We start from the raw sequence: 56163 nt of genomic DNA, 5'->3' as shown, positions 1-56163 counted from the left end.
CTGCCGGACGATTTCTATTCCTCCGATGCCTTTGGCGACAAGCTGCTGCAGTACCTGAAAGAACGCGACCAGGCCCGGCCGTTCTTCGCCTACCTGCCCTTCTCCGCGCCGCACTGGCCGCTGCAGGCACCGGCCGAGGTGGTGGCCAACTACAAGGGCCGCTACGACGCCGGGCCGGAAGTGCTACGCCAGGAACGCCTGGCCAAGCTCAAGGAACTCGGCCTGGTGCCACAGGACGTGGAAGCCCACCCGGTATTGGCGCAGAACAAAGAATGGCAGCAGCTTAGCGACGAGCAACGGGCGATTTCCGCACGCACCATGGAAACCTATGCGGCGATGGTCGAGCGCATGGACTGGAACATCGGTCGCGTGGTCGACTACCTGCGCCAACAGGGCGAGCTGGATAACACCTTTGTGCTGTTTATGTCCGACAACGGTGCCGAAGGCCTGCTGCTGGAGGCCTTCCCGCTGTTTGGCGAAAGCCTGCTGACCTACCTCGACACTTACTACGACAACAGCCTGGAGAATATCGGCCGCGCCAACTCCTACGTCTGGTACGGCCCGCGCTGGGCCCAGGCGGCGACCGCGCCGTCGCGTCTGTACAAAGCCTTTACCACCGAAGGCGGCATTCGCGTGCCGGCGCTGGTGCGCTATCCGGGCTTTGAGCGGCAAGGGCAGATCGTTCGGCAGTTCAGCACGGTGATGGATATCACCCCGACCATTCTCGACCTGGCCGGCGTGCGCCATCCCGGCAAGAAATGGCGCGGCCGCGAGGTGGCCGAACCGCGCGGTAAATCCTGGCTGGGCTATCTGAGCGGCGAGACCGAGCAGATCCATGATCAGAACACGGTGACCGGGTGGGAGCTGTTTGGTATGCGCGCCATTCGCAAAGGCGACCTGAAAGCGGTATTTCTTCCCGCCCCGGTCGGCCCGGCTACCTGGCAGCTGTATGACCTGAGCAAAGACCCGGGCGAGATTCATGACCTGGCCAACAGCGAGCCGAAAAAACTCGAAGAGCTGCTGGAGCATTGGCACCAGTACGTGGCGGAGACGGGGGTGGTGCTAAGCAAGTCGCCGTTTCAGCCGTAGGTTTTAACCGCATCGCGGCTGAAGCCGCTCCTACGGAGCCTGCATTCCTGTTGGAGCGGCTTCACCGCGATGCTTTTGTTTTATCCCAACAACGCGTGTCGCAACCTCTCACTCTCCACCTTCGGGCAATTCACCCACACCTCTTGCAACCCCAACCACCGCGCCATCTCCAGCAGATTACGCGCCAGGGCGTGCATACCTTCTTCATCCAGGCCCTGCGCTTCCTCATGCAGCCCATGAACCAACAGGCGTCCGCTGCTGCGCTCGGCGCGCAAATCCACACGCCCGGCCAACCGCTCGTTGTGCAGAAACGGCAGCACGTAATAGCCGTACACCCGCTTGTGCTGCGGGGTGTAGATCTCCAGGCGGTAGCGGAAATCGAACAGGCGCTCGGTACGCGCGCGTTCCCAGATCAGCGAGTCGAAGGGTGACAGCAAGGCCGAGGTGTTCACTGCCCGCGGAAGGCTTGGCTCGGGCAGGCAGTAGGCCGGTTTGTCCCAGCTCTGAACCGTCACCGCCTGCAGCAGGCCGGCGTCCAGTAGCTCGGCCAGGCGTATCTGGTTGTCTTTGGGCTCGAGACGAAAGTAGTCGCGCAGATCCTTTTCCGTCGCCACCCCAAGTGCCCTGGCCGAATGCAGCAGCAATTGGCGCTGCGCCTGGTCTTCGGCGACTTCCGGATGTTGCAGCCAGGCGCTCGGCAGTACCCGCTCCGGCAGGTCGTACAGGCGCTCGAAGCCGCGCCGCCCGGCCACCGTCACTTCGCCGGCGGCAAACAACCATTCCAGGGCCATTTTTTCTGCGCTCCAGTCCCACCAGGGGCCGGCGCGCTCGACGCGAGTAGTGAGGGCACCGGCACCAGTGGCACCTTGCTCGCGCACGGTGGCCAACACCCGCTGTACCACGGCCTGCTGCTCACGACCAAAACTCGCCAATTGGCTGTAGATGCCCTGGCCCTGAGCGGCACGCTGCATACGCCAACGCATCAACGGATAGAGGGCATGGGGCAATAGCGAAGCTTCATGGCCCCAGTATTCAAACAGCGTGCGGCGTTTGCCGGAGCCCCAGGCGGCTTGCTCCAGCAAACTGGGGGCGTAGGCACCAAGGCGGGAAAACAGCGGCAGGTAATGGGAGCGCACCACGGCGTTGACCGAGTCGATCTGCACCACCCCCAGGCGCTCGATCAACTGGTTGAGGCGCGCGGGCTTGACCGCGGTGGCACGGCTGCGCCCGGCAAAACCCTGCGCGCTCAGGACCAGGCGGCGGGCCTGGTTAAGGGATAGCGATAGCGGTTTGGTCATCGGCTGCACCTTGTTCGGCTTGCGGTGCAGGATACGGCCTGGCGAAGGTGAATACCGCTGCCGAGGGGCCATTTTTTTCCAGCTGCTGCAGACGCCGCTGCGCCTCTTCAGGCGTCGGCAACTGGCCGGCCGGCAGCCACCAAAGGGCCAGCGAGGGCGTGTCGAGCTTTTCCATCCAGCTTTTCTTGGCTTTCAGCACGGTCAGGTGATCGCCACTGTAGACGTAGTCTTTCAACGCCTCGTAGGAGACCCAAAGCGATAGATTGACGATGATGCGCGGATCATCGAACAACTGGATCGAGGTGGCATCGCCCTCTTCCGTCTGCAACCGCCAGACAAACCCGGGGCTGCGTTCGGCCAGTTGATTGATGGGGTCCAGCTGTTCGACAAAGCCCCGCATCAACGGGTCATCGAGCGGGGCTTTGGTGCGGGCGATATTCACTTGCGCCAGGTGGTACGTAGAGCTCATGCAATCTTCCTTGGTGGCGTTGAGGGTCAGCTTAGCGGCGCAGCGGATCGTCCCAGAACGGGCGCTCCACTTCATGCTCCAGATCGGCGCGGGACAAGCCGAGATCCTTCAGCGTAGCGTCCGGCATGCTGGCCAGCAGACGGCGCTGGGCCGCCAGTTCATTCCAGCGTTTCACCTGCTTGCAGATCCGCGTCAACAGGCCTTCAGCAGCACCCGGACGAGCCCGTGGCAGGGTGGCGGCGATGGCGTAACCTTTTTGTGCTTTCATGATTCAGCTCTCCATGTGCAGTGCCCCCGTAAGGTGTGCGACGAACTGCAACGCTTAGGGGATGGCGCAAGTTTCTGCCCGCCGCTAAGATCAATCCAACGAATGTTTCTTATGCGATCCATTCTCTGGCTTGATGAATTGAGCGCATCACTGAATTGAGAGCTACGCCATGAGCAGCTACGTCGGCATCGACAGCGAACTGTTACGCACCTTTGTGGCCATCGCCGATCTTGGCGGTTTCACCCGCGCGGCCGAAGCAGTGAACCGCACGCAGTCGGCGGTGAGCATGCAGATGAAGCGCCTGGAAGAAGACGTGGTGCAGCGCGCGTTGTTCGAGCGCGATGGCCGCCAGGTGCGGCTGACGGCCGAGGGCCAGGTGCTGCTGGGCTATGCGCGGCGGATCCTGAAGCTGCATGGCGAGGTGATCAACACCCTGCGTGAGCCCCATATGGTGGGCTCGGTGCGCATCGGCACGCCGGACGACTATGTGATGCGTTTTCTCCCCGGCATCCTCTCGCGCTTCGCCCAGGCCTACCCGATGGTGCAGGTGGAAGTGCATTGCGAAACCTCGGCGCAGTTGCTGCAGCGCCAGGATCTCGACCTGTCCATCGTCACCCGTATGCCGGGTGATGAAATTGGCCAGTTGCTGCGCCAGGAACGCTTTGTCTGGGCCGAAGCATTGGGCTTCAACCCCCACGAGCAGTCCACTATTCCCTTGGCGATGTTCAACAACGACTGCTTCTGCCGCAACTGGGCCTGCAACGCCCTGGAAACCCAGGGCCGCGATTACCGGGTGGCGTACACCAGCCCGAGCCTGTCAGCGCTGATGGCGGTGGTCAGCGCCGGGCTGGCGGTAACAGCGCAGCTGCAAAGCCTGATCACCCCGGATCTGCGCATCCTCGGCAAAGCCGAAGGGCTGCCCGAGCTGCCGCTGTGCAGCATCGTGCTGCTGCGCAATAGCCGTACCCAGTCGGCGGTGAGCGATTGCCTGGCCGAGCATATTGTTGAAGGGTTCCGTCTGTAGCAGATCAAGGGCAATCGCGGCTGAAGCCGCTCCTACGGGCTTCAGCCGCGATTCCTGGAAACATCCATAGCGCATTAAACTCAAGCGCGCTAACGTTACCCGTTCTTCCCTCACCCACCCAGCCCGGAGGCACCGATGGCCACTCCCGATCAGCTCAAACTGGAAAACCAGCTGTGCTTCGCGCTGTATTCCACCTCGCTGCTGATGACCAAGGTGTACAAGCCGCTGTTGCAGGCGCTGAACCTTACCTACCCGCAGTACCTGGCCATGCTGGTGTTGTGGGAAGGTGACGGGATTACCGTCGGCGAACTGAGCCAGCATCTGCTCACCGACCCCGGTTCCGTCACCCCGCTGCTTAAGCGCCTGGAGGCCGAGGGTCTGCTGACGCGCACCCGCAGCAGCCAGGATGAACGGGTGGTGCAACTGCACCTGACCGACAAAGGTCGCGCCCTGCAGGAGCAGGCGCTGAGCGTCCCGGCGTGCATCCTCAAAGCCTCCGGGCAGCAACCGGCGCAATTGCTGGAGCTGAAAAGCGATCTGATTGCCCTGCGCGACAGCCTGCAAACGGCGGTTTAGAGGCTTATTCCAAATTTATCGATTTTCTAGAGCGAATCGATCCAATTATTTATCTTGCGCGCAAACTAAATAGACACTAACTTTAATTCCACGCGCTGCTTAGCGCACAAAACTTTTGTAAACAAACTGACTAGCTACGTGGAGAATCATCATGCAAACCATCAAAGCCCTGTACACCGCTACTGCAACCGCCACCGGTGGCCGCGACGGCCGCGCCGTTTCTTCCGATGGCGTTCTTGACGTGAAACTCACCACCCCGCGTGAACTGGGCGGCCAAGGCGGTGAAGCCACCAACCCGGAACAACTGTTCGCTGCCGGCTACTCAGCCTGCTTTATCGGCGCGCTGAAATTCGTCGCCGGTCAGCAGAAGAAACAACTGCCGGCAGACAGCTCGATCACCGGCAAAGTCGGCATCGGCCAGATCCCCGGCGGCTTCGGTCTGGAAGTGGAACTGAACATCAGCCTGCCGGGCTTTGATCGCATCGAAGCGCAAGCGCTGGTGGATGCAGCTCACCAGGTGTGCCCTTACTCCAACGCTACCCGCGGCAATATCCAGGTAACCCTGAACATCGCCGTGTAACTGGCAGCAAATGCCAGGCACAAAAAAGCCCGACCTAGGTCGGGCTTTTTCATGTCGCCGGTAAAGCCAGATTTAAACTGGAGCTTTAGCGCGCGATTTGTACTCGCCGGTACGGGTGTCGATTTCGATCCAGTCGTCGATTTCGCAGAAGTCAGCAACTTTGACTTCAGTGCCGTTGCTCAGCTTGGCTGGCTTCATCACTTTGCCCGAGGTATCGCCACGCGCCGAACCTTCGGTGTAGGTGATCTGGCGAACGATGGTGGTCGGCAGATCTACCGAAACCACTTTGCCTTCGAAGAACACGGCTTCGCAGACGTCGGTCATGCCATCAACGATGAACGGCAGAACGCTTTCCAGGTCTTCGGAGTTCAGCTCGTACTGGTTGAACTCTTCGTCCATGAACACATAGTTCGGTTCGCTGAAGTAGGAGTAAGTCACGGCAACGCGGTCCAGAATTACTGGTTCCATCTTGTCGTCGGCTTTGTATACGGTTTCGGTGGAAGAACCGCTCAGCAGGTTCTTCAACTTCATTTTTACGATGGCGCTGTTACGACCGGATTTAGTGAATTCGGCCTTTTGGATAAGCCAAGGTTGGCCGTCGATCAGGGCCACACTGTTAGGCTTCATTTCTTGTGCGGTTTTCATACGAGTATCCGAATTTGGATGGAGGTACAGAATTCTAGGCCGCGTATCATAGCCAATTTCGGTAAAACTGTACCAGCGCCGTCGCAAGATCGGCCTGTGAGGCCCATTGCAGAGCCTTTTGCTCAGCATGCTCGGCCAGCTCGGAAAGCACCCTTTGCAGGTTTTCCCAACCCGCTGGCAAACCCTCACCGCGATTCCACGCCAGCCAGAATTCACTCAGGGCCGCCTGCGCCGCCGGCGACAAACCCTGCTGATACAGCGAGAGAAAGGCCTGCAGCTTATCCAGATGCACGTCTTCTTCCTGCTTGTAGATATGCCACACCAAGGGCCGTGCCGCCCACAACGCACGGACAAAGGAATCCTCGCCGCGCACGGCATTGAAGTCACAGCACCAGAGCAGACGATCGTATTGTTGCTGCGAGACGAAAGGCAGAATCTGCACCCGCAGATTGCCCCGTTGCTGCACATCGCCCGCCGCCAGCGCGGCCACGCCCAGCCAGCGCTGCACGTCGCCGAGCACTCGCCCTTCCGGTATCAGCAGATGACTGGGAGTGACAGCATTGGCCAAGCTATCGAGCCATTGCCCCAGGCCCGGGTTTTCATAGGCGAACAGCGAGATCAGCTGGCTTGCGGCCTGCGCCTCTACCCCCAGGGTGGCGAGAAAGGCTAGGCGTGCAGCGCCATCCTGTTGCAGCGCATTGCGCTCGGCCAGCAGTTCGCGTTCGCGCAACAGGCCCCCGGTGTTGGCGCTGAAGCCGGGGAAAAAGAAGAATTTCTGCAGCCCGTTGGATTGCATCGATGGCAAGCCGTGGCAGCCTTCCACCCACTCTTCGGCGCTCAGGTACTCCAGATTCAGCCACAGCGACGGTCGGGAACGCTCGGCCATGGCGCTGATATAGGCCGTTGGCAAGGTGCAGGCAAAGGCTTCGATCACTACATCGGCGGCGGGCAGCGGCTGCCAGGTCGACGGCCATTGGCACACCTCGACGCCCTGCTGCCATTGCAGCGCCAGGCCGGCATCGGCCTGCGGGCAGATGCGCGCGAAGGCCGTCAGGTCGTCCACCCACAGACGCACTGCACAGCCCTGCTCCGCCACCAGCTGCCGGGCCAGACGCCAGGTCACGCCGATGTCGCCGAAGTTGTCCACCACGCTACAGAAAATGTCCCACTTCACGCTGAGGCTTCCCGAATAGAAGCCGGCAGTTTAACGCCCGCGCAAAGAAAAGCCCGCCATAAGGCGGGCTAAATGCGCGGAGCAACGCGGAAAAAAACAGGCAACCGGGGAGTTGCCAAGTACGCCGGGGGAGCAGCGTGAAATCGTCAGGCAGCGAGCGCCACAACGGGCTTGCTGCGTAGCAGGGATTCGAAGGTCCAGAGGGTTTTGCTCAGTGCCGCCGCCTCGAACGAGGTGAACGGCCCGGAGCGTTGCACGCCATCGACCATCACGTACCAGCACGCCAGAAAGCCATCGGCGCGTAAGGTCGCCGGGACTGCGCTGCCAACCATGGACATGATATTGATGTGGGCCATAACCGCCTCCAGAACTCTGTATGGGGGCTACCTTACTGACCGCCCGGGCTGGGCGGAAATCAGTCGGCTTGATAGTGGCTATGTGGAAATCAGATTGGGCGGGCAATCGCGTAGGAGCAGCCGGCCACTCCTACGCCAGTCGGGAGGTGTTAACCGAAAACGGTAACAGTCTGGCGACTCAAGGCCACGAGTTCACCGGAGGGGGTCCACAGTTGCGCGGCGATATGGCCATAGCCATCGCGGGCGTATTCGATCGTCGCCAGGTACTGGCACCACTGATCGGTGGTCAGTTTCGGTACTGGTTGCACGAATTCGATGGTCCAGGTCAGCGAACTGCCAGGCGCAGGACTCTTCAGGAACGGCAACACGGCCGGCGGCCAGGCATCCACCAGGGCCAGCAGGTGGGATTCATTCACCGCACTCACCTGGTCCTCACCACGCAGACGTACATAGCCGCCCATTTCCCGCGAAGGCGTATTGCTGAACGGCATACCGCCGACTGCCCAGCGCATGGCCAGGTAGCGGGTGAATTCCGGGGTCACGCCTTTGAGATAAGGCAGCTCCGGGCAGTCGTCCACGGCTTTCATGCTCGGTGCCGGTTCGGCGGCGACGCTGATGGCCGATTCCCGCCCGGCACCAAAGCTGCCCTGAATGATGGTGACCACCTGGCCGTTTTGCACCGCACGGCCGAGTACCTGACTGACCGCTTTGCCTTCACGCAGCACTTCGGCTTCCAGGCTCACCGGGGTGTCCACCGCCAACGGCCCGACGAAGGTGATGGCCAGCGAACGCACGGGGCGGTCTGCCGGCACCGCAGCACGCATGGCTTCGTACACCAGCATTGCTGCCAAACCACCGAAACCGGCACGGCCCTGCCCCCATTCGGCGGGAACCACCACAGCCTGTGGATTAGCGCGAACGGCGTTGATCAACTCGGAAAAGGTCATAGAAATCTCGGACAAAAAAGAATGCGTCGCTGATGGTAGGGGAAGTAAGCAGCAGGACGAAAGGCGCGGAAAGTGCCGGTTTAGCCAATTGGCCGGGGAATTACGACCTTTGCACCCTCAGGCGTAAAAACCTGCCAGACGTTCCAGGGCCAGGTCCGAATGCTGCTCGGCCTCGCTCAGCTCCTGCTGCCACTGCGCCACCAGCGGTGCCAGTTGGCTTTCCTGCTCGGCCCGCGCCAGCCATTGCAGACGGTCATGCCAGGTACCCAGGGCGTTTTGCGCCTGGCGCAAGGCTTTGATGTGCTTGGCGGGCAGTGCCACCAGGTCGGGATAGGTGTCGGCGCAGTAGCGCACCCGCTTGATCAGGATGCGCAGACGATGACGGTCATGGGCCGGATCAGCCATGGCGTCGCTCAGACGCTTGCTTTCCTGGCCCAGCTTGCGACTGATATAGGCTTTCAGGTGTTCCGGCGCGGCGTCGTGCAGCGACTGGCGAAAGAACCCCGGCCACAGGTCCAGCGCGCGCTTCAAGCGCAGGGCTTCGGCGCTGCCGAGCAGTTGCTGGTATTGCGCCGGCAGGTTGCGCTGATAAGCAGCGCTTACCGCTTGCATACCGGCATGCCGACGCAGTTCGGCCAACAGCACTTCGCTATCGCGCACCGGGCTGCTGATTTTTCCCAAGGCAGCGGCGGCATCTACCAGGGGGTCGTGTTCCACCACCTTGCGAAACGGCCGCAACAGGCTGCGCAGTTTGCGCACGGCGATGCGCACATCGTGCAGCGCTTCGCTGTCGGTGCCCGCAGCCATACGTTCGCGGCCGGCCAGCAGGCTGATTTCCAGCTGCAGCACACGGCCCACCAGGGCATCGACAAATTCAGACATTAACCACCACCTCAGCTATCAATCGCGTTGCATCCAGCGCAGCGGCAAGGCCCGGCGCAAAGCGCGCACATGGCGCTGCAGGGTTTGCGGCGAAACCGGCGTGCCACCATAACGCTGCGCCTCGAAGGCGTCAGCAAAGGCGCGAATGTGCCCCAGCTGCGCCGGTAACGCCAGCTCCGCGCGCCGGGCAAAGGCGCGAGCGCCCTCCCCGGGCTGACGCCGCACGCCATGCTTGGCCAGCAGGCGCTCGAAGCGTTGATACAGGCGCTGCTGCACATCACGCTCACGACGCCAGGGTTTGAACAGCCACAGGCCGATCAGCATCAGCACCGCCCCGCCACCGCCCACCAGGCTCAGGACCAGATCGCGGGAGTCCAGGCGACCAAACCATTGCTGCAATAACTCCAGCTGCGTGCCTTGCTGGTAATCCAGCACCCAGCGCTGCCAGCCGTAGTTGAGTTCTTCCCAGCTCAGGCGCAGCTGGTTTACCCAGTTGATATGGCGATAGCGCAGTAACGACAGCGGCGAGTTTTCCAGAAAGCTCTGCTCGCCTGCCATGGCCTCCTCCAGGCCGCGCTGGATGCGATCAGGCGCCACCTGAAAAGTCGGATCGACCGTGGTCCAGCCGACGCCTTCGCGCCAGTACTCGACCCAGGCATGGGCATCGAACTGGCGCACCTGAATAAACTGACCCGCGCGGTTCAATTCACCGCCCTGGTAACCGGCCACCACCCGCGCCGGAATGCCCGCCGCACGCAACACATAGGCCATGGCCCCGGCATAGTGCTCACAAAAGCCGGCGCGCGTGTCGAAGAGGAAATCATCCACGCTGTCTTCCCCCACTGCTGGCGGGCGCAAGGTGTAGCTATAGGGCTCGCGGTTGAAGTGCTGCAGCAGCGCCTGCACCAGGGCCTGCGGCTCGGGGTATTGGTCTTTGAGCTGCTGAGCCCAGGCGCGGCTTTGCGGGTTGCCGTCCTTGGGCAGTTGCATGGCCCGGCGCAGTGCTGGCTTGCTCGCCTGCGGCTCGCGCAGGGCCTCGGGCCAGGAGGTCACGCGGTAGACCAGGGTCTGGTCCACCGGCATGCGCCGCTCCAGACGGAAGTCGCCCATCAGCCGCGCATCCTCCAGCTCGCTGCTGGCCAGATCGAGAGCGAACAGCCAGGGTTTGTGGCTGGCCTCCATGATGATCCGGTATTTCAGCGGCTCGCCCTTGGGCGTCCAGTTCGGCTCCCGGGCAAAGCGGGTATCCAGCGACTGCGACCAGCGCCGCCCTTCGAATTGGTCGAGGGTCAGCGCCCGCCAGTACTGCTGGCTGCGCGGCGGCAGCGGGCCGTCGAAACTGGCGCGAAAAGCCAAGGCATCGGAACGGCTCAGTTCGGCGATATCGTTGGGCGCCATGCTGTCGGACAGCCCGGTCACCGCCTGGTTTTCCGGCATCGGCAGCGACCACAGCGGGCCGAAGCGCGGAAAGAACAGAAACAGCAGCACCATCAGCGGCAATGCTTGCGCCAGCATGCCACCCGCCAACTTCAGGGTCGGCCACGGGCTTTGCTGCTGCGGGCTTTGCTGCAGGCCGATCAGCGCCGCCAGCAGGCCCATCACCGGCAACAGGGTAAAGATCACCGTGGTCATGCGGTCGTCGAACAGGTACACCGTGACCACCGCAAAAAAGCCCAGCAGGATCAGCACCAGGGCATCGCGGCGACTGCGCATTTCCACCAGTTTCAAAATAAACGCAGCGATCAGCAGCACCACCCCGGCGTCCAGGCCAATCAGGCTGCCACGGGATAAAAACACCCCGCCGACGATGCCCACTGTCAGCCCGGACTTCAGCCAGGTGGCCGGATACTGCGCGCGCATGCGGTAGATCTGCACGCGCCAGCCGGCACACACCAGCCACAAGGCGATGATCCATGGCGGCAGATGCTCCAGGTGCGGAATGATCACCAGCGCCTGCGCCACCAGCAGCCACAACAGGCTGACCCGCGGAATCGGTTGCACCGCACTCATGACCTGCCCTCCTGCTCGAACAGCGCCAGGGCGCGTAGGCAGGCTTGGCGATGGGTTTCGCCGCCGTCCGGCCCGTACACCGCATTCGGCAGGCGCAAGGCGAAAGGTTGCTGGCGCTCGGACAAGGTCAGCACCCAATGACAGAGCAGCGACAAACGCATCTCCGTATCGCCGTCCAGAGCGGCGAAATCCAGCCACTGGTCACGCCCAGCCAGGGCGGCAAAGTCTTTCACCAACAGGCCATGACCGCGGGAATAGGCCTTCCAGTGCAGACGGCGTTTCGAGTCGCCGGGTTGATAGGTTTTCAACCCTTGATAATCGTCAGCGCCCAGACCCAGCACCCGTGCGCCCTGGTCTTCGTCATCGTCATCGCGGGTGCCGGCGGCCAGGGGCAATTCACCCGGTAACGGGCGCGGATACACCAGCAGTGCCTGATCCAGATCAACCAGGCTCCAGGCCACCAGAATGCCCAAGGGGAAACGGCTCTCCACCCGCATGCGCCCGGGCCGCAACCAGCCCCGGCGCTTGGCAGGCACCCGCAGCTCGCACTCGCACAAACCATTGACCGGCACGTCGTAACGCTCCAGCTCAAGCGGCGGCCACCCCAGGGCAATCGAATGATGGGCGCGCCCATTGCTGCTCAGGCGGATACGCAAGGTCGCCTGTTCACCGACGAACACCGGGCTGCCGCCAGCCGCCTGCAGGGTCAGCCCGGCCAGATTGCGGTAGGTGTGCAAGATGGCGACGATAAACACCGAGGCCAGCAGAAAGGTCAGGCCATAGGCCGGACTGTTCTGATAATTGACCCCGGCCATCAGCATCAGCGCCAGGGCCAGCCCATAGGCGGCGCCGATCCGCGTGGGGATGATAAAAATCCGCCGCTGGGTCAGCAGCACACTGGTGGCCGGCGGAATTCGCCGTTGCAGCCAACGCTGCCAGCGCTGCTTGAACAGCGCCATCAGTTTTCCGCCCTCAAAGCGCCGGCACTTCGCGCAGCAACCATTGCACCAGAGCGCCGCCACCATGACCGGCAGGATCGGCGCGTTCCCGCAGACGGTGGCCAACCACCGAAGGCAACACCGCTTGCACGTCCTCGGGAATCACATAATCGCGCTGGGCCAGAAACGCCCAGGCGCGGGCGGCCGCCAATAGTGCCAGGCTCGCCCGTGGCGACAGGCCCCAGGCAAATTGCGGCTGGGTGCGGGTGGCTTCGACCAGACGCAGCACGTAATCCACCAGGGCATCGCTGGCGCGCACCTTGGGCACTTCGGCTTGCAGTTCGGCCAGCTGTTTATGGCTAAGCACCGCATCCAGACGCGGCAGCATTTCCCGCCGTGCCTCGCCCAGCAGCAGGGCTTTCTCCGCCGCCTTGGCCGGGTAACCGAGGGACAGACGCATCAGAAAACGGTCGAGTTGGGATTCCGGCAAGGCAAAGGTGCCGCCCTGGCTCACCGGGTTCTGCGTGGCAATCACAAAAAACGGCTCCGGCAAGGGTCGGGTGGCACCCTCGATGGTCACCTGGCCCTCCTCCATCGCCTCGAGCAAAGCACTCTGGCTTTTCGGCGTGGCGCGATTGATTTCATCGGCCAACACCAGTTCGGCAAAGATCGGCCCCGGGTGAAACACAAACAGGCCGCTGTCCTTATCGAACACCGACGTGCCGAGGATGTCGCCGGGCAACAGGTCGGAGGTGAATTGAATACGTTGGAAATTCAAGCCCAGCACATTGGCCAGGGCATGACTGAGGGTGGTCTTGCCCATGCCGGGCAAGTCTTCGATCAACAGATGGCCACGCGCCAACAGGCAGGTCAGGGCCAGGCGGACCTGAGGCTCCTTGCCCAGCAGGATCTGATTGACCGCATCCAGGCAGGCGTCGAGTTTGGTATGCATGCAGTACCCCTTAGTCCACGAACCCCGGATGCTACCGGGGTGAGCCGCGTCGGCAAAGGTTCTGCAGCGCTTCAGCTGTAAGGAAACGTGGCGGGCAACGCAAAAGCCGGGAAAAACCGGCGGGCCTTACTCCCTGCCCGACTCCGTGGCACTGTCATCGGAAGACTCCGAGTCTTGCACCCAGATGGGGTAACGTGACCAGCCGCTGTAGTCGTAGTCGCGCCCATAGTCGTAGAGCAAGGGCGCGCCGGCCTTGATGGGGCTTTCGCTCATGAAGTAGTTCAATTTGCCGCCCAAACGCATGATGGTCAGGTTGTTCTGCTCAGGCGTGTCACCTTTGTTGATCAGGCTGGAGATATTGCCCACACCGTCACCAAAGGCACTGATCAACTCGTCTTTTCTGGTGGTGCCAAAAGAGTATTCGGTAAACCTCAATCCCCCAACCTTATCCCATTCGTCAGCCACGGCTTCTCCCTTAAGCAGTTTTCCGGCGTAAGGTGCCAATACCGTAAAGACCGGAATATCCCGCGCGGCCTTTACGCCCCAACCCATTCCCGGAACCTCTTCTGTCTCCATCCAGTTTTCCATGTACTGGGCCCGCTCCTCACCCGAGATTTTTGCCAACCAACGGGCTTTTTCAGCGATTTCATCCTTGATCCGTCGTTTCTCCTGCGATTTTCCGGCTCCGACCTTCGCCGCCTCCAGGTCGATGGCCTGCTTGGTGACTGCACCAAAGATCGCTTTTTTCTGATCGAGCAGGTCGGCCAGGTTGTTGGTCTGGCGGTTTTTTTGCGGCGGCTGCAGCGCGCTCAAAAGGATGTCTTCACCGTTCGGGCCTTGCAGAATCGGCACGCGGTTGTCGATGCGGTGGCGAACAATCGGTGGCTCCACCTTGACTGGCGCGTCAGCCGCTATCGGCTCAGGGGAAGGCTCGCGGACTGGTTCAGGTGGGGACACGGGCTCGGGTTTTATCCAGGGCCTGAACAGACCTGCCTGCCCACCGGGGAGCTCAATTACATCCGGGCTGGGCGCACGGAATGAAACCGCTGGCGGACTTTCTGCCTGGGCCAGGTGCTCATCGTTGTCGGTATCCAGACGCAGCACGGGCGGCGCGTTGGTATCGATAAAAGCATCCGCTTCCACAGGCTTGGCAAGGGTATCGGCGGGTGGTTTGGGGGTGGCACCTGGCTGGACCACCAGCCTGCCGCCTAATATTGCTCGCAAAAGAATGTGTCGGGTCGACCCCGCTTCTATTGGTTCGGCCATGGGCCGCTCGGTTAAAACGCCATAGGGCGACACATAACGATCGAGTTCTTCTTCGGAATAACCGTGGTCTTCCGCAAATATTTTCCTGCCCTTTACGGTTCTTCGCTCAGGCGGTAACTCTGCATACTGCTGGGCAACCTGCTTGAGCGATAAGTACTCCAGTACTGTGTGCGGTAAGTACTCCAGTACTGTGTGCGGTAAAAGACTTTCGATATTGAGCGATTTATCCCTCGCTGCAGTCGCATTTCCAGCGGCAGGCACATCGCTAGCTGGATTGTTCGCAGCAGTCGCATTGTTTACTACCGGCGCATCGCTGTCGGACGGCAGTGTCTTTATGTCCTCAACCTCATAAGGAACCAATAGATTTTCAAATAACTCAGGCCGCCTCGCCGCAAGTTGTTCCGCAACTTTTTCGTGAGCCTCCGGCATGCCTATCTTCCACTTCCCATCTGTACTGATCCACCTGCCTAAATTGGATGAGGTAATATCGTTGCGGCTGGCGAAATCAAATTGACTTGGCAATCAGCAAATCAGCCTTGCCACCAAACACCTCCAGAGTGCCCGCCAGGGAGCTGGGTTTATTGCCTGTCACCTCGGTAAGAATCGCCGAGGCCGTCTGCTTGAGGTTGGGGTTAAGCAGCATCGCCCCGCCCAACTGGCTAACGCCATTGACCTGGCTGTTGTTAAACACCACGCCGGGTTGCTGCACATCGAATTCGTTGAAACGGTTATGGGACAGGCCGTTGGCATTGGGGTTGGCGATGTTGATCACCGGCACGCCGTTGGCGGCGCTGATGACAGTTGTGGGGCTACTGGCATCCACCACCAGGCCAGCGACAGCCCAACCTGGCGCTGCGGCCAGCAGCAGGGATAACACGGAGGGAAAAACGGTAAGGATGGAACGCGACTGACCCGACTTGCGCTGCGCCCGAGCACTCTCAGCGACAGGAATCAGAAATCCCAGGGCCTTGCTAAAGATCAGGCGAAAACAATGTGCATTCATGACCGATTCCATTCGTTTGGATATCGGTCAACCGTAAAAACTCAGGCTCAGCTTGCCTATAGGACGGCTCGCACGGTTGGCGGGAATAGCACCCTAGAACCTGGCTATCTGTCTGCCAGGCTCAAGGGCGGCCGGATCAGCGCAGGCGTTCGAGCATCTGGTAGTACCACATGCCCACGGCCAGCATCTGGTTGCCGACCCAGTCGCCGAACGGCAGACGGATATGGCTTACCCCCGCAAAGGTGTCGAATTTTTCCATTGAACCGGTCACGGCGTTGGCCATGATCTCGCCGACGATATGGGTGGTCGCCACGCCATGACCGGAGTAGCCCTGGGCGTACCAGACGTTTTTCGACAGCTTGCCCAACTGTGGAATGCGGTTGATGACGATGCCCATCATGCCGCTCCACTGGAACTCGATTTCCACCCCTTTCAGCCGTGGGAAGGTGTGCTCGATGGCCGGGCGCAATTCCCCGGCGATATCGCGGGAGTCGCGGCCGGAGTAGTTGGCACCGCCGCCGAACAGCAGGCGCTTGTCGGCGGTCAGGCGGTAGTAGTCGAGGACAAAGCGGCAGTCGTATACCGCCAGGTCCTGCGGATTGAGCTTGGCGGCCACCTCCTCGCCCAGCGGCTTGGTGACCACGATGCCGCCCGAGGCCGGGAAGATCATGCCGGCCATCTTGGGTTTTTCCAGCTTGTGGTAGGCGTTGCCGGCGAGGATCACCGAGTTGGCCACTACCCGCCCGTGTTCGGTAACGACCACCGGCAGGTCGCCGTGGATGATGTCGACGACCGGCGACTCTTCAAACACCAGGGCACCGAGACTTTCGGCCGCCCGTACTTCGCCCAGGCACAGATTCAGTGAGTGCAGGTGCATATTGCGTTTGTTGTGCAGGGCACCGTGATAGATGTCGGTTTCCAGCAGGCCGGGCATCTGCGCAGCGCTGACCAGGCGCACGTCATCGCCCATACCACGGCGTACCGCTTCGTCGTAGTTGGCCTGCAAACCTGCCATATGGCTGGGCTTGTAGGCGGCGTGCAGGTGACCGTGTTTGAGGTCGCACTGGATGTTGTATTTCTCCACGCGCTTTTTGATGATTTCGTGGCCGCGCCAGCGCAGGTTCCAGATGAAATCATCGACGTCCTCGCCAAGCCTGGCGCGCATCTGTTTGCGCATCGCTTCATCGCCGGACAGGCTGCCGGTGACCTGACCGCCGTTACGCCCGGTGGCACCCCAGCCGATCTTTTTGGCTTCGATAATTGCCACTTTCAGGCCGCGCTCGGCCAGCTCCAGGGCGGTGGAAACCCCGGTGAAACCGCCGCCGATAATGGCCACGTCCACCCGTACTTCGCCTTCCAGGCGTGGGTAGCTGGTTTCTTGATTCAGGGTGGCGGTGTAGTAGGAATTGCTGCGTTGCGAAGTCATAGAAATATCCCCATCAATGCCGCAGCGCCGCGCTCCAAAACCGCGAGGCTGACCGCTGCGACGAAAAAGTCGCTTAGGCCTGTTGCAGGTACCAGCGCCAGTCTTGCTCACCGACCTCGCCCATAAACTGGCGGTATTCGGCGTTTTTTACGGCGAGAAATACCCGCAGAAAGTCCTCACCCAGGGCGTCACGGGCCCAGGCGGATTTCTCCAGGGCGCGCAAGGTGGTCAGCCAATCGGTGGGCAGCACCTCGGTGGCTTGGGCATAGCCGTTGCCTTCAATCGGCGCGCCCGGATCGAGCTGCTCGCGAATGCCGCGGTGGATGCCGGCGAGAATGGCCGCAGCTGCCAGGTACGGGTTGGCATCGGCACCGCAGATACGGTGTTCGATATGCCGGCTATTGGCCGGACCACCCGGTACACGCAGGCTGACGGTGCGGTTATCGACGCCCCAGGTCGGTGCCAGTGGCGCGTAGCTGTTGGCTTGGAAACGGCGATAGGAGTTGGCGTTCGGGCAGAAAAACAATAGCGAATCCAGCAAGGTGGAAAGCATGCCGCCCACCGCCTGTTTGAGCAGCGGCGTACCTTCCGGGGCCTCGCTGGCGAACAGGTTATTGCCGGCTTTATCCGCCAGGCTGACGTGCATATGCATGCCGGTGCCGGCGATATGGTCGAAGGGCTTGGCCATAAAGCAGGCGGTCATCCCATGCTTGTGCGCCACGCCTTTGACCAGGCGTTTGTAGCGCACCGCTTCGTCCATGGCTTGCAGAGCGTCGGTGCGGTGCTCAAGGGTAATTTCCACCTGGCCGGGGGCGTATTCGGAAATCGCTGTGCGTGCCGGAATACCCTGGGCCTTGCAGGCGGCGTAAAGGTCGGCGAGAAACGGCTCGATCTGCTCCAGCTCACGCAGGCCGTAGACCTGGGTGCTGTAGGGGCGGCCGCCGTCGGCATCCAGCGCCGGTTGCGGGCGGCCATGGGCATCGCGTTTCTGGTCCAGCAGGTAGAACTCCAGCTCAGCGGCCATCACCGGGTAGTAGCCGTCGGCTTGCAGTTCGTTGACGACTTTTTCCAGCAGGCGACGCGGGTCGGCAATCGCCGCCGGCATGCCCTGCTCGCCATGCATGCTGACCTGCACGGCCGCAGTAGGCATCAGGCGCCAGGGCAGACGGGTGAGGCTGCCGGCAATTGGGTAAGCGCGGCAGTCGATATCGCCCACATCCCACACCAGGCCGGAGTTTTCCACGTCATCGCCATTGATGGTCAGACCCAGGATGGTGCTGGGCAGCGGGCGGCCGGTTTCGTACACGGCGAGCAACTCGTCACGGTGCAGCAACTTGCCCCGCGGCACGCCGTTGTTGTCGATGATAAACAGCTCGAACGCCTCGATATCGGGGTTCTGTTGCAGAAAATCGCGGGCTTCTTGCGCACTGGCAAATGGCGTGGAAAAACTCATGGGGCTCTCTCTTTTTGACGCCCGTAGGCAAAGCCACGGGCAAACAGCCGCGCACCAACGAACAGCCATCAAGGCGTCGGGCGAAGTAAGCGGCTATGCAGGAAACGTGCAGAGGCACGTGGACAGGCGCTGGGCCTGATCAGAGAGAAGCGGCGTCTGGCGGACGGGCATGGCGGCAGTGCCACAAGGCCCAGAAAGCCAATTCGATGGGAAGCGAGGTGCTCAATAGAAAGGCTCTGTAAACAGATGCTTGGCAGAGTCACACAAGGATGATGCTGGCTTAAATTCAAATCTGACTATGTTTAGTTACGTCTCAGGTAAACATTGTAAAAATCCAAAGCATCGCGGCTAAAGCCCCTCCCACAAAGGATCGAGTTTCCATGTGAGAGGACTTTAGCCGCGAGCTTTTGCGGTACTCACGGCAAGGTTGGTCCCACCGCCGCGCGCTCTTCGATCACATCCGCTTCGAACAGGTTTTCCAGTTCGGCACGCGCCTCGCGGGCGGTTTGAATCACGGCGGCAGCATCGTTGTAAACCAGGTGCTGCTGGCGCAGCACTTCTTCATCGTGGTGGCGGAAACGGCGGATGCGGGCCTCGGCCTGGTCTTTGCTCAGGCCCAGATGCAGCAGGATAAGGCGGCCCATTTCCAGGCTGGAATGGAAGGTTTCCCGCACTGGCGTGGCCTCCAGGTCCACCAAATGGTGCACATGCTGGCGGTTGCGGGCGCGGGCGATGACTTTGATATGGGGGTACAGCTTGCGCACCAGGCGGGCGGTTTCGATATTGGTTTGCGGGTTGTCGGTGGCAACGATAAACAGCTCGGCTTTCTCGACATGGGCGGCATGCAGAATTTCCGGGCGCAGCGGATCGCCATAGAAAATCGACATACTGCCAAGGTTGCGTTGCTGCTCGACGCTTTCCACTGAGGTGTCCAGCGCGACAAAGGGCACCCGCTGGGCGCGCAGCACACGGGCGACGATCTGGCCCATACGGCCCATGCCGGCAATCACCACACGCGGCGCATCGGCGTCGAACTGGCGGTACTCCTCCGGCGCTTCACGCTCGGCCACCGACTGCGGTTTGAACAATTTGCCAACGGCGAGCAACAGCAGCGGGGTCACCGCCATCGACAAGGTGATCGACAGCACCACCAGGTCCAACAAGCGGTCGCTGAACAAGCCATGCTGGTGGGCCATCTTGAACACCACAAAGGCAAACTCGCCGCCGGCCGCCAACACCACCGCCAGTGACAATGCCGAGCGCTTATCCAACTCCCCCATCCAACGTCCGACGGCGTACAGCAACGGCAATTTGGCGCAGATCAGAATCAGGGTAAAACCCAGCACCACCCACGGCTCATGCATCAGCAAGGCAAAGTCGGCGGTCATCCCCACGCTCATAAAGAACAGGCCCAGCAGCAGGCCTTTGAACGGCTCGATCTGCGCTTCCAGCTCATGGCGGTACTCGGAGTCGGCCAGCAGCAGACCGGCGAGAAAGGCACCCAGGGCCATGGAAATACCGGCCAGTTCCATCAACCAGGCCGTGCCCAGCACCACCAGCAATGCGGTGGCGGTGGACACCTCGCGCAGAGCGGTTTTGGCCACCACGCGAAACACCGGCCGCAGCAGATAACGGCCGCCAATCACGACAATGCTGATGCTGATGACGATCTTCGCCAGTTGGCCGATTTCATCACCGGTCGAGGTGCCCTGATGGGCGCTGCCGAGCATGGGAATCAGGGCGATCAGCGGGATCGCGGCGATGTCTTGAAACAGCAGAATGGCGAAGGCCAGGCGACCGTGGGGTTTATTCAGTTCCTTGCGCTCGGCGAGGATCTGCAAGCCAAAGGCGGTGGACGACAGCGCCAGGCCAAGGCCGAGAATGACCGCGCTGTTCCAGCGCTGATCGAAAAAACTAAAGGCGATGACGCCGATGATCAGGGCGCTGATCAGCACCTGAGCCAGACCGACGCCGAACACCGATTTGCGCATCACCCACAGACGCCGGGGCGATAGTTCCAGGCCGATGATAAACAGCAGCAAGACCACACCCAGCTCGGAAATCTGCGCGACGCTTTGCGGCTTGCCGATCAGGCCCAGCGCCGAGGGACCGATCAACACGCCGGCGAGCAGATAGCCCAGCACGGACCCCAGCTGCAGCCTTTTGGCCAATGGCACTACCAGCACGGCGGCCAGCAGGAACACCACTCCTGACTGCAGAAAACTATCGCCATGCTCCATGCCACTACTCCACTGCGTTTCAATGACCGGGGATTATCGGTAAAAACCGCACGGGTTGCATGGTGACATGTGCGCACATGCAGATGCGCGTCCTAGCGGTCCCATCAGCTTTTTCTGCAGGCATAAAAAAACCCGGCCGAGGCCGGGTTTTTTCAAAGCGTCAGGCTAATTACTTGGCCTGGGCTTCTACTTCTGCTTCTACGCGACGGTTTACTGCGCGGCCCGCTTCGGTGGCGTTGTCGGCAACCGGTTTGGATTCGCCGTAACCCACAGCGTTGACACGCTCGCCACCTACACCGTACTGGTTGACCAGTACTTCACGAACGGCGTTGGCACGACGCTCGGAGAGTTTCTGGTTGTAGGCGTCAGTGCCGACGGAGTCGGTATGACCTTCAACAGTGGTGGAGGTGTCTGGGTACTGCTGCATGAAGTCAGCCAGGTTTTTGATGTCGCCATAGCTTTCTTCTTTGACTTTCGCTTTGTCGAAGTCGAATTTCACGTCCAGTTCAACGCGAACCACTTCGGCAACTGCTGGGCAACCATCGGCATCGACGGTCACGTTGGCAGCGGTACCTGGGCACTTGTCGACGTTGTCGCAGACGCCGTCGTTGTCGCTGTCCGAGCACACTTCCGGAGCTGGCGCTGGAGCCGGTTCGGCTTTCTTGCCACCACCGAAGTTGACACCGATACCGACGCTAGGCGCCCACTCGGTGTTGCCTTGGTCGATGTTGTACTGAGCCTCGACGCCGGCACGGGCGTAGAAGTTGTCAGTGAAATAGAGTTTGGCACCGCCACCCACGTTGGCGAAGGTGGAGTGATCACGGCTACCGCTGCCGTTCTGGTCGATGCTCTGGCCGGAGAAACCAGCAGAGAGGTACGGACGCAGGGTGTCACCCGGGGCGTTGAAGTGGAACAAGGCATCAAGGGCAGCGTTGGCGCCTTTGACGTCCTGGCCGTCGTTGGAGACGGCGTTGTGAACTTCGTCGTAAGCCAGTCGCAGCTCTACGTCGTCAGTCAGAAAGTAGCCAATCGAGCCACCGAACAGGTTGCCGTCATTTTTGAAATCACGTGTGGTGTCGAAGTATTGCTTCTTCGCGAAGCCTTCAATCTCTACCGCACCTTGGCCTTGAGCCAACGCTTGGAAAGAGCTGGCGGCGATCAGCGAACCGATTACAACGCCTAAGGTGTTTTGCAGTTTCATCCGTAAAGTCCCCATTTAGATTGTGCGCAGATTAATGATGCGATTAATCGACTAGGAGAACGTAGTAGAGAAACTCCACTACCGCTAACCAAGCCAAACAAATTTTTCCGAGCTGGCCCTAGGCCAGCCGTGGCCTCTAGCTTGCACAACTGAGATATCGAGCGGTTTCTTTCGGTTCAACAAATCTTTTACAGCCAGCAAAAATCCCCGTTTGGATGCCCTGTGGCAGGGCATCAGCCGCCAGCGGTTGCTCGTGAAAGCCGCAGGCTAAAGCCTCTGCTGCTTCAAGCGCAGGCATTTCACCATCAATCCCCTGCTGCCGGGCTGCGCGAGCCCATCGTCACACCTAAGCTAATAACCAAATAGTATTTATTTTTAAATTCTTAGAACCTTTATTCTCAGCCTCACCGGACCACCGGACATCTTTTCTTCCTAGTTACCGTCCAGTGGTCCGCCCGCTCAACTGCGCGTCGCGGAGCCCGTTGAGGAGTATAAAAATGAAAGCGCTCACCCCGCTCCGCCTGCTGGCAGCCTTGGCCTTCAGTGGCTTTGCCATCAGTTCGCACGCTGCCGACTTCACCGTTGCCTACCAGACCACCGTCGATCCGGCCAAAGTGGCCCAGGCCGACGGAGCCTATGAAAAGGCCAGCAACAGCAAAATCGACTGGCGCAAATTCGACAGCGGTGCCGAAGTGATCACCGCCGTTGCCTCTGGCGATGTACAGATCGGATATGTCGGCTCCAGCCCGCTGGCTGCCGCGGCCACCCGCCAACTGCCGGTAGAAACCTTTTTGATCGCCACCCAGATCGGTGCCGCCGAGGCCCTGGTGGCCCGCAATGGCTCCGGCATCAATTCGCCGCAAGACCTGGTCGGCAAAAAAGTCGCCGTGCCGTTTGTGTCCACCGGCCACTACAGCCTGTTGGCTGCGCTGAAACACTGGAACATCGATCCGAAGAAAGTCGAGATCGTTAACCTGGCACCACCGGCCATCATTGCTGCCTGGCAGCGTGGCGATATCGACGCCACCTACGTGTGGGACCCGGCCCTGGGCAAAGCCAAGGAAACCGGCAAAGTGCTGATCACCTCGGGTGAACTGAGCCAGCTCGGCGCGCCGACCTTCGACGCCTGGATCGTGCGTAAAGACTTCGCCGAAAAACACCCGGAAATCGTCAGCGCCTTCGCCAAAACCACCCTCGATGCCTACGCCGCTTACCGCCAGGACCCGAAGGCCTGGCTCGCCAACAAAGACAACGTCGCCAAGGTGGTGAAGCTGTCCGGTGCCAAAGCCGAAGACATCCCGGTGCTGCTGGAAGGTAACGTCTTCCCGCTCAAGGGCGACCAGGTGACCGCCCTGGCTGAACCGACCACCAAAGCGATCACCGCCACTGCTGGCTTCCTCAAGGAACAAGGCAAGGTCGAGGCCGTGCTGGCCGACTACTCGCCATACGTCAGCAACAAGTTCGTCAAGTAACGGATCAATTCCCAGACCCCGGCTGGTTCGCCAGCGGGGTTGTTGCGTTGGAGCATGACCATGAGCTTTTCCTTTTCCCGTCGCCTGCTCGCCACCCTGGTAGTAGCCGGCCTCAGTTTTGCGGCGCAAGCCGACGACATCATCATCGGCTACCAGACCGGTATCGACCCGAGCAAAGTGCCGCAAGCCAACGGTGGCTATGAAAAAGCCATCGGCGAGAAGCTGGACTGGCGTCGTTTCAACAGCGGTGCCGAAGTGGTGACCGCGATTGCCTCGGGCGACGTGCAGATCGGCAACCTGGGCTCCAGCCCGCTGGCGGCAGCCGCCACCCGCGGCCTGCCGATCGTGACCTTTGTGGTCGCCGCGCAGATCAACTCGGCTGAAGCCCTGGTGGTGCGCAAAGGCAGCAAGATCGAAAAACCCGAAGACCTGATCGGCAAAACCATCGCCACCCCGTTTGTCTCCACCTCGCACTACAGCCTGCTCGGCGCGCTCAAGCACTGGAACATCGATCCGGCCAAGGTAAAAGTCGTCAACCTCAACCCGGCGCAGATCACCGCGGCCTGGAAGCGCGGCGATATCGACGGGGCCTTTGTCTGGTCGCCGGCCCTGGGTGAAATCAAGAAAGACGGCAAGGTGCTCACCGACGCCGCCGAAGTCGGCACCTGGGGTGCTCCAACCTTCGAGGTGTGGGTAGCGCGTAAAGACTTCGCCGAGAAGCACCCGGACGTGTTGGCCAAGTTCGCCAAGGTCAGCATCGATGCCTACACCGCCTACAACGCCAACAAGGCGGCGTGGACTGCCGACTCCGAGCAAGTCAAAGAAATCGCCAGGTTGACTGGTGCCAATGCCCAAGACGTACCGGAACTGCTGGCCGGCTCGACCTTCCCGGAAAGCGCTGAACAGAAAACCCTGCTCAATGGCCAGACGGCCAAGGACATCGCCGCTACCGCCGTTTTCCTCAAGGAACAGGGCAAAGCGGATGGCGTATTGGCGGATTACTCGCCGTATGTGAGCAGCAAATACGTTCAATAAACCGTTGTCGGTGCCGCCGTAGGAGCGGCTTCAGCCGCGATGTTCTTGATCTTGAAAGCAGCGCGGCTAGCCGCTGCTACGCCGATGAAAGTCCACCAGAACCACACAGAGCGAGACAGTCACATGGCCTTACTAGAACTGGAGCGCATCAGCGCACAGTACCCGGGCACAACCGCACCGGTGCTGGCCGATATTTCCCTGACCCTGGGGCCACAGCAATTGCTGGTGGCCCTCGGTCCTTCCGGCAGCGGTAAAACCTCGCTGCTCAATCTGATTGCCGGTTTCGTGGCCCCCAGCAGCGGGCGCATCAGCCTCGACGGCGTGCCAGTGCAAGGGCCGAGCGCCGAGCGCGGTGTGGTGTTTCAGGACGACGCCCTGCTGCCCTGGCAAAACGTGCTGGATAACGTCGCCTTCGGCCTGCAGCTGGCCGGTGTGGCGCGTGCGCAGCGCGAGGCCAAAGCCCGCGAAATGCTGGCCCTGGTGGATCTGGCCGGCTTCGAACAGCGCCAGGTCTGGCAGTTGTCCGGCGGGCAGAAGCAGCGTGTCGGCCTGGCCCGCGCGCTGGCCGCCGACCCACGGGTGTTGCTGATGGACGAGCCCTTTGGCGCCCTCGACGCCTTTACCCGCGAGCAGATGCAGGAGCTGTTGCTGCAGGTCTGGCAGCGCAGCGCCAAGCCGGTGTTTCTGATCACCCACGACATTGAAGAAGCGGTGTTTCTGGCCACTGATCTGGTGCTGTTGGCACCCAACCCCGGGCGAGTCGTCGAGCGCCTGCAGCTGGACTTCGGCCAGCGTTATGCCGCTGGCGAGCCGGCTCGGGCAATCAAATCCGACCCGCGCTTTATCGAAACCCGCGAGCATGTATTGGCGCAGGTGTTTTCCCAACGGTTGGCAATTCAAGCGGAGGCCAACGTATGAGCAGCTATCAAGCCAGTCTGAGCGGCAAAGACAGCACCGCCGACGCCCTTGGCGCGCTGCCGGCGGACAATGCCAAGGCCCTGCGCCCGACCCTGAGTACCCGTCTGATCAGCGCCCTGACCCTTGCGGCGCTGTTGGCGATCTGGTGGGCGGTTACGGCCTTTGGCCTGATCGAGCCATTGTTCCTGCCGCCACCCTCGGCAGTGCTGCAAAAGGGTTGGCTGCTGGCGACTAGCGGCTATATGGAATCCACCCTCTGGCAACACCTCGGTGCCAGCCTCGGACGTATCGGCCTGGCCCTGTTGATTGCCGTGCTGACCGCCATTCCGGTGGGTATCGCCATCGGCCGCAACCGCATTGCCCAGGGCATTCTCGACCCGCTGATCGAGTTCTACCGGCCTATTCCACCGCTGGCCTATCTGCCGCTGATCGTGATCTGGTGCGGGATTGGCGAGCTGTCCAAAGTGTTGCTGATCTACCTGGCGATTTTCGCCCCCATCGCCATTGCCACCGCCACCGGCGTGCGCACTGTCGACCCGGCCAAGCTGCGCGCCGCGCAGTCTCTGGGTGCCAGCCGCAGCCAGCTGATTCGCCATGTGATTCTGCCCAGCGCCCTGCCCGACATCCTTACCGGTGTGCGCATCGGTCTGGGTGTGGGCTGGTCGACCCTGGTGGCCGCCGAGCTGATCGCGGCCACCAGCGGCCTGGGCTTTATGGTGCAGTCGGCGGCGCAGTTTCTGGTCACCGATGTGGTGATTCTGGGGATTCTGGTGATCGCGGTGATCGCCTTTGCCCTGGAGATGAGCCTGCGCGCGCTGCAGCGTCGCCTGGTGCCTTGGCACGGCCAGAGCCACTAGTTTTTTCCATGACGCGCCGGCCATGACCGGCGCGCACTTAACCGCCTTGTTTTGCACCACCCACTGCCACGTACGAGAAAGACCATGAGCCTGCACATCACTCCCCTGAGTTCCGCCCTCGGTGCCCAGGTTGAAGGCATCACCCTCAGCGAACCGCTGAGCGACGCCCACCAGCGCGCCATCGAACACGCTTTGCTTGAACACCAGGTGCTGTTCTTCCGCAACCAGCCGATCACCCCGCAGCAGCAAGCCCGGTTTGCCGCGCGTTTTGGCGACCTGCATATCCACCCGATCTACCCCAATGTGCCGGAGCAGCCAGAAGTGCTGATTCTGGATACCGCCGTTACCGATGTGCGCGACAACGCCATCTGGCACACCGACGTGACCTTTCTCCCAGAACCGGCCATGGGCGCAGTGCTCAGCGCCAAACTGCTGCCGACCAAAGGTGGCGACACCCTGTGGGCCAGCGGTATCGCTGCCTATGACGCCCTGTCTGCGCCCCTGCAGGGCCTGCTTGACGGCCTCAGTGCTACCCACGATTTCACTCGTTCGTTCCCCCTCGAACGCTACGGCAGCACCCCGCAGGACTACGCTCGCTGGGATGAAACCCGGCGCAAGCACCCGCCGCAATCGCACCCGGTGGTACGCACCCACCCGGTCAGCGGGCGCAAGGCGTTGTTCGTCAGCGAAGGCTTCACCAGCAAGATCAACGAGCTGGAGCCGGCAGAAAGCCAGGCGCTGCTGAGCTTCCTGTTTGCCCATGCGACTAAGCCGGAATTTTTCGTGCGCTGGCGCTGGCAGGAAAACGATGTGGCCTTCTGGGACAACCGCGTCACCCAGCACTACGCCGTCGACGACTACCGCCCCCAGCGCCGGGTGATGCAGCGCGCCACGATTCTGGGTGATAAGCCTTTTTAGCCGTGTAACGTCAGAGCAACAGCATCGCGGCTAAAGCCGATCCTACAATTGCCCATCGGTAGGAGCGGCTTCAACCGCGATTGGCCAGGCCTGACGCCTGATCTCTCACAAAATAGACACATTCTCCAAATAGAGACTGTAGCAACACAGACGCTATCGCCCTATCACCTGCACCCAGTTGTCTCCAGTCAGAGACTGGCAGGCTCTGCCGCGCTTCAAACAAACATATATTTCGTTATTTTTCATGCAGTTATATAACTGGCACGCATCTCGCTATAGCTCCCGACGCGGCACAGACCGCAATCGAAAAACAACAACAATATGCTGGAGATCCCCATGAGCCATCCGCTCAGCCTCGCCGTTTCGTTCGTCACCTGCGCCCTGTCTATCTCAACCCTTACATACCCACTCCATCAAAAACAGGCCGACTAAGCGCGGCGTTTTCACAGCGACTGGAATCAATTTGCCGCTGCGCTACTCCATAAAACACGGCTTCACCATCAATAAGAACAAAACACCGGGCGGCGGCCCCGCCCGGAATCAGGAGATCGCTTTATGAGTGTGATCATCGCCCTCGCCGCCTTAGCCCTGTTGATGCTCGCGGCCTACCGCGGCTACAGCGTCATTCTGTTTGCACCCATCGCCGCCCTGGGCGCGGTATTGCTCACCGATCCTTCTGCCGTGGCACCCGCCTTTACCGGGGTGTTTATGGAAAAGATGGTGGGTTTCGTCAAACTCTACTTCCCGGTGTTTCTGCTCGGCGCGGTGTTCGGCAAGCTGATCGAGCTTTCCGGCTTCTCGCGCTCGATTGTTGCCGCCGCCATCCGCCTGCTCGGCACGCGCCAGGCCATGTTGGTGATCGTGCTGGTCTGCGCCTTGCTGACCTACGGCGGCGTGTCGCTGTTTGTGGTGGTATTCGCGGTGTATCCGTTCGCCGCCGAAATGTTCCGCCAGAGCGATATTCCCAAGCGTCTGATCCCGGCCACGATTGCCTTGGGTGCATTCAGTTTCACCATGGACGCCCTGCCCGGCACCCCGCAGATTCAGAACATCATTCCCACCACCTTCTTCGGCACCACCTCCTGGGCAGCGCCGTGGCTGGGTCTGGTCGGTACCGTGTTCGTGTTTATCGCCGGCATGCTCTACCTGCGCCGCCAGCTGCGCAAAGCCAAGGCCGCCGGTGAGGGTTACGGCACCGAGCTGCGCAACGAGCCGGAAACCGCTGAAGACATCGCCCTGCCCAACCCCTGGCTGGCGCTGTCGCCGCTGATTCTGGTGGGCGTCGCCAACCTGGTATTGACCCGCTGGATTCCGGAACTCTATGGCAAAACCCACACCCTGCAACTGGCCGGCATGGCCCAGCCAGTGACCAGCGAAGTGGCCAAGCTCACCGGCATCTGGGCGGTACAGGCGGCGTTGCTGCTGGGTATTTTGCTGGTGTTGATCTGTGGTTTCCGCGCGATCAAATCAAAACTCGCTGAAGGCACTAAAACGGCAGTCGGCGGCGCGCTACTGGCGTCGATGAACACCGCCTCGGAATACGGCTTCGGCGCCGTGATCGCCTCGTTGCCGGGCTTCCTGGTGCTGGCCGACGCGCTGAAAACCATCCCCAACCCGCTGGTCAATGAAGCGGTGACCGTCACCCTGCTGGCCGGCATCACCGGTTCCGCCTCCGGCGGGATGAGCATCGCCCTGGCGGCCATGTCGCACACCTTTATCGAAGCCGCCAACGCCGCCAATATCCCGCTGGAAGTACTACACCGCGTGGCGGCCATGGCCAGCGGCGGCATGGACACCCTGCCGCACAATGGCGCGGTGATCACCCTGCTGGCGGTTACCGGCCTCACCCACCGTGAAGCCTATAAAGACATTTTCTGCATCACCCTGATCAAGACTCTGGCGGTATTTGTGGTGATTGGCACTTTCTACGCCACCGGCATCGTTTAACCGTTTTGACTGAGGCTTGGCGGGCTGCGGCCAGCCGGGCACTAAGGAGATATGTATGAGTCTGCACGGCAAAACCGCACTGGTTACCGGCTCCACCAGCGGCATTGGCTTGGGCATCGCCCTGGTGCTGGCCAAGGCCGGTGCCAACCTGGTGCTCAATGGCTTTGGCGATGCCAAGGCAGCCATCGATGAAGTGGCGGCGTTTGGCGGCAAGGTCGGCCACCATCCGGCTGACGTTTCCAAGGTCGCTGAAATCGAAGACCTGATCACCTACGCTGAACGGGAATTCGGCGGCGTCGATATCCTCGTCAACAACGCTGGCATCCAGTACGTGGCACCGGTGGAAGAATTTCCGGTGGAGCGCTGGGACGCGATCATCGCCATCAACCTCACCTCGGCCTTCCACACCACCCGCCTGACCCTGCCCGGTATGCGCACGCGCAACTGGGGGCGGATCATCAATATCGCCTCGGCCCACGGCCTGGCCGCCTCCGCCGGCAAAAGCGCCTATGTCGCCGCCAAACACGGGCTGGTCGGCCTGAGCAAAAGCGTGGCCCTGGAAACCGCCACCACTGGCGTCACCTGCAACGCCATCTGCCCCGGCTGGGTACTCACGCCACTGGTACAAAAACAGATCGACGACCGCGCCCAGGCCAGCGGCGATGCGCAACAGGCCCGGCATGATCTGCTGGCGGAAAAACAGCCGTCGCTGGACTTCGTTACGCCTGAGCAACTGGGCGAACTGGCGTTGTTCCTGTGCAGCGACGCGGCCGTGCAGGTGCGTGGTGCGGCGTGGAATATGGATGGTGGGTGGTTGGCGCGCTGAGTCGGCCAACAGCGGATCAAGGAGGATCATGTCCCATGTTGCCCAACATAATTCCACCGACGCTAAACACCCGCACACCTCTGGCGAAGGCCCTGATCTCGTTGCTTCAAAATGTGGCGATGGAGATACCAGATCACCCGCCAGGGGCGATCAAACTGATCATTTTTTGGTGGCTGCGCTGTGCATCTGTACACGGGCCACAGGGTCAGTACCGACATTGACGGCGAGGTCTTCGAGACTCTTGACCTGCAAGGTGTGCAGGCCACCCATTTGCTGGCTGAATTCCCTGAGCCATTTTTTGACCCGCATTCCGGGCGTACCCTGGAACTGAACTGGGACCTCGGCTTCACTACCACCCTGGGCCCCTTGCACGAGGGCTACCTGGAACGTGGCATTCGCATGACCGAGTTTGCCGATGATTCGGCGGTACATGTCTATGTCGCAGCCCCTGTGGACGTTGCTATTTCCAAGCTGGGACGAGCACAGCAGCATGATCTTGATGACATTGCCGCCATGCTCAGAAAGGGCCTCATTGATGTGGCAGAACTGCGACGCCTGGCAGCTGAAGCCATTGATTGTTATGTTGGCAACCGGCATGCCCCGGCAACGGTGTTGCACCTGCTGCTAGACGATTACCTGGGAGATCGAAATGACGAAGCGCCCTGATGGCCACGTCTTTTCTGTGGCGCTGGATACCCTGACGAAAAAGCCGCTGAATCAGGCGGACAGCGCCGCCTTGCAAGACGCTGCTACCGAGCTGTGGTACTCCGATAACGATCTCTCGGCTGAACTGGCAACGTTTCTCGCCGTAGAGCGCACCCTGCTTGAGCTGCGCCGCGCCGGGTATCTGTTGGAACGACTGACCCGTTTTTCGTGCGTTACACCCGAGCGCGCGTCTGAGGCGGAAGAAGGTCTCAAACAGCTGCAACCTTATGTGCCCCCCACTGGTGAACCACTCAGCGACGCGCACCGTCGCGTCGATGCTCTAGCCATACGCTGGGGGCTTGAAGAGGGGCTGGGGACAAAAGTGCAGACGCTCCTGCCCCTTCAGACTCGCCATTACGAAGCGGAACAGCGCCGCCATTGAGTCGATGCTCCTCCCGCAATCAGGCCGAACGCTTTTGCATTCTCAAGGCCTTAAGTATTCCGACAAGACGACGCCAGTGAATCTCGCCATGCCCCAGCCGCTCTGGACCCCTTCCGCCAGCCGCATCGCCGCCACGCAGATGGATGCCTTCCGGCGCTATATCAATCAGCGCCATGGTTTGCAGCTGGCGGATTATCCGCAGTTGCATGCCTGGAGCGTGGCTGAGCGCGAGGGGTTCTGGCAGGCCATTGTCGACTTCTTCGAGGTGCATTTCAGTACGGCGCCCACGGCCGTGCTGGAAGAAGGCGCGCAGATGCCCAGCGCGCGCTGGTTTGCGGGTTCGAGGCTGAACTTCGCCGAACATTTACTGCGTCGCCGTGACGATCACCCGGCCCTGGTGGCCATCGGCGAGGACGGCAGCCGCGAGGTGCTTACCTACCGCGAGCTCGCCGCCCAGGTGGCCGGTTTGCAACAGGCGCTGGCCAAGATCGGCGTGGGCCAGGGCGATAGGGTGGCGGCGATGATGCCCAATACCTGGCAGACCGTGGTCGGCATGTTGGCGGCCACCAGCCTGGGGGCGACCTGGTCGTCCTGCTCGCCGGATTTTGGCACCCAGGGGGTGATCGACCGGTTCGGCCAGATCGAGCCCAAGGTGCTGATCGCCGCAGGGGGTTATCGCTATGCCGGCAGCAACAACGACCAGACCGCCAAGCTCAATGAAATTCTGGCGCAGATGCCCACCTTGCAGCAGTTGCTGGTGGTGCCGTATTCGCGCCCTGAAGCATGCGTGGCGGATTACCAGAGCAGCGCCGCCGTCGCCCTGTGGAGCGAATTTTTCCAGCCCGGCGGCGAGCCGCAATTCACCCCGGTGGCCTTCGACCATCCGCTGTATATCCTTTATTCCAGCGGCACCACGGGGGTGCCCAAATGCATCGTGCATGGCACCGGCGGCGTGTTGCTGCAGCACTTCAAAGAGCATGGCCTGCATACCGATCTGACCCGCGACGACACCCTGTTCTACTACACCACCTGCGGCTGGATGATGTGGAACTGGCTGGTCTCCGGCCTGGCCCTCGGGGCCAGGTTGGTGTTGTTCGACGGTTCGCCGTTTCAACCGGGGCCTGAGCGGTTGGTGGACATGATCGATGGGGAAAACATCAGCGTGTTCGGCACCAGCGCCAAGTTTCTCGCGGCGTTGGAAAAAGCCGATGTGGTACCCAACCAGAGCCATGCCCTGAGCGGGCTCAAAACCATTCTGTCCACCGGCTCGCCGCTGTCCCACGAAAGCTTCGAGTACGTGTACCGCGCCTTCAAGAAAGATGTATGCCTGTCGTCGATTTCCGGCGGCACCGATATCGTCTCCTGCTTTGCCCTCGGCAACCCGGTGTTGCCGGTATATCGCGGTGAGTTGCAGTGCAAGGGCCTGGGGATGGCGGTAGAAGTGTGGAATGACGATGGCCAACCGGTGATTGGCGAAAAAGGCGAGTTGGTGTGCAGCAAGCACTTTCCCAGCCTGCCGGTGGGTTTCTGGAACGACCCCGACGACGAGAAATTCCACGCCGCCTACTTCGACACCTTCCCCGGCGTCTGGGCCCATGGCGACTACGCCGAACAAACTCCGCGCGGCAGCCTGATCATTCACGGTCGCTCGGATGCGGTGCTCAATCCGGGCGGCGTGCGCATCGGCACGGCGGAAATCTATCGGCAGGTGGAAAAAGTTGAAGAGGTGCTGGAGTCCATCGCCATCGGCCAGCAATGGCAGGGCGATGTGCGGGTGGTGCTGTTTGTGCGACTGCGGGAGGGCGTGACGCTGGATGAAGCGTTGAAAGCGCGCATCTGCGAAGTGATCCGCGCCCACACCACCTCACGCCATGTGCCGGCCAAGGTGCTTGCCGTGGCCGATATTCCGCGCACCATCAGCGGCAAGATCGTCGAGTTGGCGGTGCGCAATGTGGTGCACGGTGAGCCGGTGAAAAACACCGATGCGCTGGCCAATCCCGAGGCGTTGCAGCTGTTTGAGAATTTAGCGGAGCTTCAATCGTAAATCGGTTTGGCTCCCTGTGCGCCAACGGTGGAGCCCAACCACCTGCGACGACGATGGGGCTTCGTCTGCGGCTCAACCCATCCTACGAATTACGCTCCGCGTTTCAGGATCTCCGATCCGCCCGCAGAAAAATCCCCAACGCCAGCAACGGAAAAGCGCTGCCCAGCGCCACGATGCCCAGCCAGCCGGTGTGATCGAACAGCGCACTGGCCAGAGACGAGCCCAATGCCCCGCCGACAAAAATCGCTGTCATATACAGCGCATTGAGGCGCCCGCGGCTGGCCGCATCCAGGGCGTAAATCGCCCGTTGGCCAAGGACCATATTCATCTGCACGCAGAAATCCAGGACCACGCCGGTCAATGCCAGGGCGATCACCGTGTTGCTCGGCGGGATAAAGGCCGGCAGAAAGCACAAGGTCGCCAGCAGCAGCGCCAAACGGGTGGTCACCCGCGTATGCCCGGCATCGGCCAGACGCCCGGCAATCGGTGCCGCCACTGCACCAATGGCACCCACCAGGGCAAACAGGGCGATCTGGGTTTGCGACAGGCCATGGTTGCGCGCCAGTTCCAGCGGCACAGCGGTCCAGAACAGGCTGAAGGCGGCGAACATACAACCCTGCATCAAGGCCCGTTGACGCAGCACCGGTTCACGTTTGAACAGCTTGCCCAGCGACAGCAGGAGCTGGCCGTAAGTGGCCGTGTGAGCGGGCTGACGGGTGGGCATGGTGGTGGCCAGAATCACCACGATCACGCTCATCACCGCCGCCGCAATCATAAATACTGCGCGCCATCCCAAGTGGTCGGCGATCAGGCTGGACAGCGGCCGCGCCAGCAAAATACCCAGCAGCAGGCCACCCATGATGCCGCCCACCACCCGGCCCCGCGACTCTTCTGCCGCCAGGTGGGCGGCCAGGGGAATGAGGATCTGCACCGACACCGAGCTCAGGCCGATCATCAGCGACACCAGCAAAAAGGCATGGGGCTGGGTGGTAAAGGCGGCGGCCAACAGGCTGGCCACCGACACCAGTGCGGTGATGATCATCAGCCGGCGGTTTTCCAGCAGATCGCCCAGCGGCACCAGAAACAGCATGCCCAGGGCATAACCGATCTGGGTCAGCGACACGATCAGGCTGGCCGCCGTTGCCGAGATGCCGATGTCCGGGGCGATCAGCTCGATGATGGGTTGCGAGTAGTAGATGTTGGCGACGATCACGCCGCAGCAGAAAGCAAACAGCAGCACCATGCCACGGGTCATGGTCAGGGTTGTGGGGCTCATCAAAAGGCTCGTCACAGGACAGCAGAAAAGGCCGGTCAGGGTACGGGAAATCGGCGGGCGAGAAAATCTAGTTAGCCGGCTATTTATAAGCCAAACATCACCCCGCAGGAGAGCGCCATGCGTTAATGACAATGTTTGACAGCCACGCCCGCCTCACCGAAGCTGCAAGCCAACCGTGATACGCGCTCGTCAGAACAACGGATGTTTGCATGCCGAAGCAGCAGAACAAGACCAAGCCCCCTGCCCCTCCCGTTACCCCCGCTGCCGCCGCGGAAAAACCTGACAAACGCCCCCTGCCCCTGATCATTTTCGCCGTGGTGCTGCTGATCAGCCTACCGATCTGGCTGTACCGCCCACACACGGCGACGCCGGTCGTTCCGGCAACCGTTGGCCCCGCACCAGTCGCCAGTACTCAACCGCCTGCAACCTTTGTTGACGAAGCTCGGTGCCAGGGCTGCCATAGCGAACAGGCCAAGGCCTGGACCGGCTCCCATCACCAGATGGCCATGCTGCCAGCCAGTGCGCAAAACATTCGCGGCGACTTCAATAACACCCGCTACCAAGGCGAGGTGGAAACCAGCCACTTCAGCCAGCGCGATGGTGCCTACTGGATCAACACCCCGGGCCCGGATGGCTTGGCTGCCGACTTCAAGGTGGCCTACACCTTCGGTATCGAACCCTTGCAGCAATACCTGCTGGAAATGCCCGGCGGCCGCCTGCAGGCCTCAGGCGTGGCCTGGGATACCCAAAAGCAGCGCTGGTTCGAGTTGTACCCTGGGGAGAAGGTCGATTTCCGCGACGATCTGCACTGGAGCAAACCCAGCCAGAACGCCAACTTTATGTGTGTGGAATGCCATACCACCAATTTCAAACGCAATTTCAGCCTCAGCGCCGACAGCTTCAACAGCACCTGGAACAACCTCGGCGTCGGCTGCCAGAGCTGCCACGGCCCGGCTTCGCGCCATTTGCAATGGAGCGCTGGCGAGAACCTCAACAAGCAACAGCCGGATAAAGGCTTCGGCGTGGCCCTGAACAGCCGCGCTGCCCTGACCCAAGTGGAAACCTGCGGCCGCTGCCATGCGCGGCGTGCGCCCCTGGGCGACGGCTACAGCCACAAGAATCGCCTGATGGATGACTACCTGCCCGCCACCCTCAGCGCCGAGCTGTATCAGGTGGACGGCAAGATCAAGGAAGAGGTGTTTGAGTACGGCTCCTTTACCCAGAGCAAGATGTTCGCCAAGGGCGTGACCTGCACCGACTGCCACAACCCCCACAGCAACCAGCTGAAAGCACCGGGCAATGGCGTCTGCCTGCAGTGCCACAACCCGTTGGGCAAAGCCTCGCGGGCCGGCATCGACGGTGCCGGGCTCAAGGCCAAGAACTACGAAGCACCGGAGCACACCAAGCACAAGCTCGGGCAACCCGGCTCGCAATGCGTGGACTGCCATATGCCGGGCAAGCTCTACATGGTCAACGACTACCGCCACGACCACAGCCTGAGCATCCCCAACCCCGCCCATTCCGCCAAGATTGCCAGCACCGATGCCTGCGCCGCCTGCCACAAGGGCTCGAGCAACAAGATCGCCGAGCAATTCAAGATCTGGTACGGCGACACCACGCTGCAGGATGGCGGTTATGCCGATGCGATTTTTGCCGCCCGCCATGGTTCACCCGGTGCCGCGCGCATGCTGATGCAGCAATTGGCCCGCAGCGATCTGCCGGCGATTCGCCGCGCCACGGTGCTTGCGCAACTGCCCGCCTACCCCAGTCAGCGCGCCCTGGAACAGGCAGCGATTGCCTTGAATAACCCAGACCCTCAGGTGCGTAGCGCCGCCATCGACGCCGTCGCCGGCATGGGTTCGGCCGAGCAGTTCATCAGCCTGCTGCCCCCACGCCTGAGCGACCCGGTGCGTGCCGTGCGCATGGCCGCGGCCGCGCAGTTGGCGAATATCCCGGCCCAGCAACGGGCCTCGATCAACACGCTGTGGCAACCGGTGATTGAGGAATACGAAGCCGCGCAGAATTCCCTGCGCGAGCGCGCCGAAGCCAATCTCAACCTGGCCATGCTGTACCAGAACACCGGCCGTGGCGGGCAGTCGGAAGCAGCCCTGCGTGAGGCACTGCAGCGCAACCCGGACTTCCTGCCAGCGCTGGTCAGCCTGGCGCAGTTGCTCGACGCCCAGGGCCAGCACGGGCCGGCGGTACAGATGCTTAACGAAGCCATCGCCAAGCACCCAGACTCCGGCCTGCTGCAGCACAGCCTGGGCCTGGCGCTGATTCGTGCCGGCGCACGCGACCAGGCTCTGGCGGCGTTGGCCAAGGCCGCCCAGCTGACCCAGGACGATCCGCAGTTCACCTATATCTACGCCATCGCCCTGCACGACCTGGGCAAGCCGGAAGAAGCACGCAATCAGCTGGAAGCGCTGCTCAAACGCCAACCCACCAACCGCAATGCGCGTATGGCGCTGATCAGCTACTGGCACGAAGCCGGCCAGCCGCAAAAGGTGCAGGTACTGCAGGCCGAACTGGAACAACAGAACCCGGATGATCCCGAGCTGCAACAGGCACCGAATAAATGAGGCGCTGCGCGCCGATGGTCGCCGCGCTGTTGCTGAGCTCAGCGGTGCTGGCGGCGGGTTCGCTGGAGGTGATCGAGCCATGGGCCACAGTCAGCGGCCAGCAAGCTGAGGTGTATCTGACCCTGCGTAACGCGGGGACCGAGCAGGACCGGTTGATTGGCGCGAGCAGCCCGCTGGCCAGCTCGGTAAAGCTGCTGACCACCGTGCAACTGGGTTCGGTGAGCAGCGTGCAACCACTCAAATCCATTGGTATTCCCGCCGGGGGTCAGCAGGTGTTGGCGCCGGGGCATACGCATATGGTGTTGGGGTTGAAGCGGCCGCTGGCCGCGGGAGATAGCCTGCCATTGACGTTGCAGTTCGAGAAGGCTGGAAACCAGCCACTCCAGGTAAAGGTAAAACCGTAGGAGCGGCTTCAGCCGCGATCCCTGCAAAAGGCGATGTCAGGGCCAAGCAGAGAAAATCTGGGAGGGGCTTCAGCCGCGAGTTTTCAAGATCAAACGCGCGCGGCTAAAGCCCATAGGGTCAAGACCAACCCATCAGGATTGTGCGACCTCGCCGGGTCGGCCAGCCGGCACCCCGCTTCAGCCTCAATGTTTTTTACGCTCCATCAGGTGGAAGCGCGGAAGCGCCAACCCCCAATATATGCCGGCAATCCGCGTCACCAGCACCACCAGCATCGCTACCCCGGTCGCCGCCCAGTGCCCTGCCCCCAGATGCAGCAAGCCCATATACACCAGCGAGCCGGCGATGCAGGCGGTGGCGTAGACCTCTTTCTGGAAGATCAACGGTATCTGGTTGCACAGCACATCGCGCAGCACGCCGCCGGCCACTCCGGTCATCACGCCCATGATCACCGCGGTACTGACAGGTACCTGATGACGCAGCGCCACCTCGGTACCAATCACGGTAAACACGGCCAGCCCGAAGGCATCGGCAATCAGCAGCGCCTTTTGCGGCAGCGGCTTGATAAAGCGCGCCCACAGCACCGTGCCGAACGCCGCCAGCGACGCCACGACCAGGTACAGCTCATTGCCGATCCAGCTGACCGGGTGGTTGTCGAGAATCAGGTCGCGCAGGGTGCCGCCGCCCAGGGCAGTAACCAGGGCGATCACCAGCACGCCAAACAGGTCCATGGCATTGCGCCCGGCCATCAATGCGCCGGTGACGGCAAACACCGCCACGCCAAACAGGTCGCTGAGGTAAAACAGCGTCTCGATGTTCAAGCCGGTGTACGCATGGTGACGAACTCTTCGGCCGCCGTCGGGTGCACGCCGATGGTGTCATCAAAGATGCGCTTGGTGGCACCAGCCTTGAGCGCCACGGCCAGGCCCTGGACGATTTCGCCGGCATCCGGGCCGACCATATGGCAGCCCAGCACCTTGTCGCTGTCGGCATCCACCACCAGCTTCATCAGCGTGCGTTCCTGGCTGCTGGTGAGGGTCAGCTTCATCGGTTTGAAGTCGCTTTGATAAATCACCACCTTGTGCCCGGCACCGCGCGCCTGCTCTTCGGTAAGGCCGACGGTACCGATATTGGGCAGGCTGAACACCGCAGTGGGAATGTGCTGGTAGTCCACCGGGCGGTATTGCTCGGGCTTGAACAAGCGGCGGGCCACGGCCATGCCTTCGGCCAGTGCCACCGGGGTGAGCTGCACCCGACCGATGACATCGCCCAGGGCCAGAATCGACGGTTCGCTGGTCTGGAACTGCTCATCGACGGCAATAAAACCACGCTCGTCGAGCTGTACCTGGGTGTTTTCCAGACCGAGGTTATCCAGCATCGGCCGGCGCCCGGTGGCGTAGAACACACAGTCGGTGTCCAGCACGCGGCCGTCCTTGAGGGTGGCCTGCAGACTGCCATCGGCCTGTTTGTCGATACGGCTGATATCGGCATTGAACTGCAGGTTGATGCCGCTTTTGCTCAGCTCTTCCTTCAGGTGCTTACGCACCGCGCCATCGAAGCCGCGCAGGAACAGGTCGCCGCGGTACAACAAAGTAGTGTCGGCACCCAAGCCGTTGAAGATCGAGGCGAATTCCACCGCGATATAGCCGCCGCCCACCACCAGCACGCGCTTGGGCAGTTCCTTGAGGAAAAACGCCTGGTTGGAGTTGATCGCATGCTCGTGGCCAGGAATTTCCGGAATCTGTGGCCAGCCGCCGGTGGCGATCAGAATGTGCTCGGTGCTGTAGGTTTTTCCGTCGACCTCGACATGGTGCGGGTCGACCACCTTGGCATGGCTTTCCAGCAGCGTGACGCCGCTGTTCACCAGCAGGTTGCGGTAGATGCCATTGAGGCGCTGGATTTCGCGGTTCTTGTTGCTGATCAGGGTGGCCCAGTCGAAATCCGGTTTGCCGCCCAGGGTCCAGCCAAAGCCGCTGGCCTGTTCGAATTCATCGGCAAAATGGGCACCGTATACCAGCAGCTTTTTCGGCACGCAGCCCACATTGACGCAGGTGCCGCCCAGGTAACGGCTTTCGGCCACGGCGACACGGGCACCGAAACCAGCGGCAAAGCGCGCCGCGCGAACACCACCGGAACCGGCGCCAATCACGAACAGGTCGAAATCGTAAGTCATGCAAATCTCCTTGGCTGGCGGGCAGCATAGCGCAACGGCGGGCTCGATGGCTTCGGCGCACCGTACGCCGGCCAGAAGCTTCTGGGGCCGAGCCTGCGCTGGGACTTCGCAGGTTTGTAGCCATATCCCGGCATTCCGGCGCAGGCCGAAATCCAGAAGCGTGAGCATGGCGCGGATACAAAAAGGCCACCTTGCGGTGGCCTTTTTTTACAACAGGGGGTTGGCTTAGTAAGCCTTGCCAGTCTTGTAGAAGTTTTCGAAGCAGAAGTTGGTGGCGTCGATATAGCCCTCCGCACCGCCGCAGTCGAAACGCTGGCCTTTGAATTTGTAGGCCAGTACGCAACCGTCCTGGGCCTGCTTCATCAGGGCGTCGGTGATCTGGATTTCGCCGCCTTTGCCTGGCTCGGTGTCTTCGATCAGCTTGAAGATGTCCGGGGTCAGGATGTAACGGCCGATGATCGCCAGGTTCGACGGTGCATCTTCCGGCTTCGGCTTTTCGACCATGCTGTTCACGCGGTAGATATCGTCACGGATCATTTCGCCGGAGATAACGCCGTATTTGGACACTTCATCCATCGGCACTTCCTGAATCGCCACGATCGAGCAGCGGAACTGGTTGTACAGCTTGACCATCTGGGTCAGCACGCCGTCGCCTTCGAGGTTTACGCACAGGTCGTCAGCCAGGACCACGGCGAAGGGCTCGTCACCGATCAGCGGGCGGCCGGAGAGAATGGCGTGGCCAAGGCCTTTCATTTCTACCTGACGGGTGTAGGAGAAGCTGCAGTTGTCGATCAGGCGACGGATACCGACCAGGTACTTTTCCTTGTCGGTGCCTTTGATCTGGTGTTCCAACTCGTAGCTGATGTCGAAGTGGTCTTCCAGGGCGCGCTTGCCACGGCCAGTAACGATGGATATCTCGGAAAGCCCGGCTTCCAGAGCCTCTTCAACGCCATACTGAATCAGCGGCTTGTTCACCACCGGCAGCATTTCCTTGGGCATGGCCTTTGTCGCTGGCAGGAAGCGAGTACCGTAACCAGCAGCCGGGAACAAGCATTTCTTGATCATGTGAGTCCTTGAAAGAAGGGTCGTACCGTTAGTGCCGCGCAGTCTAATCAGGCGGCACTCGCCTTACAATGGCCTGCCATAGGGCGACCAATGCCACGATAGAGAAACCCTAGCTCAGATAGTTCCAACGAATCGTAAATATTGCGTCCATCGAATACCGCCGGCATCCGCATCAGGCCGCGGATACGGGCGAAATCGGGCTGCCGGAACTGCTTCCATTCGGTAACCAACACCAGTGCATCTGCGCCCTCCACCGCACTATAGGGCGACTCCGTCAGCTGCAACTGGCCGCTCGCCACTGCCTCGCTGTAGCGCGCCGCCACGGCCTTGCAGGCCACAGGATCACAAGCATGCACCCGGGCACCGGCCGCCAGCAAGGCGTCCAGCAGCACCAGGCTCGGGGCTTCGCGCAGGTCATCGGTGCCGGGCTTGAACGCCAGCCCCCAGAGCGCCACCAGCCGTCCCTGCAGATGGCCGCTGAAATGCCCGTGCAAGGCCTCGAACAACAGAGTTTTCTGCAGACTGTTGCGGGCTTCCACGGCGCGCAGGATGGCTGGTTCGAAACCTTGTTGTTCGGCGCTATGGATCAAGGCTTTGACGTCTTTGGGAAAGCACGAACCGCCATAGCCGCAACCCGCATAGATAAAGTGCGTGCCGATGCGTTTATCACTGCCAATCCCGCGGCGTACCTGTTCGATATCAACATCGAGCAAGCCGCACAGCCCGGCCATTTCATTGATAAAGGAGATCTTGGTGGCCAGAAAGGCGTTGGCCGCGTATTTGCTGAACTCTGCGGCACGTACCGGCATGCTCAACACCCGTTCGTTGTTGCGCACAAAGGGCGCATACAGACGACGCAGCAACTCTTCGCTGGCGCTATCGCTGCAACCTAGCAGCACCCGGTCCGGACGCATGAAATCGTCGATAGCCGAGCCTTCCTTGAGAAACTCCGGGTTGCTGGCAACGTTAATCTGCAACGCCAGGCAACGGCTGCGCAGACGCCGGTTGATCACCTGTTGCACACGTTCGGCGGTCCCCACCGGCACCGTCGACTTGTTAACCACCAGGCACGGCTGGCGCAAGGTGACACCCAGTTGCTCGGCCACCGCCAGCACATGACTGAGATCGGCTGAGCCGTCCTCTTCACTGGGCGTACCTACCGCAATAAATACTATCGTCGCGTGCTCTACCCCTTCGTCGAGGTGGCGGGTAAAGCGCAGCTGCCCACTGGCCAGGTGCGTGTCGAGCAAGGTCTGCAAACCGGGTTCGTGGATCGGCACTTCCCCAGCCTGCAGGCGGGCCAGACGGAAAGGATCGCTTTCCACGCACACCACCTGATTGCCCATATCGGCAAAACAGGTCGCCGAAACCAGGCCTACATACCCAGCACCAATCACACATAGCTGCATCGCCGACGCTCCAAATGGGTTACGGCGATTGCAACGAAAAGCGGTGGCAAGCGTGTGAAAGTAACAAGTCAGGAGCGTGACAAGCGCAACGCACCGTTAACGGAAACGAAAGAAAAACCTACAAGCCCCGTCAGACCTACCTACGGACCAACATCTGAAGCGTCGCCAGAATCGCCGCACTTCCAGCCCCCGGCATGCGCAATGATCCGTCTAAATCCACTAGGCAGCCTCCTCGCCCTGACCCTGATATTGCACGCGCTGCCCGCCAGCAGCTCGCCCCTGCAATCCCTTCGAACGCCAGCTTCGCCGACCGAAACAAACGAACTTATCGAGTCCGCACTGGATGCCAGACAAATGTTGAAGCAGACGGACAGACCGGGGAAAAACCGCAGCCCTGTCCTCCTCGCGAGCTACTCCATCAGCCCCACCCAGGCCCTGCTCAAACATCGCGGCCTCGGGCAAAACCTTCCATACGGCCTACCCTTGGCCGTCGCTAGCCGAATCACCTCGCCTTTTGGCATGCGTATTCATCCCCTCAACCAGCTGTTCAAACTGCATAAAGGAGTGGACCTCAGCGCACGACCGGGCACGCCCGTGCTCAGCACAGCAAGCGGTCTGGTAGCCGAGGTGGATGTGCTGGGTCATAGCCATTACGGTAAATACGTGGTGCTAAGGCATAGCCGCGGCTTTTCCACCCGCTATGCCCATCTGGACGAGGTGAAGGTTCGCTTGGGTGAGCAGGTAGAAGCACGGCAGATCATTGGCCTCAGCGGCAACACGGGCACCACCAATGGCCCGCACCTGCACTATGAGGTCCGCTATCTGGGCAAGCCCATTGATCCACAACCGTTTATGAAGTCAGCCGCCAAGCCGCAGACGAGTGGCGGCGCAGGAAAGCCGCAGCCTGGGGATCAGCCGCGACAGCCATCCTAGGGTCCTGGTCAAATCAGATCGTTACGCTTAACCAATTCCACCAGTTCAAGCAGATTGCCAACCTGCAATTTGGTGATTAGCCGGCTTTTATAGGTGCTCACGGTTTTCTCGCTGAGCAGTAGCTCGGCGGCGATATCCTTGATGCGATTGCCCTTGGCGAGGCTTCGCAGCACCGTCAGTTCGCGATCGGACAGGGTCTCGATCAGCTCCTTTTCGGAGGCCAGGGTCGCGCTGCCGTCCACCGACGAATATTCAGTGACCGGAAACAGCTTGTAGCCCGACAGCACCACCTGAACCGCATTGGTCAGCTGTTTCAGATCGCTGTCCTTGGCGACGAAACCGGAAGCACCGGCCCGGGCACAACGCACCGCATAGCGGCTGGCGTCCAGACCGGAAAACACAATGATCTTCGCCGCCTTGGGCTCAGCGTGCAGGCGCTGCAGAACGGCGAAACCGTCGAGCTGCGGCATATCCATATCGAGAATGATCAGCTCCGGCTCCAGCGTGCGCACCTTGCTGACCACCTCAACACCGTTGCTGGCCTCCCCAACCACCTCGTGCCCGGCATTCTCCAGCATCATGCGGGTTGCCAAGCGGATGACCTCATGGTCATCCGCGATCAATACTCTGGCCAAGCAATCACCTCGATCGACAAAGAACAAGACGCGCCGCCCCACTGGGCTGGCGCACTTTGATCCTAGTACCAAAGTTAAATTCTTGTAGGAAACGAGGAATATTTCAGGCGCGACGCAGTGTCGCGGACTAAGCCCCAACGCTGCTCAGGGGAAATTCAGGGGAGGTTTAAAGCAACAAAGGCCTACCTGCGTCGCTACAGATAAGCCTTTGTTTTAAATGTGGTGCCCGGAGCCGGGGTCGAACCGGCACGTTCAAAGAACGAGGGATTTTAAGTCCCTTGCGTCTACCAATTTCGCCATCCGGGCGATGGTGGGTCGGTCATGGCCTGCGGCACATGACGAGGGCGGAATATATACAGCCCTATCGCGCTAAGCAAGCTTCCAGGCCTGGCGGATTTTCCCAAAACACAAAAGAAAAAGCCCCGTAGATCAATGATCTACGGGGCTTTCCTATAATGGAGGCCGAGGTCGGAATCGAACCGGCGTAAGCGGATTTGCAATCCGCGGCATAACCATTTTGCTACTCGGCCTCAAACGAAGACGCCGCAAACTGCGGCGTCAACGTCAACAAATTGGAGCGGGAAACGAGACTCGAACTCGCGACCCCGACCTTGGCAAGGTCGTGCTCTACCAACTGAGCTATTCCCGCGTCTTGGTGACGGGCGCAATTCTATAGATTCCAGACACCCCGTCAACCCCTTGATTCAAAAAAGTTTATTTATCTTTGTTAGGGTTCAGGTGCGGCCAGGCGGCAATCAGGTAATGCACCATGGACCACAGGGTAAGACCGGCCGCAACGATCAACAGACCGAAGCCCAGCACGACACGGAAGGTTTCCGATGGCGGGCTCGCCAGCAGGATCACCAACGCCAGCATTTGCGCGGCGGTCTTCCACTTGCCCAGATTGGATACCGCTACATGGGCACGGGCACCGAGTTCGGCCATCCACTCGCGCAGTGCGGAAATCACGATTTCCCGGCCGATGATGATCGCCGCAGGTACGGTCAGCCAGATGGTGTGGTGCTCTTCCACCAACACCACCAAAGCAACAGCCACCATCAGCTTGTCGGCTACGGGATCGAGAAAGGCGCCAAACGGCGTGCTCTGCTCCCATCTGCGCGCCAGGTAACCATCCAGCCAATCGGTCGCAGCTGCCACGGCAAATACCGCGCTGGCGGCCAGATAGCTCCATGAAAACGGCAAATAAAACAGCAATAGGAAGATCGGAATCAGCAGAACACGCAGAACGGTAAGCAGGTTGGGGATATTCATCGGCACAACTAGGCTGCAAGGTGAGCGGGCATTCTACTCGCTGTGCAGGGCCGCATAAATCGACTCGGCGAGCTTTTTACTGATTCCCGGTGCTTTGGCGATTTCATCGGTGCTGGCGCGCGCCAACTCCTGCAGGCCGCCAAAGTGATTGAGCAGCTCGCGCCGACGCTTGGGCCCCACACCTGGCACTTCTTCCAAATTTGAGGTGCGCCGGGTTTTGCCGCGGCGGGCACGGTGGCCGGTAATGGCAAACCGGTGGGACTCGTCACGGATCTGCTGAATCAAGTGCAAAGCCGGCGAGTTGCCCGGCAGGGTGAATTCGTGGGCGGCATCATTCAGGTACAGGGTTTCCAGACCTGGCTTGCGGGTCACCCCTTTGGCCACGCCGAGCAGAATCAGATCCGGTACCGCCAGTTCCTGCAGCACATCCCGCGCCATCGCCAACTGGCCCTTGCCGCCATCGACCAGAAGGATATCGGGCAACTTGCCCTCGCCATCCTTGATCTTGCTGAAACGCCGGGTCAGCGCCTGATGCATCGCCGCATAGTCATCGCCGCCGGTCACGCCTTCGATGTTGTAGCGGCGGTAATCGGACTTCAGCGGCCCTTCCGGCCCGAATACCACGCACGAGGCTACGGTTGCCTCGCCGCTGGAATGACTGATATCGAAGCACTCCATCCGCTGCGGCACCTCATCCATATTCAGGGCCAGCGCCAAGGCCTCGAAACGTGCGGCAATGTGCTGGCGATCCGCCAGGCGCGAAGCCAACGCCAGTTCGGCGTTGGTCACCGTCAGTTGCTGCCAGCGCGCGCGCGTGCCGCGTACTTTGTAGCTGATGGCCAGTTCACGGCCGCGGAGCGAATGAATAGCCTCGATCAGTACCGGGAAGTCTTCATGGTCGGTGTTGACGATCAACTCGCTGGGCAGATCGCGCTCGTGACTGCCGAGGTAGTACTGCGCCAGAAAGGCAGCCAGCACTTCACCGACGCCCTCTTCGATCGCCACCTGCGGATAGAAATTCTTGCTCCCCAGCACCCGCCCGCCGCGCACACTGATCAGGTGCACACAGGCACCGCCCGGGTTGACCATCGCCGCGATGACATCTACATCGCCATTGCCACCTTCCATGCTTTGCTGGTCCTGCACCCGGCGCAGCAAGGCAATCTGATCACGCAGCTCGGCGGCCTGCTCGAATTGCAGGTTCATCGCCGCCTGCTCCATGCCTGCCGAGAGCTCATCGGTCAGGGCATTGCTGCGCCCCTCCAGGAACATCACAGAGTGACGGACGTCTTGCGCATACTCGTCTGCCTCGACCAGGCCTGGGACGCAAGGCCCTTTGCAGCGTTTGATCTGATATTGCAGGCATGGCCGCGTGCGGTTCTTGAAGTAGCTGTCCTCGCACTGACGCACCAGAAAGGTCTTCTGCAGCAGGCTCAAACTCTCACGAATCGCCCCGGCGCTCGGGTATGGCCCGAAATACCGACCTTTAAGTTTCTTCGCCCCACGATGAATACTCAGACGTGGAAAGTCGCCATCGGAAAGAAACACGTAGGGATAGGATTTGTCGTCGCGCAACAGGATGTTGTACGGCGGCCGCCACTGCTTGATCAGCGTCTGCTCAAGCAACAATGCTTCGGTTTCATTGGCGGTGATGGTGGTTTCGATCTGCGCGATCTTCGCCACCAAGGCGGCAGTTTTGGGTGCCAGGCCGGTCTTGCGGAAGTAACTGGCCAAGCGCTTCTTCAGGTTCTTAGCCTTGCCGACATACAGCAGCTTGGCCTCGGCATCGAACATTCGATACACACCGGGGCGGCCACTGCTGGTGGCTAGAAACGCGCTGGAGTCAAACGGCTCGCTCATTTCAACTGGTGGCATCAACCATCCCGTGGCGCACGGCTAACAAGGCCAGCTCCACGTCACTGGTGATTTCCAGTTTTTCGAAAATGCGATAGCGGTAGGTGTTCACGGTTTTCGGTGACAGGCACAGCTTGTCCGAGATGGTCTGCACCTTCTGGCAGCCGGCAATCATCAGGGCGATCTGGATTTCCCGCTCGGAAAGCAGATCAAACGGCGAACCACTGGTTTGCGGCTGGAAGGATTTCAACGCCAGCTGCTGGGCAATCTGCGGGCTGATATAGCGCTGGCCGCCAAACACCATACGAATAGCCTGCACCATCTCTTCCAGCGCCGCGCCCTTGGTCAGGTAACCGGCGGCACCGGCCTGCAGCAAACGCGTGGGGAATGGATCGTCCTCACAGACGGTAACGGCAATGACTTTGAGATCGGGATGGCTGCGAAGCAGTTTGCGGGTGGCCTCAAGACCACCGATACCGGGCATCTTGATGTCCATCAGAACGACATCCGGTTTGACTTCACGGGCCTTCTTCAGTGACTCCTCGCCGGAATCCGCCTGACCGACAACCTGAAGGCCGTCGATGTCGGCGAGCATGCGCGTAATACCGGTTCGAACCAGATCGTGATCATCGACCACTAGCACCCTAATCAAGCGACACCTCGTTGTGCGTCAAAGCCGCTGATTTAAGCGGTCTTATGGGATGGCGAACACCTTAACAAAAAAGTCTTGGCATGGCCTAGCTTGGCGCATAACCGTCAAATAGCCAACGTCAGGATATTGAATTTTGCGCTGTACTAACGATAGGAAGAAGCAGAAAAGCGAGGGAATGGTGCGGGGTGAAAAATGGCGGGGGCGGCGAGATTCTGTAGTGATCAACTAAGCCCGGACACCCTTTTATGGCGAAAATGCTCGCTATGAGAGAGGCGTCTGGTTGAACACTACAAGACAGCCATGCGGACAAGATACAGGGGATTCTTCGCATTCCCCACTTCTCGCAAAACGAAAACCCTTAATAAAATTCGTATGAAATGGCAGAAATGCGCTTATCAGATAAGCTGCTTTCAACGCGAGTGCGAGAGGCATTCCCTGCCCTCACTTCCAAAGTGATGTGGCCCCGCCAATGAACAGGGCAAGGACGCATGACATTTCTACTGAAATCCATCAAGGAAAAAAAGGGGCTTAGGCGGTATATCGGCCCCAAACGCGTTGCACTGTTAGTGCTGCTCACACTTTTTGTGCTTTGGGCCTGGATTTACTATAAAAGCGGTGCCCTCAGCCCGGCCATTATCGAGCATTACCGCAGTGACTATCCGTTAGGTTCTGTCCTGCTTTTCGTGGCCGTATACGCAATCGTCGTCATTGCCGCCTTGCCTTCACTTCCCCTGAATTTGGCCGCTGGTTTTTTTTGGGGGGGCGTCGTTGGCGGCATCTACTCCACTATTGGCGTGACAATCGGAGGCTGGGTGTCTTTCGTCGCTGCGCGCTGGCTGATTGGGCAGCCGTTAGCCTATCAATTCGAAAGCAAGTGGGCCAAGAGAGTTCAGGAAGAGTTCGAGCGTAATGGCTGGAAATTCGTCGCCTTTGCGCGAATCAACCCCATCATTCCCACCGGCCCACTGAACTATCTGCTCGGCCTTACCTCGCTTACCAATCGAGGATTTCTTTGGGCAACGTTTATTTTTCTTCTGCCACCATCAATTGCGGTCGCCTACATTGGCGACACGTTGCAAACCTTCACTGCAAATCAGGCAGACGTTAACGAAATTATTCACGGACTACTCATCACCTCGGCAGCAGTGACTTTTCTAGCGCTCGCCAAATTTTTCTCGAATATTTACAAAAGAAGATCGGAGAATAATGAAAACCACACTCTTGGTGATGACCCTCAATGAGATCAATGGCATGAAGGCCATTATGCCGCTGGTTGATCGTTCCTGGGTAGATCAGATAATTGTTGTCGACGGAGGGTCGAAAGATGGGACGATAGAGTGGGCGCAAGAAAACGACTATGAGGTTTATGTGCAGCAACAACGAGGCTTCCGCCATGCCTACATGGAAGTATGGCCACGGGTTCGGGGAGATGTCGTGATCACCTTCAGTCCAGATGGAAACTCGGTACCTGAACTAATTCCTGACCTGATCGCCAAGATGAAAGAAGGCTACGATATGGTGATAGCCTCTCGTTACTTGGGTGATGCCAAAAGTGAGGATGACGATATTGTCACCGGTTTCGGCAACTGGCTATTTACACGTACCGTTAACCTTTTGCATGGCGGCGACTACACCGACGTAATGGTCATCTATCGCGCCTACCGCAAAGCCATGGCTCAAGAGCTTGGGCTGGATCGGGAAGATGCCCATGCGTTGCCGGAAAAGCTGTTTCGTACAAAGATCAGTTGGGAACCGCTTCTTTCAGTGCGTGCCGCCAAGGCAAAACTGAAGATCAGCGAAATCCCTGGCGATGAGCCGCCCCGAATCGGTGGCGAGAGAAAGCTCCAAGTCCTTCAATGGGGAGCAGCGTACTACTTCCAGTTCATACGTGAGCTATGGTTTTGGAGAAGCCATTAATGTTTGAACACAAAAATATATTCAATTACTGGAAGTCCCAGGACACACTTACAAAAACTTTAATAATTGCCATCCTCAGTCTTGTTGTCTTCGCATACCTGCCAACACTGCAGTTTGATTATGTGACACAAGATCAATGGCGAGCCTTTAGATATCCAGCAGATGAGCAGTCATTCTATGCTCGCCTTTCACAGTGCTCTTCGATGCTTCCTTCATTTTACACGCAAACAGGCAGGCCATTTGTCTGGCCAACGGAATGCCTAGAGCACGCTTTTGTTAGTAAAATATCCGATTTCAAGTACCTGAGACCATTAGCTTTGGCAGTGGTTATTCTGACTGTTATTTATCTGTCGTGGACAATACAGAAATTTACAGGAGGGGTGATCGCCGCTTTAGTAGTTTCTGCTGTTTTCGTAACTGCGCCGGCATACTCATTTATGTATCTTCAGGGGTTGCCTGCTCTGATGGTTTTGATTTCGGTTTTACTTGCGGCCGCCTCGTATAAGCACCACACAGAATCACTGGTCAGCGACAATAGCAGGTACAAACATTTAATCTATTCATCCACACTATTTCTCACGGCGTGCATGATATACCCAGCATTTGCCTTTATTGTCTTGCCATTGGCGCTAATGAAATTTTCAAGTTCAGATGCAGGCAGAATTGGCGTCGAAAACAAATTAAAAGAATTGGTTATGACCCTGGCTTTTTATGGCCTACTGTCAGGAATTTATTATTTACTTGTAAAACTATCGGTCCTGGCCCTTACTCATATCGACGGCAGCCTTCCAAACCTAGGCTTATACGAGGTTTCAGCACAGCTTTCCCCTTCTATAGTTCTTGAGCGCATTAGTAATGTGGCGGTTTATTTGTTCCTGATGCCACCAATGAACTTTCCTACTTTCCACGGGGCATCGTTTGCTATTCTTGTTGCCTTCAGTGTGATTTTAGGGCTCAGACTCTTACGCTCTAACCGTAAAAATAAATATTTAATAGGCAGTATGCTGGTTAGTCTAGCGCTTTTGCTGTGTTGCGCTGTACTGCTGTCTTCGACAGCACCTTGGTTGTTTAGCAAAATGGATAGCTTAGCAACTCGCCATCTCTTGCCAATTTATTTGTTTATAAGTTTTGCGACTGCCCTGATATTAAAGGTGGTGCTTGAGTCAGTATTCAAACTGAATAACCGCAACGTATCACTGACACTATTAATCTTGGTGCTAGTTCCTGTTTCTCTAATTCAAAACAGAAACTCTTTTCTTGAGATAGCCTCAACTCGATCAGAAATAGAATTACTCAGAGGTAAAATTGACCACTGGTTAAAAAGTGAGGGTTTGACCAGTAACAGATTTATTCTGGTTGCTAGACCTGACAACACAACGCCGAGGCCAATCGGTATTGAAAATTTACTTGACTACGGCAAGTATGGCAATGACAACGCAGTTTTGGCGTCATCAAATAACCCTGTTTCGATTCCATGGATGGTAAGTGCCATATTTCGAGAAAATTTGAAGACCCAAAAAATCAACGTTGTTGATTGTGGATTTGACACTGAATCATGTGTAGCAGTTGCCCTTGCAAATCCAAAAAACATTGTCGTGGCTTACGCCAATGGTAGCGGTGCGCCCAAAAATGATTTCATAAAGTGCCCGACTCAACCCTACGTTATCAATATCTCCGAGCTAACGACAAAACCGTTTAGTCCGAATATAAAGATTGTCGAGCTACCAAGCATTTCGGCCACCTCAACATTAGATGATTTTGGACCACAGGGTTTGCTCATGGAACTCTCTCCTGGATGGCACGCTAAGAGAAATCCAGATTACCCGCAAACATTGAGTATTGACTTCAAAGAGGAAAAATCTTACGACGCCCTATACTTTCTTCCACAAGACAAAACCTTAATTGCAAGAGCCCCCAAGACTGCTCGCATCAAAACCAGTAACGATGGCCAATTATGGCAAACAGTCGCTAACATTGACGATATGTGCTCACCCAACTCTCCAGGTGGATGGCACAAATTTAATCTTCCACACAAAGTAGAAGCCCGCTATCTTGAAATCGAGATTATTTCAAACTGTGGAGACCCCGATTTTCTTACGCTTCGCGGCTTGAAGATCGAATAACCAATGCATCGCTCGCGTGGCCAAACGATTTCCAGGGTCTGAAAAGGGTGAAACACTGGGGATTCGCTTAAAACCGGGACAGCATGAAACAATGTGCAACAACCTAGTTGCGCTTTGTTAGCGTTGAGCGTTTCTCCTCTTTTTAGGAACGAAAAAAACCAAAAAAAAGGGCCTAGATTTCCATCTAAGCCCTTGATTTTGTTGAGTTATGGCGGGAAACCAGGGATTCGAACCCTGGGGACGCTATTAACGTCCGCCGGTTTTCAAGACCGGTGCATTAAACCACTCTGCCAATTTCCCGAAATGTCGCCTTAAAAGGTGAGCCTTAAAATGCAACTGAAAGCATCCTGATGTAAGAGCTCACGGACCTGTTACAGTCGGCAGTTTTCAAGACTGCTGCCTTAAACCGCTCGGCCACACCTCCGAAGTGCGGGCGAATCATACCGGAAGGAAACACACTGTCAAACTCTGTGGGTTGGCAGCGTCAGGTGCTCTGTTATGATCCCCCAGGACTACGGTCACGGAACCCATCAAGCAGTCTTATAGGAGTGTCGCCATGCACGAACAAGATTACGCACTCGGCCATGCGCAGGTCGAGCAGCAAGAAGTCAGCCGCGTACTGCGCAACACCTACGGGCTGCTGGCCCTGACCCTCGCCTTCAGCGGTGTGGTCGCCTATGTGGCACAGCAGATGCGCGTTCCTTATCCAAACATTTTCGTTGTTCTGATCGGTTTCTACGGTCTGTTCTTCCTGACCGTCAAGCTGCGTGATTCTGCCTGGGGCCTGCTGTCCACCTTCGCCCTCACCGGTTTCATGGGCTACACCCTCGGCCCGATCCTCAATCGCTACCTGGGCATGCCCAACGGTGGTGAAGTAATTTCCTCGGCCTTCGCCATGACCGCCTTTGTGTTCTTCGGTCTGTCGGCCTATGTACTGACCACCCGCAAAGACATGAGCTTCCTCGCCGGTTTCATCACCGCAGGTTTCTTTGTTCTGCTGGGTGCCACCGTGGCCAGCCTGTTCTTCCAGATCAGCGGCCTGCAACTGGCTATCAGCGCCGGCTTCGTGCTGTTCTCCTCGGTGTGCATTCTGTTCCAGACCAGCCAGATCATTCATGGCGGCGAACGCAACTACATCATGGCCACCGTCAGCCTGTACATTTCGATCTACAACCTGTTCATTAGCCTGCTGCAGATTTTCGGCATCATGAGCAGCGACGACTGATCCATCCCGCGGTACAAAAAGCCCACTTCGGTGGGCTTTTTTATGTCTGCGACGCGCAAACGCCGTATTATTCCGCCAGTTTTTTCAGATCGGTCAGCGCCATGAAATTCGCCATCGCCCTGTTCTCTCCACCCCATGCACCCTCCTCGCGCCGCGCTCTGCGTTTTGCCGAAGCAGTCGTAGCCGAGGGGCATGAAATTGTGCGGGTGTTTTTTTATCAGGACGGTGTTCACAGCGCAGCCACTACGCCGGTGGTTCCGCAAGATGAGTCGGACACTGCCGCCGCCTGGTCCAGCTTTGTCCGCGAGCAGAAGTTGGACGGCGTAGTCTGCATCGCCGCTGCCCTGCGCCGCGGCGTGCTCAACGAGGAAGAGGCGCAGCGCTATGAGCGCGAAGCTGCCAGCCTGGCCAAACCCTGGGAGCTTTCCGGGCTCGGGCAGTTGCACGAAGCCACGCAACTGGCCGATCGCCTTGTTTGCTTTGGAGGGCCTTGAGATGGCCAAGTCGCTATTGATCATCTGCCGTCAGGCCCCCTGGTCCGGCCCTGGCGCCCGCGAAGCGCTGGATATTGCCCTGGCCGGCGGCGCCTTTGACTTACCGATTGCCATGCTGTTTCTCGACGACGGAGTGTTCCAGCTGCAAGCGGCGCAACAGGCTTCGGCCGTGCAGCAAAAAGACCTTACCGCCAACCTGCAAGCGCTACCGCTGTTCGGCGTCGAGGCGCTATACAGCTCCGCCCGCAGCCTGGATGAGCGCGGCCTTAAACACGACACGCTGAGCCCGGCCACTGAATCGCTGGATGACGCCGCCCTCACCGTCCTGATAGCCCAATACGACCAGGTGATCACGCTCTAATGGCCACCCTGCATATGCTTTCCCACTCGCCCTTCAGCGATTCGCGCCTGGTCAGTTGCCTGCGCCTGCTCGGCCCAGGCGATGGCCTGCTTCTGACTGGCGACGCCACCTATGCGCTGCAGCCCGGTACCGCGCAATTGCAGGCCATCAGTCTGATGCCGGAGACCATCAGCCTGTACGCCCTCGACGAAGACCTGCACGCCCGCGCCATCAGCGCACCGGCCCGCGTACAGGTGGTGGACTACCCCGCCTTTGTCGAACTCTGTGGCACCTTTGCCAAGGTCAACAGTTGGCTATGAGCACACTGATAGTTGGCGAGCGCCAGATCGCCCTCGATAAAGACGGCTACCTGGCTGATCTCAACGATTGGTCGGCCACTGTTGCCGAGGCCCTGGCGGCGCAAGAAGAACTGGCGCTGAGCGCTGAACACTGGGAAGTGCTGCACCTGCTTCGCGACTTCTATGCCGAGTTTCAGCTGTCACCGGCAACCCGCCCGCTGATCAAGTATGTCGCGCTGAAACTGGGCACCGACAAAGGCAACAGCCTGCACCTCAATCGCCTGTTCAAAGGCACCCCCGCCAAATTGGCCGCCAAACTGGCAGGCCTGCCGAAGCCGACCAATTGCCTATGACCGCCCAGCCACTGACCCTGATTACCCCCGCCGAACACCCCTTCGCCCAGTACGTACGCATTCTCGGTAAGGGCAAGCGCGGCGCGCGCAATATGACCCAGGACGAGGCCCGCGACGCCATGGGCCTGCTGCTCGACGGCCAAGTCGAAGACACTCAACTGGGCGCCTTTCTGATGCTGATGCGGCACAAGGAAGAAAGCCCGGAGGAACTCGCCGGCTTTACCCAGGCCGTGCGGGCGCGCCTGAATGCGCCGAGCGTTGCGGTCGACCTTGACTGGCCGTCCTATGCCGGCAAGAAACGCCACCTGCCCTGGTACCTGCTGGCCGCCAAGTGCCTGGCCAACAACGGCGTGCGCATTCTGATGCATGGCGGCGGCGCGCATACCGCCGGGCGCCTGTATAGCGAGCAGTTGCTCGACCTGCTGGGCATTCCCCTGTGTCGCGACTGGGCGACCACCGAGCAAGCGCTGAGCGAGCACAATCTGGCGTTCTTCCCACTGCTGGACTGGATGCCGCAACTGCAGCGGATGATCGACCTGCGCAACACCCTCGGTCTGCGCTCGCCAATCCACTCCCTGGCCCGGGTGCTCAATCCTCTGAATGCCCGTTGCGGCCTGCAAAGTATCTTTCACCCTGGCTATCAGGCCGCCCACCGCGAAGCCAGTCAGCTGCTGGGCGACAAAGCCATTGTGATCAAGGGTGATGGCGGCGAGATCGAGATGAACCCGGACGCCACCTCCCACCTCTATGGCACCGAAGCCGGCATCAGCTGGGACGAGGAATGGCCAGCGCTGTCGCCGCAACGCCACGTCAAACCCGAACGCCTGGAGCCGGAACACCTGGCGGCGTTCTGGCGCGGCGAGGTGCAAGACAGTTATGGCCGCCTGGCAGTTCTGGCCACCATCGCCCTGGCCCTGCGCGGCCTGGATGTGCCTCGCGTTGCGGCCTTCGCCCAAGCGGAAAACTACTGGGAAAAACGCGACAAATCGATTTAACCGATCATTCGCCGGCGGATTTTGCGCCATTCGTTCGAACTGATCGGCATAGACTTCTCTCCAACGCTGAACAGCAGAGGATTTGAGTCATGGGTTTATTAGTCGATGGCCAGTGGCAAGACCAGTGGTACAACACCGCCGATGGCGGCCGCTTCAAACGTGAGAACGCGCAACGCCGCAACTGGGTGACCGCCAACGGCGAGCCCGGCCCGAGCGGCGAAGGCGGCTACAAGGCCGAGGCCGGGCGGTACCACCTGTATGTCTCGCTGGCGTGCCCCTGGGCCCACCGCACCCTGATTTTCCGCAAGCTCAAGGGCCTGGAAAGCCTGATCGACGTGTCGGTGGTCAGCTGGCTAATGCGTGAAAACGGCTGGACCTTCGACACCGCCCATGGCTCCACTGGCGATGCGCTGGATAGCCTGAACCTTATGTACCAACGCTACATCGCCGACGATGCCCAATACACCGGCCGCGTAACAGTGCCCGTGCTGTGGGACAAAAAGCTTAAACGCATCGTCAGCAATGAATCATCCGAGATCATCCGCATGTTCAACTCGGCGTTTAACGAGTTGACGGGCAACCATCTGGACTTCTACCCAGAAGCCCTGCGTGGCGAAATCGACACCCTGAACGAGCGCATCTACCCGAACGTCAATAACGGCGTTTACCGCGCGGGCTTTGCCACCACTCAGGAAGCCTACGAAGAAGCGTTCGACGGTCTGTTCAACACCCTCGAGTCACTGGAAACCTTGCTGAGTCAGAACCGCTATCTGGCCGGCGAACAGATCAGCGAAGCCGACTGGCGTCTGTTCACCACCCTGATTCGCTTCGATGCGGTGTACCACGGCCACTTCAAGTGCAACCTCAAGCGCATCGAGGATTACCCGAACCTCTCCAACTGGTTGCGTGAGCTGTACCAGTGGCCGGGCGTGGCAGAGACGGTGGATTTTGAGCATATCAAGCACCACTACTACGCCAGCCACCTGACCATCAACCCGACGGGTGTGGTGCCGAAGGGGCCGCTTCAGGATTTCATGCGCGCACACGATCGCCATCGCCTGCCAGGGCAAAGCGCCTAGGTGAGATAACGGAGACCGTAGGAGCGGCTTTAGCCGCGATGCTCTTGATCGTTTAAGAGCATCGCGGCTAAAGCCGCTCCTACGGGAATGCGTCAAACCTGAGACTGTGCGCCTTCGAACCACGCCAGCTTGTCGCGCAGCGTCACCACTTCTCCCACGATCACCAGCGTCGGCGCATGCACTTCAT

54 protein-coding genes and 4 tRNA genes (2 of these 58 cut by a window edge) are annotated in these 56163 nt (G+C 59.8%); 27 read left to right on the top strand and 31 right to left on the bottom strand.

Going from position 1 to position 56163, the window contains the following annotated elements; translation table 11 throughout:
• A protein-coding gene (locus ACVW0Y_RS05195; protein ID WP_457436523.1) for an arylsulfatase crosses the window boundary here: on the top strand, positions 1-1089 show its 3' portion. Its footprint begins 519 nt before the window's first position; 1089 of the gene's 1608 nt are visible here — the last part of the coding sequence; the start codon falls outside the window, past its left edge; its stop codon occupies positions 1087-1089.
• 80 nt (positions 1090-1169) lie between these two features.
• Here the strand turns inward: ACVW0Y_RS05195 and ACVW0Y_RS05190 are convergent, their stop codons facing one another.
• The 3 genes from ACVW0Y_RS05190 to ACVW0Y_RS05180 are packed head-to-tail and all read right to left on the bottom strand — an operon-like array spanning position 1170 to position 3124.
• Positions 1170-2387, bottom strand: a complete 1218-nt coding sequence (locus tag ACVW0Y_RS05190; RefSeq protein ID WP_457436522.1) for a winged helix-turn-helix domain-containing protein — start codon at positions 2385-2387, stop codon at positions 1170-1172.
• Positions 2359-2856: a DUF3291 domain-containing protein gene (locus ACVW0Y_RS05185; protein WP_457436520.1), complete on the bottom strand. Its 498-nt coding sequence runs from the start codon at positions 2854-2856 to the stop codon at positions 2359-2361. The genes ACVW0Y_RS05190 and ACVW0Y_RS05185 overlap by 29 nt, the downstream gene beginning before the upstream one ends.
• Positions 2857-2887: 31 nt before the next feature.
• Positions 2888-3124, bottom strand: a complete 237-nt coding sequence (locus ACVW0Y_RS05180) for a DUF1127 domain-containing protein (protein WP_457436519.1) — start codon at positions 3122-3124, stop codon at positions 2888-2890.
• Between the two features lie 169 nt (positions 3125-3293).
• Here ACVW0Y_RS05180 and ACVW0Y_RS05175 point away from each other — a divergent pair, with 169 nt between their 5' ends.
• From ACVW0Y_RS05175 to ACVW0Y_RS05165, 3 genes are all read left to right on the top strand, one after another.
• Positions 3294-4148: a LysR family transcriptional regulator gene (locus ACVW0Y_RS05175; RefSeq protein WP_457436518.1), complete on the top strand. Its 855-nt coding sequence runs from the start codon at positions 3294-3296 to the stop codon at positions 4146-4148.
• Positions 4149-4283: 135 nt separating this feature from the next.
• Positions 4284-4724: a MarR family winged helix-turn-helix transcriptional regulator gene (locus ACVW0Y_RS05170; protein ID WP_457436517.1), complete on the top strand. Its 441-nt coding sequence runs from the start codon at positions 4284-4286 to the stop codon at positions 4722-4724.
• 151 nt (positions 4725-4875) lie between these two features.
• Positions 4876-5304 (top strand): organic hydroperoxide resistance protein, encoded by a 429-nt coding sequence (locus ACVW0Y_RS05165; protein ID WP_457436516.1) that lies wholly within the window; start codon positions 4876-4878, stop codon positions 5302-5304.
• 72 nt (positions 5305-5376) lie between these two features.
• On the opposite strand, the gene efp is transcribed toward ACVW0Y_RS05165, so the two are convergent.
• The 14 genes from efp to ACVW0Y_RS05095 form a co-directional block, all read right to left on the bottom strand.
• Positions 5377-5949, bottom strand: coding sequence for an elongation factor P (gene efp, locus ACVW0Y_RS05160; RefSeq protein ID WP_108094583.1), 573 nt, complete (start codon positions 5947-5949; stop codon positions 5377-5379).
• A gap of 46 nt (positions 5950-5995) precedes the next feature.
• Positions 5996-7123 (bottom strand): elongation factor P maturation arginine rhamnosyltransferase EarP, encoded by a 1128-nt coding sequence (gene earP / locus ACVW0Y_RS05155; RefSeq protein WP_457436515.1) that lies wholly within the window; start codon positions 7121-7123, stop codon positions 5996-5998.
• A 146-nt stretch (positions 7124-7269) separates the two neighbouring features.
• Positions 7270-7479: a hypothetical protein gene (locus ACVW0Y_RS05150; RefSeq protein WP_457436513.1), complete on the bottom strand. Its 210-nt coding sequence runs from the start codon at positions 7477-7479 to the stop codon at positions 7270-7272.
• A gap of 149 nt (positions 7480-7628) precedes the next feature.
• Positions 7629-8426 carry an acyl-CoA thioesterase gene (locus ACVW0Y_RS05145; RefSeq protein WP_457436511.1) on the bottom strand — a complete coding sequence of 266 codons (798 nt, stop codon included), beginning with the start codon at positions 8424-8426 and terminating at the stop codon, positions 7629-7631.
• Positions 8427-8543: 117 nt separating this feature from the next.
• Positions 8544-9308 carry a CHAD domain-containing protein gene (locus ACVW0Y_RS05140; RefSeq protein WP_457436509.1) on the bottom strand — a complete coding sequence of 255 codons (765 nt, stop codon included), beginning with the start codon at positions 9306-9308 and terminating at the stop codon, positions 8544-8546.
• Positions 9309-9326: 18 nt separating this feature from the next.
• Positions 9327-11318, bottom strand: coding sequence for a transglutaminase TgpA family protein (locus tag ACVW0Y_RS05135; protein ID WP_457436508.1), 1992 nt, complete (start codon positions 11316-11318; stop codon positions 9327-9329).
• Positions 11315-12280 carry a DUF58 domain-containing protein gene (locus ACVW0Y_RS05130; RefSeq protein WP_457436774.1) on the bottom strand — a complete coding sequence of 322 codons (966 nt, stop codon included), beginning with the start codon at positions 12278-12280 and terminating at the stop codon, positions 11315-11317. Before ACVW0Y_RS05130 ends, ACVW0Y_RS05135 begins: the two co-directional genes overlap by 4 nt.
• 10 nt (positions 12281-12290) lie before the next feature.
• Positions 12291-13208: an AAA family ATPase gene (locus tag ACVW0Y_RS05125; RefSeq protein WP_457436507.1), complete on the bottom strand. Its 918-nt coding sequence runs from the start codon at positions 13206-13208 to the stop codon at positions 12291-12293.
• A 126-nt stretch (positions 13209-13334) separates the two neighbouring features.
• Complete coding sequence (locus ACVW0Y_RS05120; RefSeq protein ID WP_457436505.1) at positions 13335-14903, bottom strand: SET domain-containing protein; 1569 nt, start codon at positions 14901-14903, stop codon at positions 13335-13337.
• 76 nt (positions 14904-14979) lie between these two features.
• Complete coding sequence (locus ACVW0Y_RS05115; RefSeq protein ID WP_457436504.1) at positions 14980-15477, bottom strand: two-partner secretion domain-containing protein; 498 nt, start codon at positions 15475-15477, stop codon at positions 14980-14982.
• A gap of 136 nt (positions 15478-15613) precedes the next feature.
• Positions 15614-16903 carry an NAD(P)/FAD-dependent oxidoreductase gene (locus tag ACVW0Y_RS05110; RefSeq protein WP_457436503.1) on the bottom strand — a complete coding sequence of 430 codons (1290 nt, stop codon included), beginning with the start codon at positions 16901-16903 and terminating at the stop codon, positions 15614-15616.
• A gap of 73 nt (positions 16904-16976) precedes the next feature.
• A complete protein-coding gene (locus ACVW0Y_RS05105; protein WP_457436501.1) occupies positions 16977-18356 on the bottom strand; it encodes a glutamine synthetase family protein in 1380 nt (459 codons plus the stop codon).
• A 416-nt stretch (positions 18357-18772) separates the two neighbouring features.
• Entirely contained in the window at positions 18773-20596 is a 1824-nt protein-coding gene (locus tag ACVW0Y_RS05100) for a monovalent cation:proton antiporter-2 (CPA2) family protein (RefSeq protein WP_457436500.1), read from the bottom strand.
• Between the two features lie 169 nt (positions 20597-20765).
• Positions 20766-21797, bottom strand: coding sequence for an OmpA family protein (locus tag ACVW0Y_RS05095; protein ID WP_457436499.1), 1032 nt, complete (start codon positions 21795-21797; stop codon positions 20766-20768).
• A gap of 497 nt (positions 21798-22294) precedes the next feature.
• On the opposite strand from ACVW0Y_RS05095, the gene tauA (ACVW0Y_RS05090) reads away from it, so the two are divergent.
• The 10 genes from tauA (ACVW0Y_RS05090) (at position 22295) to ACVW0Y_RS05045 (ending at position 32901) form a co-directional block, all read left to right on the top strand.
• Positions 22295-23269, top strand: a complete 975-nt coding sequence (tauA, locus tag ACVW0Y_RS05090; RefSeq protein ID WP_457436498.1) for a taurine ABC transporter substrate-binding protein — start codon at positions 22295-22297, stop codon at positions 23267-23269.
• A 60-nt stretch (positions 23270-23329) separates the two neighbouring features.
• The gene (tauA, locus tag ACVW0Y_RS05085; RefSeq protein WP_457436496.1) at positions 23330-24304 is read left to right on the top strand and encodes a taurine ABC transporter substrate-binding protein; all 975 of its coding nucleotides are present in this window, start codon (positions 23330-23332) and stop codon (positions 24302-24304) included.
• Between the two features lie 123 nt (positions 24305-24427).
• Positions 24428-25222, top strand: a complete 795-nt coding sequence (tauB, locus tag ACVW0Y_RS05080) for a taurine ABC transporter ATP-binding subunit (RefSeq protein WP_457436494.1) — start codon at positions 24428-24430, stop codon at positions 25220-25222.
• Positions 25219-26079: a taurine ABC transporter permease TauC gene (tauC, locus tag ACVW0Y_RS05075; RefSeq protein ID WP_457436493.1), complete on the top strand. Its 861-nt coding sequence runs from the start codon at positions 25219-25221 to the stop codon at positions 26077-26079. Before tauB ends, tauC begins: the two co-directional genes overlap by 4 nt.
• A gap of 84 nt (positions 26080-26163) precedes the next feature.
• Positions 26164-26997, top strand: coding sequence for a taurine dioxygenase (gene tauD, locus ACVW0Y_RS05070; protein WP_457436491.1), 834 nt, complete (start codon positions 26164-26166; stop codon positions 26995-26997).
• A 555-nt stretch (positions 26998-27552) separates the two neighbouring features.
• A complete protein-coding gene (locus ACVW0Y_RS05065; RefSeq protein WP_457436489.1) occupies positions 27553-28944 on the top strand; it encodes a GntP family permease in 1392 nt (463 codons plus the stop codon).
• Positions 28945-28999: 55 nt separating this feature from the next.
• Positions 29000-29770 (top strand): 3-hydroxybutyrate dehydrogenase, encoded by a 771-nt coding sequence (locus tag ACVW0Y_RS05060; RefSeq protein ID WP_457436488.1) that lies wholly within the window; start codon positions 29000-29002, stop codon positions 29768-29770.
• A gap of 180 nt (positions 29771-29950) precedes the next feature.
• Complete coding sequence (locus ACVW0Y_RS05055) at positions 29951-30436, top strand: DUF6036 family nucleotidyltransferase (protein ID WP_457436486.1); 486 nt, start codon at positions 29951-29953, stop codon at positions 30434-30436.
• Complete coding sequence (locus ACVW0Y_RS05050) at positions 30420-30857, top strand: hypothetical protein (RefSeq protein WP_457436485.1); 438 nt, start codon at positions 30420-30422, stop codon at positions 30855-30857. Before ACVW0Y_RS05055 ends, ACVW0Y_RS05050 begins: the two co-directional genes overlap by 17 nt.
• Before the next feature lie 88 nt (positions 30858-30945).
• The gene (locus tag ACVW0Y_RS05045) at positions 30946-32901 is read left to right on the top strand and encodes an acetoacetate--CoA ligase (protein WP_457436483.1); all 1956 of its coding nucleotides are present in this window, start codon (positions 30946-30948) and stop codon (positions 32899-32901) included.
• Between the two features lie 103 nt (positions 32902-33004).
• Here the strand turns inward: ACVW0Y_RS05045 and ACVW0Y_RS05040 are convergent, their stop codons facing one another.
• Entirely contained in the window at positions 33005-34177 is a 1173-nt protein-coding gene (locus tag ACVW0Y_RS05040; protein WP_457436482.1) for an MFS transporter, read from the bottom strand.
• A gap of 209 nt (positions 34178-34386) precedes the next feature.
• On the opposite strand from ACVW0Y_RS05040, the gene ACVW0Y_RS05035 reads away from it, so the two are divergent.
• Positions 34387-36756, top strand: coding sequence for a tetratricopeptide repeat protein (locus ACVW0Y_RS05035; protein WP_457436481.1), 2370 nt, complete (start codon positions 34387-34389; stop codon positions 36754-36756).
• Positions 36753-37160 (top strand): copper chaperone PCu(A)C, encoded by a 408-nt coding sequence (locus ACVW0Y_RS05030; RefSeq protein WP_457436480.1) that lies wholly within the window; start codon positions 36753-36755, stop codon positions 37158-37160. The genes ACVW0Y_RS05035 and ACVW0Y_RS05030 overlap by 4 nt, the downstream gene beginning before the upstream one ends.
• Positions 37161-37343: 183 nt before the next feature.
• Here ACVW0Y_RS05030 and ACVW0Y_RS05025 read toward each other — a convergent pair whose 3' ends face one another.
• The 4 genes from ACVW0Y_RS05025 to ACVW0Y_RS05010 form a co-directional block, all read right to left on the bottom strand.
• A complete protein-coding gene (locus ACVW0Y_RS05025; RefSeq protein WP_457436773.1) occupies positions 37344-37973 on the bottom strand; it encodes a trimeric intracellular cation channel family protein in 630 nt (209 codons plus the stop codon).
• Between the two features lie 2 nt (positions 37974-37975).
• Positions 37976-39331 (bottom strand): glutathione-disulfide reductase, encoded by a 1356-nt coding sequence (gorA, locus tag ACVW0Y_RS05020; RefSeq protein WP_457436479.1) that lies wholly within the window; start codon positions 39329-39331, stop codon positions 37976-37978.
• Positions 39332-39556: 225 nt separating this feature from the next.
• Positions 39557-40396 carry a UTP--glucose-1-phosphate uridylyltransferase GalU gene (gene galU, locus ACVW0Y_RS05015; RefSeq protein ID WP_457436478.1) on the bottom strand — a complete coding sequence of 280 codons (840 nt, stop codon included), beginning with the start codon at positions 40394-40396 and terminating at the stop codon, positions 39557-39559.
• Between the two features lie 47 nt (positions 40397-40443).
• Complete coding sequence (locus ACVW0Y_RS05010; RefSeq protein ID WP_457436477.1) at positions 40444-41805, bottom strand: UDP-glucose dehydrogenase family protein; 1362 nt, start codon at positions 41803-41805, stop codon at positions 40444-40446.
• Positions 41806-42006: 201 nt separating this feature from the next.
• Between ACVW0Y_RS05010 and ACVW0Y_RS05005 the strand changes: the two genes are divergently transcribed.
• Positions 42007-42738, top strand: coding sequence for a M23 family metallopeptidase (locus tag ACVW0Y_RS05005; protein ID WP_457436476.1), 732 nt, complete (start codon positions 42007-42009; stop codon positions 42736-42738).
• Between the two features lie 8 nt (positions 42739-42746).
• Here the strand turns inward: ACVW0Y_RS05005 and ACVW0Y_RS05000 are convergent, their stop codons facing one another.
• The 7 genes from ACVW0Y_RS05000 to gacA form a co-directional block, all read right to left on the bottom strand.
• Complete coding sequence (locus ACVW0Y_RS05000) at positions 42747-43373, bottom strand: response regulator (protein WP_457436474.1); 627 nt, start codon at positions 43371-43373, stop codon at positions 42747-42749.
• 220 nt (positions 43374-43593) lie between these two features.
• Positions 43594-43679: transfer RNA gene (locus tag ACVW0Y_RS04995), tRNA-Leu, on the bottom strand.
• A gap of 150 nt (positions 43680-43829) precedes the next feature.
• A tRNA-Cys gene (locus ACVW0Y_RS04990) sits at positions 43830-43903 on the bottom strand.
• A 43-nt stretch (positions 43904-43946) separates the two neighbouring features.
• A tRNA-Gly gene (locus tag ACVW0Y_RS04985) sits at positions 43947-44022 on the bottom strand.
• Between the two features lie 65 nt (positions 44023-44087).
• Positions 44088-44645, bottom strand: coding sequence for a CDP-diacylglycerol--glycerol-3-phosphate 3-phosphatidyltransferase (pgsA, locus tag ACVW0Y_RS04980; protein WP_457436473.1), 558 nt, complete (start codon positions 44643-44645; stop codon positions 44088-44090).
• Positions 44646-44678: 33 nt separating this feature from the next.
• On the bottom strand, positions 44679-46505 hold the full coding sequence (uvrC, locus tag ACVW0Y_RS04975; RefSeq protein ID WP_457436772.1) for an excinuclease ABC subunit UvrC: 1827 nt from the start codon (positions 46503-46505) through the stop codon (positions 44679-44681).
• A gap of 1 nt (position 46506) precedes the next feature.
• Positions 46507-47151: a response regulator transcription factor GacA gene (gene gacA, locus ACVW0Y_RS04970; RefSeq protein WP_108094550.1), complete on the bottom strand. Its 645-nt coding sequence runs from the start codon at positions 47149-47151 to the stop codon at positions 46507-46509.
• A 488-nt stretch (positions 47152-47639) separates the two neighbouring features.
• Between gacA and ACVW0Y_RS04965 the strand changes: the two genes are divergently transcribed.
• The 3 genes from ACVW0Y_RS04965 to ACVW0Y_RS04955 are packed head-to-tail and all read left to right on the top strand — an operon-like array spanning position 47640 to position 51191.
• Entirely contained in the window at positions 47640-48392 is a 753-nt protein-coding gene (locus ACVW0Y_RS04965) for a TVP38/TMEM64 family protein (protein WP_457436472.1), read from the top strand.
• Positions 48358-49068, top strand: a complete 711-nt coding sequence (locus tag ACVW0Y_RS04960) for a glycosyltransferase family 2 protein (RefSeq protein WP_457436471.1) — start codon at positions 48358-48360, stop codon at positions 49066-49068. The genes ACVW0Y_RS04965 and ACVW0Y_RS04960 overlap by 35 nt, the downstream gene beginning before the upstream one ends.
• Positions 49068-51191, top strand: coding sequence for a discoidin domain-containing protein (locus tag ACVW0Y_RS04955; RefSeq protein ID WP_457436470.1), 2124 nt, complete (start codon positions 49068-49070; stop codon positions 51189-51191). The genes ACVW0Y_RS04960 and ACVW0Y_RS04955 overlap by 1 nt, the downstream gene beginning before the upstream one ends.
• Positions 51192-51400: 209 nt before the next feature.
• Here ACVW0Y_RS04955 and ACVW0Y_RS04950 read toward each other — a convergent pair.
• Positions 51401-51491 (bottom strand) — tRNA-Ser (locus tag ACVW0Y_RS04950).
• 256 nt (positions 51492-51747) lie between these two features.
• Between ACVW0Y_RS04950 and ACVW0Y_RS04945 the strand changes: the two genes are divergently transcribed.
• The 7 genes from ACVW0Y_RS04945 (at position 51748) to ACVW0Y_RS04915 (ending at position 55976) form a co-directional block, all read left to right on the top strand.
• On the top strand, positions 51748-52416 hold the full coding sequence (locus ACVW0Y_RS04945) for a Bax inhibitor-1/YccA family protein (protein ID WP_457436469.1): 669 nt from the start codon (positions 51748-51750) through the stop codon (positions 52414-52416).
• A gap of 101 nt (positions 52417-52517) precedes the next feature.
• On the top strand, positions 52518-52910 hold the full coding sequence (tusD, locus tag ACVW0Y_RS04940; RefSeq protein WP_457436468.1) for a sulfurtransferase complex subunit TusD: 393 nt from the start codon (positions 52518-52520) through the stop codon (positions 52908-52910).
• A gap of 1 nt (position 52911) precedes the next feature.
• Complete coding sequence (tusC, locus tag ACVW0Y_RS04935; protein ID WP_457436467.1) at positions 52912-53271, top strand: sulfurtransferase complex subunit TusC; 360 nt, start codon at positions 52912-52914, stop codon at positions 53269-53271.
• Entirely contained in the window at positions 53271-53570 is a 300-nt protein-coding gene (gene tusB / locus ACVW0Y_RS04930) for a sulfurtransferase complex subunit TusB (RefSeq protein WP_457436465.1), read from the top strand. The genes tusC and tusB overlap by 1 nt, the downstream gene beginning before the upstream one ends.
• Positions 53567-53902, top strand: a complete 336-nt coding sequence (locus ACVW0Y_RS04925; protein WP_457436464.1) for a TusE/DsrC/DsvC family sulfur relay protein — start codon at positions 53567-53569, stop codon at positions 53900-53902. Before tusB ends, ACVW0Y_RS04925 begins: the two co-directional genes overlap by 4 nt.
• Entirely contained in the window at positions 53899-54897 is a 999-nt protein-coding gene (locus tag ACVW0Y_RS04920) for a glycosyl transferase family protein (protein WP_457436463.1), read from the top strand. The genes ACVW0Y_RS04925 and ACVW0Y_RS04920 overlap by 4 nt, the downstream gene beginning before the upstream one ends.
• A gap of 89 nt (positions 54898-54986) precedes the next feature.
• On the top strand, positions 54987-55976 hold the full coding sequence (locus ACVW0Y_RS04915; protein WP_457436461.1) for a glutathione S-transferase family protein: 990 nt from the start codon (positions 54987-54989) through the stop codon (positions 55974-55976).
• Between the two features lie 92 nt (positions 55977-56068).
• Here the strand turns inward: ACVW0Y_RS04915 and cysG are convergent, their stop codons facing one another.
• Positions 56069-56163, bottom strand: the 3' end of a protein-coding gene (gene cysG / locus ACVW0Y_RS04910; RefSeq protein ID WP_457436460.1) for a siroheme synthase CysG. The gene runs 1300 nt beyond the window's last position; 95 of the gene's 1395 nt are visible here — the last part of the coding sequence; its start codon lies off the right edge, out of view; the stop codon is at positions 56069-56071.

The organism is Pseudomonas sp. TE3786, assembly GCF_054057335.1.
This window is presented reverse-complemented; position numbering and strand designations above follow the sequence as displayed.

Coding starts and splice junctions, on each gene's coding strand:
- ACVW0Y_RS05190 (WP_457436522.1), bottom strand. CDS start 2,387: ATGACCAAACCGCTATCGCTATCCCTTAACCAGGCCCGCCGCCTGGTC.
- ACVW0Y_RS05185 (WP_457436520.1), bottom strand. CDS start 2,856: ATGAGCTCTACGTACCACCTGGCGCAAGTGAATATCGCCCGCACCAAA.
- ACVW0Y_RS05180 (WP_457436519.1), bottom strand. CDS start 3,124: ATGAAAGCACAAAAAGGTTACGCCATCGCCGCCACCCTGCCACGGGCT.
- ACVW0Y_RS05175 (WP_457436518.1), top strand. CDS start 3,294: ATGAGCAGCTACGTCGGCATCGACAGCGAACTGTTACGCACCTTTGTG.
- ACVW0Y_RS05170 (WP_457436517.1), top strand. CDS start 4,284: ATGGCCACTCCCGATCAGCTCAAACTGGAAAACCAGCTGTGCTTCGCG.
- ACVW0Y_RS05165 (WP_457436516.1), top strand. CDS start 4,876: ATGCAAACCATCAAAGCCCTGTACACCGCTACTGCAACCGCCACCGGT.
- efp (WP_108094583.1), bottom strand. CDS start 5,949: ATGAAAACCGCACAAGAAATGAAGCCTAACAGTGTGGCCCTGATCGAC.
- ACVW0Y_RS05150 (WP_457436513.1), bottom strand. CDS start 7,479: ATGGCCCACATCAATATCATGTCCATGGTTGGCAGCGCAGTCCCGGCG.
- ACVW0Y_RS05145 (WP_457436511.1), bottom strand. CDS start 8,426: ATGACCTTTTCCGAGTTGATCAACGCCGTTCGCGCTAATCCACAGGCT.
- ACVW0Y_RS05140 (WP_457436509.1), bottom strand. CDS start 9,308: ATGTCTGAATTTGTCGATGCCCTGGTGGGCCGTGTGCTGCAGCTGGAA.
- ACVW0Y_RS05135 (WP_457436508.1), bottom strand. CDS start 11,318: ATGAGTGCGGTGCAACCGATTCCGCGGGTCAGCCTGTTGTGGCTGCTG.
- ACVW0Y_RS05125 (WP_457436507.1), bottom strand. CDS start 13,208: ATGCATACCAAACTCGACGCCTGCCTGGATGCGGTCAATCAGATCCTG.
- ACVW0Y_RS05120 (WP_457436505.1), bottom strand. CDS start 14,903: ATGCCGGAGGCTCACGAAAAAGTTGCGGAACAACTTGCGGCGAGGCGG.
- ACVW0Y_RS05115 (WP_457436504.1), bottom strand. CDS start 15,477: ATGAATGCACATTGTTTTCGCCTGATCTTTAGCAAGGCCCTGGGATTT.
- ACVW0Y_RS05110 (WP_457436503.1), bottom strand. CDS start 16,903: ATGACTTCGCAACGCAGCAATTCCTACTACACCGCCACCCTGAATCAA.
- ACVW0Y_RS05105 (WP_457436501.1), bottom strand. CDS start 18,356: ATGAGTTTTTCCACGCCATTTGCCAGTGCGCAAGAAGCCCGCGATTTT.
- ACVW0Y_RS05100 (WP_457436500.1), bottom strand. CDS start 20,596: ATGGAGCATGGCGATAGTTTTCTGCAGTCAGGAGTGGTGTTCCTGCTG.
- ACVW0Y_RS05095 (WP_457436499.1), bottom strand. CDS start 21,797: ATGAAACTGCAAAACACCTTAGGCGTTGTAATCGGTTCGCTGATCGCC.
- tauA (WP_457436498.1), top strand. CDS start 22,295: ATGAAAGCGCTCACCCCGCTCCGCCTGCTGGCAGCCTTGGCCTTCAGT.
- tauA (WP_457436496.1), top strand. CDS start 23,330: ATGAGCTTTTCCTTTTCCCGTCGCCTGCTCGCCACCCTGGTAGTAGCC.
- tauB (WP_457436494.1), top strand. CDS start 24,428: ATGGCCTTACTAGAACTGGAGCGCATCAGCGCACAGTACCCGGGCACA.
- tauC (WP_457436493.1), top strand. CDS start 25,219: ATGAGCAGCTATCAAGCCAGTCTGAGCGGCAAAGACAGCACCGCCGAC.
- tauD (WP_457436491.1), top strand. CDS start 26,164: ATGAGCCTGCACATCACTCCCCTGAGTTCCGCCCTCGGTGCCCAGGTT.
- ACVW0Y_RS05065 (WP_457436489.1), top strand. CDS start 27,553: ATGAGTGTGATCATCGCCCTCGCCGCCTTAGCCCTGTTGATGCTCGCG.
- ACVW0Y_RS05060 (WP_457436488.1), top strand. CDS start 29,000: ATGAGTCTGCACGGCAAAACCGCACTGGTTACCGGCTCCACCAGCGGC.
- ACVW0Y_RS05050 (WP_457436485.1), top strand. CDS start 30,420: ATGACGAAGCGCCCTGATGGCCACGTCTTTTCTGTGGCGCTGGATACC.
- ACVW0Y_RS05045 (WP_457436483.1), top strand. CDS start 30,946: ATGCCCCAGCCGCTCTGGACCCCTTCCGCCAGCCGCATCGCCGCCACG.
- ACVW0Y_RS05040 (WP_457436482.1), bottom strand. CDS start 34,177: ATGAGCCCCACAACCCTGACCATGACCCGTGGCATGGTGCTGCTGTTT.
- ACVW0Y_RS05035 (WP_457436481.1), top strand. CDS start 34,387: ATGCCGAAGCAGCAGAACAAGACCAAGCCCCCTGCCCCTCCCGTTACC.
- ACVW0Y_RS05030 (WP_457436480.1), top strand. CDS start 36,753: ATGAGGCGCTGCGCGCCGATGGTCGCCGCGCTGTTGCTGAGCTCAGCG.
- gorA (WP_457436479.1), bottom strand. CDS start 39,331: ATGACTTACGATTTCGACCTGTTCGTGATTGGCGCCGGTTCCGGTGGT.
- galU (WP_457436478.1), bottom strand. CDS start 40,396: ATGATCAAGAAATGCTTGTTCCCGGCTGCTGGTTACGGTACTCGCTTC.
- ACVW0Y_RS05010 (WP_457436477.1), bottom strand. CDS start 41,805: ATGCAGCTATGTGTGATTGGTGCTGGGTATGTAGGCCTGGTTTCGGCG.
- ACVW0Y_RS05005 (WP_457436476.1), top strand. CDS start 42,007: ATGATCCGTCTAAATCCACTAGGCAGCCTCCTCGCCCTGACCCTGATA.
- pgsA (WP_457436473.1), bottom strand. CDS start 44,645: ATGAATATCCCCAACCTGCTTACCGTTCTGCGTGTTCTGCTGATTCCG.
- uvrC (WP_457436772.1), bottom strand. CDS start 46,505: ATGAGCGAGCCGTTTGACTCCAGCGCGTTTCTAGCCACCAGCAGTGGC.
- ACVW0Y_RS04965 (WP_457436472.1), top strand. CDS start 47,640: ATGACATTTCTACTGAAATCCATCAAGGAAAAAAAGGGGCTTAGGCGG.
- ACVW0Y_RS04960 (WP_457436471.1), top strand. CDS start 48,358: ATGAAAACCACACTCTTGGTGATGACCCTCAATGAGATCAATGGCATG.
- ACVW0Y_RS04955 (WP_457436470.1), top strand. CDS start 49,068: ATGTTTGAACACAAAAATATATTCAATTACTGGAAGTCCCAGGACACA.
- ACVW0Y_RS04945 (WP_457436469.1), top strand. CDS start 51,748: ATGCACGAACAAGATTACGCACTCGGCCATGCGCAGGTCGAGCAGCAA.
- tusD (WP_457436468.1), top strand. CDS start 52,518: ATGAAATTCGCCATCGCCCTGTTCTCTCCACCCCATGCACCCTCCTCG.
- tusC (WP_457436467.1), top strand. CDS start 52,912: ATGGCCAAGTCGCTATTGATCATCTGCCGTCAGGCCCCCTGGTCCGGC.
- tusB (WP_457436465.1), top strand. CDS start 53,271: ATGGCCACCCTGCATATGCTTTCCCACTCGCCCTTCAGCGATTCGCGC.
- ACVW0Y_RS04925 (WP_457436464.1), top strand. CDS start 53,567: ATGAGCACACTGATAGTTGGCGAGCGCCAGATCGCCCTCGATAAAGAC.
- ACVW0Y_RS04920 (WP_457436463.1), top strand. CDS start 53,899: ATGACCGCCCAGCCACTGACCCTGATTACCCCCGCCGAACACCCCTTC.
- ACVW0Y_RS04915 (WP_457436461.1), top strand. CDS start 54,987: ATGGGTTTATTAGTCGATGGCCAGTGGCAAGACCAGTGGTACAACACC.